Genomic DNA, 56,443 nt, shown 5'->3' with positions numbered 1-56,443 from the left:
GCCCTCCGACGTGCAGGCCGCCGTTTCGCTCTATGGCATCTCGGACGTGCGCAATATCGGCGAGGGCTTTCCGCCCGAGCGGGATAAGGTTCACGCCTCGCCGGCCGTCACCGAAGCCCTTCTCGTCAACGGCCCGGCCTTCAACACATTCCCGGGCGCTCCGGTGACCAGCGACCCGGCCAAGGCGCTGGCGGCGGGGGCGATGGGCCATCTCGACGGGAAGAAGCCGCCGATGCTCCTGATGCACGGCAGCGCCGACACGCTCGTCTCGCCTGTGCAAAGCCAGCAACTCTTCGAGGCGCTGCGCGCGCGCGGCAATCCGGTGGATTACGTGCTCGTCGAGGGCGCGGCCCATGGCGATCTCCCCTGGTATCAGCCCGCGCTGATCGACCGCGTGACGGCTTGGTTCAAGAAGACGCTGGGTGAGCCGATCAAGGGCGCGGCGGATCAGTCGGGCGCGTCTTCGCGTCTCTGAGCCCTGCGGCGGTCGGGGCGTCCCGGCCGTCGCCTCCGCTGTATACAGGCCACCGCGAATTCATCTGATATCGCACAGTTCCAGCTGAATTTTTTGGCTTGGTTAGAACTGTTCTTGCCGACTGCCTACCCGATCTGTATACAGGTCGTGTTCCATCGTTCTGGGAGGATGTGATGGGAATGAACGCCGCCTTTCCGCTCAACGCCTGGTATGCGGCCGCTTGGTCGCACGAGGTCGGCCGGGCGCTGTCGCCGCGCAAGATCTGCAACCGCGACATGGTCCTCTATCGCAAGGAGGACGGGACGGTCGCCGCGCTGGAGGACGCCTGCTGGCACCGGCTCCTGCCGCTGTCGCTCGGGCGCCTCGAAGGCGACACGGTGATCTGTGGCTATCACGGCCTCGCCTTCGACGGCACGGGGCGCTGCACCCACATGCCGGCCCAGCGCACCATCAACCCTTCGGCGCGCGTGCGCAGCTATCCCGTGGTCGAGCGCCACCGGCTCCTCTGGGTCTGGCCGGGCGACCCGGCGCTTGCCGACCCCGCCCTGATGCCCGACTTCCACTGGAACGACGGCACCGACTGGGTGGGCGCGGGCGGCAGCTATTACGGCTTGAAGGCGAATTATCGCCTCATCATCGACAACCTCCTCGATCTCACGCACGAGACCTATGTCCATGCCGGCTCGATCGGCGACGAGCATGTGACGCAGACGCCCTTCGACGTGACCCATACCGACCGCAAGGCGGTGGTCACGCGCTGGATGAAGGGCATCGAGCCGCCGCCCTTCTGGGCGCGCAATCTCGGCAAGCCCGGTCTTGTGGATCGCTGGCAGATCATCAACTTCGAAGCGCCCTCGATCGTCGCGGGGGACGTCGGCGTCGCGCCCGTCGGCACCGGCGCGCCGGAGGGCGACCGCTCGCAAGGCGTCAACGGCTTCTTCCTCGCCGCCATCACGCCCGAGACCGACGGCTCCTGCCACTATTTCTGGAATTTCGTGCGCAGCTTCGCGACCGACGACGAGGCGCTGACGCAGCGCATCAACGTCGCCCATGCCAACCCGGAGCGCACCGGCCTCTACGATCAGGACGTGTTCGTTCTGGAAGCGCAGCAGGCGGCGATCGACAACAATCCGCGCACACCCTTCTACAATCTCAACATCGACATGGGCTCGCTCTGGGCGCACCGGCTGATCGACCGGATGGTGCAGGCCGAGCGGCCGCTCGAACCGCTGGCGGCAGAAGCGGCGGAATAGCCGGGTCGGGGAGGGCAGGGCTCATGGCCGAGATCGACGACTGGATGCGCGCGCGGGTGCGCGCCGTGCGGGACCTTTCGCCCGACGTGCGGATGCTGGAGATCGAGCCGCCGCCGGGGCGCTTCGTGCCGCCCTCGCCGGGCAGCCACCTGCGCTTTTCGCTGGAGATCGCAGGCCGCCCGGACCGGCGCTCCTATTCGGTGGTCGGCCCCTGCGAGGACGGCGTCTGGCGCATCGCCGTCAAGCGCCTGCCCGACAGCCGGGGTGGCTCGCGCCACATGGGCGCGCTGGAGGCAGGCGCGCACATTCTCGTCAGCGGCCCGCACAACCATTTTTCCCTGTCGCCCGCCCGGCCTGCCTATCTGCTTCTGGCCGGCGGCATCGGCATCACGCCGATCCTCTCCATGGCGCACGCGCTTCAGCGCAAGGGCGCAGCGTTCCGCCTGCTCTACGCCGCGCGCAGCCGGGCGGACGCCGTGTTGGCGGACGAGTTGCGCGAGGCGATCGGCGAGCGGCTGGAGCTTTATCTCGACGAGGAAGGCCGGCGGATCGACCTCGACGCCGCCTTCGCCACGCTGCCGCCCGGCGGCGAGGCCTATGTCTGCGGGCCGATCGGCATGCTGGAGGCCGCGCGCCGGGCCTGGGCGCGCGCTGGGCGACCGCCAGAGGAGCTGCGCTTCGAGACCTTCGGCAATAGCGGCGCGCATGCCGCCGAGCCCTTCCGCATCACGATCCCGCGCCTCGGGCGCGTCGTCGAGGTGCCGCGCGACCGCACGATGCTGGAGGCGCTGGAGGCGGCGGGCGTCGAGATGATCCACGATTGCCGGCGCGGCGAATGCGGCATCTGCGCGCTCGACATCGTGTCAGTGGAGGGCGAGGTCGATCATCGCGACGTGTTCTTCTCCGACGAGGAGAAGGCCGGCAACGCCAAGCTCTGCACCTGCGTCTCCCGCGTGGTGCGGGGCGATATCGTCCTCGACACGCCCGACCGTTTCGAATGAGCGCTCTAGCCGACGAGGGTGCCGAGCCGTCGCTGTCGCAGACCGTGCGCGCGCTGCTGGCGCTGCGCGAGGCGGTGCTGGAGGGCGCGCTGCAGCCGGGCGAGCGCATCTCCGAGCCGTCCATGGCCAAACGCATCGGCCTCTCGCGCACGCCCATCCGCGCCGCCCTGATGCGGCTGGAGGAGGAGGGGCTTCTCGACGCGCTTCCGACCGGCGGCTACGCCGTGCGCGCCTTCACCGAAGGGGACATTCTCGACGCGATCGAAATTCGCGGTGTTTTGGAAGGAACGGGCGCGCGGCTTGCCGCTGAGCGGGGCGCTTCGCCCGAGCTTCTGGCGCAAGCGCGCGCGTGCCTCGCCGAGATCGACGCGCTGATGGCCGAGGACCGGCTGCCCGGCGACGGGTTCCAGGACTACGTGCCGCTGAACGCGCGCTTTCACGCGCTGCTTCTGGACCTCGCGCAGTCCCCCACGCTCGCCCGGCAGATGGAGCGGGCGACGGCCATTCCCTTCGCCTCGCCCTCGGCCTTCGTCATGGCACAGTCGCAGCTCTCCGAGGCGCGCACCATCCTGACGCTGGCGCAGGAGCAGCACCGCGCCGTGATCGAGGCGATCGAGCACCGCGAGGGCGCGCGGGCCGAAAGCCTGATGCGCGAACACGCCAAGCTCGCCATCCGCAACCTGCGGCTTGCGCTGGAAAACCGCCGGGCGCTCGGCCTCGTGAAAGGGGCTTCGCTGATCCGGCTCAGGCCGCCGGACAGCTGACAACACCGGCGCGCGAAGGGCGGGGAGGCCCGGCGTGATGCCCGCAACCACAAGACGACGCACGGGAGGAAACCCATCATGATGAAACGCCGCCAAGTCCTGAAGACGCTTCTGATCTCGGCCGCGCTGATGCTGCCGGCTGGCGCGGCGCTCGCCGCCGATGCCGTGAAGGTCGGGCTGATCCTGCCGATGACCGGCCCCTTCGCCTCGACGGGGCGGCAGGTGGAGGCCGGCGCCAAACTCTATATGGCCGAGCATGGCGACGAGGTGGCGGGCCATAAGATCGAGCTGATCCTGCGCGACGACACGGCCAATGCCGAGCAGACGCGCCGTATCGCGCAGGAGCTGGTGACGCGCGAGAAGGTGCAGGTTCTGGCGGGCTTCGGCCACACGCCGCTCGCCATGGCGGCCGCGCCGCTCGCGACCCAAGGCAAGGTGCCGATGATCGTGATGGCGGCTGGCACCTCGGTGATCACCGAGAAGTCGCCCTTCATCGTGCGCTCCTCCTTCACCCTGCCGCAGGTGACGGAGCCGCTGGCCAAATGGGCCAAGGACAACAAGATCGAAAAGGTGGTCACGCTGGTTGCCGATTACGCGCCCGGCCTCGACGCCGAGAAGGCCTTCTCCGACACGTTCACCAAGGCGGGCGGGCAGATCGTGGAATCGATCCGCGTGCCGCTCGCCAACCCGGACTTCGCACCCTTCCTCCAGCGCGTGCGGGACGCGAAGCCCGACGCCGTATTTTCCTTCGTGCCGTCGGGCGTCGGCTCGGCCCTGATGAAGCAGTTCGACGATCGCGGCCTCGCTCAGGCCGGCATCCGCCTGATCGCGACCGGCGACGTGACCGACGACGACCTCTTGAACAAGATGGGCAAGGCGGCGCTTGGCACGATCACCACCCATCATTATTCCGCCGCGCACGATTCGCCGGAGAACAAGGCTTTCGTGAAGGCGTTCGAGGCCGCGAACGGGGGAATGAGGCCCAATTTCATGGCCGTCGGCGGCTATGACGGCATGGCCCTGATCTACGAGGCGCTGAAGAAGACGGGCGGCGACGCCAAGGGCGAGGCGCTGGTGAACGCGATGAAGGGCCTCAGCTGGACCAGCGTGCGCGGCCCCGTCTCCATCGATCCCGAGACACGCGACATCGTCCAGACCGTCTATTTCCGCGAGGTGAAGGAACAGGACGGCCAGCTCTGGAACGTCGAGTTCGATAAGGTCGAAGCGGTCAAGGACCCGGTCAAGGCTGCGAAGAAATAGGCGTCGTGCCGGGCGGGGCCGAAGCGCGCCGCCCCGATCCGCCCCATGGGGCCGGCCCGCGCGGGGCCGCCCCGCTGCCCGTCCCGGCCAACCGGAGCCGCCATGCTGACCATCCTGTTTGACGGCATCGCCTATGGGATGCTGCTCTTCATCCTCGCCTGCGGCCTGTCGGTGACGCTCGGCCTGATGAACTTCGTCAACCTCGCGCACGGCGCTTTCGCCATGGCGGGCGGCTATGTCACGGTGGTGCTGACGCAGCGCTTCGGCGTGCCCTTCCTCCTCTGCCTGCCGCTGGCGTTTCTGGCGAGCGCGGCGATCGGCGCGGTTCTGGAGCGCACGCTCTATCGCCGGCTCTATGGTGCCAGCCATCTCGATCAGGTCTTGTTCTCGCTGGGCGTCATCTTCATGTCGATCGCGGCGGTCGATTATCTCATGGGCTCCAGCCAGCAGATCATTCTCCTGCCGGACTTCCTGCGCGGGCGGTTCGAGCTGGGGGGCGTGCAGATCGGCGTCTATCGCCTCTTCATCATCCTCGTCTGCGCCGCGCTGACGATCGCGCTGCAATGGACGCTGGCGCGCACGCGCTTCGGCAGCCGGCTGCGCGCGGCGGTCGATGATGGGCGCGTGGCGCGCGGGCTCGGCATTCCCGTCAACCTCGTCTTCTCCGCCACCTTCGCGGTCGGATCAGGGCTCGCGGGCCTCGGCGGCGCGTTGGGTGGCGAGATCCTCGGCCTCGACCCCACCTTTCCCCTGAAATTTATGATCTACTTCCTGGTCGTGGTGACGGTCGGCGGCACCAGCTCGATGACCGGCCCCTTCCTCGCCGCGCTGATCCTCGGCATCGCGGATGTCGCGGGCAAATACTACGTGCCCGAGTTCGGCGCCTTCACCGTCTATGCCGTGACCGTCGCGCTTCTCCTTTGGCGGCCCTACGGGCTTGTGTCGCGGGAGGGCGGGCGATGAGCGCGGTGGATCGCAGCGCGCCGCCCGTGCCTCTGCCGCTCGCGGGCGCGCAAGGCCACGCCTCGGCAGCCTCCACGCTCCTGCGCCGGCGCAGCCGCTGGGGCCTCGGCGAGATCACCTTCTGGGCGGCGGCGGCCGCCAGCCTCGTCGTCGCGCCCGACTATCTCCTGCTCCTCAACGAGATCGCGATCCTTGCGCTCTTCGCCCTCTCGCTCGACCTCATCCTCGGCTATGCCGGGATCGTCTCGCTCGGCCACGCCGCCTTTTTCGGCTTCGGCGCCTATGCGGCGGGCCTCTTCGCGCGCGACATCTATGGCGAGCCGGTGACAGGGCTTCTCGTCGCGGGGGCGGCCTCGGGGCTCTTGGGCTTTGCCACGAGCTTCCTCGTGCTTCGCGGCTCCGACCTCACGCGCCTCATGATCACCCTCGGCCTCGCGCTCATGCTGTTCGAGGCCGCCAACCGCTTCGCCGGGGTCACGGGCGGGGCGGACGGGCTTCTGGGCATCACCATGCTGCCGGTGCTCGGCCTCTTCGAATTCGATCTCTGGGGGCAGGTCGCCTATGCCTACAGTCTCGGTGTCCTCTTCGTTCTCTTCCTCGTGGCGCGCCGAGTCGTGCATTCGCCCTTCGGCCTGTCGCTGACCGCCATCCGCAACAACCCCTTGCGCGCGGCGGCCCTTGGCATGGCTTCCCGACGCCGGCTGGTCGCGGTCTATACGCTGGCGGCAGCTTACGCGGGCGTCGCCGGGGCGCTTCTGGCGCAGACGACGCAGTTCGTCTCGCTCGACGTCCTCGCCCTGCATCGCTCGGCCGACGCGCTGCTCGTGCTTGTTCTCGGCGGAGCCGGCTATCTCTATGGCGGGCTGATCGGTGCCGCGATCTTCCGCGTGCTGCAGGAATGGCTCTCGGGCATCACGCCGCAATATTGGCAGTTCTGGATCGGCTTCATCCTCGTCGCCATCGTACTCTTCGGCCGCGAGCGCCTGACGCAGGCCCCGCGCCGCCTGTTCGAACGGCTCGGCGCGATGGTTCGCCGGAGGACGCCATGAACGCCGTGGCCCTTCCACCCCTCGCGCTCGAAACCTTCGCCTTGGAGAAGCGTTTCGGCGGGCTGGTGGCGACCAGCAACGTCTCCCTGTCGCTCAAACGCGGCGCGCGTCAGGCGCTGATCGGGCCGAACGGCGCGGGCAAGACGACGCTGATCAATCTTCTCACCGGCGTGCTGTCGCCGAGCGCGGGGTCGATCCGGCTGGACGGCGAGGACATCACGCATCTGCGCCAGGACGGGCGTGTGCGGCGCGGGCTCGCGCGCACCTTTCAGATCAACCAGCTTTTCGCCGATCTGACGCCGCTCGAAACGGTGAGCCTCGCGATCTCCGAGCGAGAGGGCGGGGGCGGGAGATGGTGGCCGCGCCTCGGCGCAGACGCGGCGGCGACGCGGGAGGCCGCCGAACTCCTCGACCGCTTCCTCCTGTCGGACGTTGCCGGGCGGCGGACGGGCGATCTCGCCTACGGCCGCCAGCGGCTTCTCGAAATCGCTACCGCCGTGGCGCTGCGCCCGCGCGTTCTCCTGCTCGACGAGCCGGCGGCGGGCGTGCCGGAAGAGGAGCGCCACGAGATCCTCGCCATCGTGAAGGCCCTGCCGGCGGACGTGACCATCCTTCTCATCGAGCATGACATGGATCTCGTCTTCTCCTTCGCCGACCGCATCTCGGTGCTGGTCGCGGGCGCACTCCTCACCGAAGGTACGGTGGCGGAGATCGCCGCCGATCCGCGCGTGCGCACGGCCTATCTCGGGGAGGGCGAGGATGTCTGAGTTGCTGCGCGTCGAAGGGCTGAAGGCCGGCTACGGCGAGGCGCGCGTTTTGGCTGGCCTGTCCTTCAAGATGGAGGCCGGCGAGGTTCTGGCGCTTCTCGGGCGCAATGGCACGGGCAAGACGACGCTGATCAACACGCTGGTCGGCGTCACCACGCGCCATGGCGGCCGCATTCATCTGAGCGGACAGGATGTGACGCGCCGGGCTCCGGAAGCGCGCGTCGCGCTCGGCCTCGGCTGGGTGCCGCAGGAGCGCAACATCTTCCGCTCGCTCACGGTCGAGGAAAACCTCAGCGCCGTCGCGCGGCCGGGGCCATGGAACCTCGACAGGATCTACGCGATGTTTCCGCGTCTGCGCGAGCGGCGGAGCAATCTCGGCAGCCAACTCTCGGGCGGCGAACAGCAGATGCTGGCGGTCGGGCGCGCGCTCGCGGTCAATCCCAGCCTGCTTCTCCTCGATGAGCCGCTGGAGGGGCTGGCGCCGGTCGTCGCCGAAGAGCTTCTCCATGCGGTGTCGCGCATCGTGCGTGAGGACGGGCTGTCGGCCATCATCGTGGAGCAGAAGGCCCGCCGTATCCTGAAGCTCGCCGACCAGGCCATCGTGCTCGATCGCGGCCTGATCGTGGAGAGAGGGACGAGCACCGCCTTTCTGGCCGACACGTCCCGTTTCGAGCGGCATCTGGGCGTCGGGCGGTAGGGCTTTGCCCGATCAGTTGCGAGGTTGATCCCTTGCAGGACGGGGAGCGAGGGCCGCTCGCCCGGTTCTGGATCGCCCCGGCCGAAACCCGATGGACGTATGGGTCACGGTCGAGATGGGTGTGAAGGATCGCTGTTGCGCGCCGGACTGTGTCGATCCAGCCAGCTCGACGGGTCGCATGACGATGGGCGTCATCAACGCTCCCCCCGAGTTCGACCAAGACCTGCCAACCGAACGCGCCCATGCCGCTCTTTCAGGGTTCCGCCCAATTCAGAGCACCCCTTTCAGAACATCTCGACCTCCAACCTCGGAAGGGAAAGGGGTCCGGTCGTTCTCCTTCAGATTCTGACCTCGGTCCCGATCTCCACCAACTGCGCCGATGGAATGCAGAAGAAGCTCCCGTTGGGGGCCGTGTTGCGCTGCATGGAGACGAAGAGGCGCTTGCGCCACTGCGCCATGCCGTTCAGCTTTGGATCGGGGATCACGGTTTCCCGGCCGATATAATAGCTGATGCCGTCCAGTTCCTCCGGTGTCAGAAGACCGGTGCTGCGGAGGCCAGCCGGGATGTCGAAACGCTCCATGAAGCCGAACCGCAAGATGACGCGGTGCATGTCGGGTCCGATCTGCGTCACCTCCGCGCGCTCGTCGGCCCGCACGTGAGGCTTCTCCAGCGTGCCGACGGACACGAGAAGAACGCGCTTCTGCAGCGCTCGGTTGTGCCGGATGTGATGCGTCAGCGACAGGGGAATGCCGGTTTTGGCCGCGCTCAAGAACGCGCCGATGCCCTCGGTGCGACAGGACACGGCATGGTCCAGCGTCGACAAAAACGCCTGCTCCTCTTCGCGCAGGTGAATGCGCGCCTGCTCCACCAGAACCACGCCGCCGCGCCAGGTCAACATGATGAAGGCGACGAGCCCGGCGATCAGGAGCGGAAGCCAACCCCCTTCCAGGATCTTCACGGCGTTGGAGGAGAAGAACACCATGTCGATCAGGAAGAAGCCGCCATTCACCAGCGCGACCAGAACGAGGCTATAGCCCCAACGCAGGGCGATCAGCGCGGCCAGAAACGTCGAGATCGCCATCAGGCCCGACACCGCGATGCCATAGGCTCCCGCCAGCGCGTCCGAGGATCGGAAGATCAGAACGGCGGCCAGCGTCCCGCCCGCCAGCAGCCAGTTGGCGAGGGGCAGATAGACCTGCCCCGCCTGATCGGCCGCCGTGTGCCGGATGAACAGGCGCGGCAGGAAGCCGAGCTGGATCGATTGCTGCGTGAGCGAGAACACGCCCGAGATGATGGCCTGACTGGCGATCACGGTGGCGGCGGTGGCGAAGACCACCAGCGGATAATGGGCCCAGCCGGGGGCCAGGCCGTAGAACGGGTTGGCGAGGGCTGAGGGATCGTTCGCGACCAGCGCCGCTTGCCCGAGATAGTTCAACGCCAGGGCCGGCAGCGCCACGGCGAACCACGCGAGCCGGATCGGAAACCGGCCGAAATGCCCCATATCGGCATACATCGCCTCGCCGCCCGTGACCGCCAAAAACACCGATCCGAGAACCGCGAAACTGATGCCGGGCGGCGCGTGCAGCAGGAAGCCGACGGCCCGCAACGGGTCGAGCGCATCCAGCACGGCGGGATGACGCAGGATGCCGGAAACGCCGAGAAGCGCGATCAGCACGAACCAGACCAGCATGACCGGGCCGAAGATGCGCCCGATGAAGCCCGTTCCCTTTGCCTGAACCAGAAACAGACCCACCAGGATCGCGACCGTCAGCGGCAGGACGAGGGGCGCGAGGGAGGGCGCGTCGAGCTTCAGCCCTTCCACGGCGCTGAGCACCGAGATGGCCGGGGTGATCGCGCCGTCGCCATAGAGCAGCGCCGCCCCGATCAGCCCGAGCACCAGAAGCACCGACTGGCGGCTGCGCGGCTTCGCGCTTCGCGCGCCCAAGAGGGCCAGCATGGCCACCACCCCGCCTTCGCCGCGATTGTCGGCGCGCATGATGAGCAGGGCGTATTTGAGCGAAACCACCAGGAGGAGCGACCAGATGATCAGCGATGCGATGCCGATCGCAGCATGGGCGCCGCCGCCCGCAGCCCCCACCGCGACCTTGAAGGCATAGAGCGGGCTGGTGCCGATGTCGCCATAGACGATGCCGAGCGCGGCGAGTGCGAGGGCGAGGTGCGTTTTGAGGGCGGGCCCCGTCCGGGGTGTGGCGGGCGCGGTGCTCGTTGCCTCTGCGCGGCTCACAGCCCGTCGCCTCCTGCCGCGCACCATCCGGGCAGCGAGCGCGCTTCCCTCGCTCGCGCCAGAGACAGGGCCTTTTCCACGGCCGCGTCGAAATCCTGCTCGACCAGCGTTTCGTCGATCCGCCTGCGCAGATGATCGGCCCAGAGAAACTCGGAAAACGGCTTGTCGCTCTTGGCGCAGCCGCCCCGCCGGATGAGAGCGCCGACAAGGCTGCGATAGGGATCGTCCGCGAGGTCGGACAGATGTTTGGGAATGTCGGCGAGATCGCACCGCGTGCCCAATGCGTCATAGGCGTGGCACCAGTGGCTGTTGTCGAGAAAGCACCAGAACTCGCCCTTGGGCAGATCGGACAGATCGGCCAGGACGTAAAGGCCGACGGGACCGGCATCCTCCTCTAGAAGCGCCCGGGCGAAATGGTGGTGATCGACGATATAGGCCCGCTGCTTGGGGCCGATCACGGCCGGGATCACGTGGCGGCGCAGGAGAAGGGTCCGCTCCGTGTCGTCGGCATCGCGCCAGTGGCGCCGCTTCGCTTCGACCTCCCGCAAGCCGACCGTCATCTGGGTCGGTCGCAAATCCTCGAGCTTGAACCCGATCGGCACGTGGGTCGGCATGGACGGCCTTTCACTGATAGATTGGAGCTGCATGTCTGGGGTCGAACCGCCCCGGTGTTCGCCATCCCGCCTTGCGGCACATGCGAATGCGCCGGCGATGATCGTAGCGCCGCCGCGCCGACCGACCAGCCCTGGACGCCCCGACTTCGCGCGTGCGGCAGAGCGCATCGATCCGCTGTGACGCGGGCGCTACATGCCGTGGCCGCGAGGCCGGCTGGGAAGGGGAGATGAGATGCACGGCACCCGCCACCGGACTGCGAGGAGGCCATTCGGCATGCCGAACGGGCCGGATGGGTCCGACCACCTCGCGATGGGATCAGGGTGCGAGGCAAGTGCACGAATGTCGGACACGGCTCGCCAGGCGGTGTGCGGGAACGGCGGCCTGGACCGGACCGACCTCTCACCTTGGAGCCGCAGATTTTAAAAACGGGCACGGGGTTCCGACCGACGCATTTATTGAGCTGGCCATTGAACCATCGGGAGGGCATCACGTTCCCGTGAGCTTGCCTTGAGGGGTTCGTGCCATGCTGTCTGTCCCGCCTGAACGAACGAGAAGCCCGAGGGCGCTCGGGGCTCTTGTCGGTGCCCTTTCGGCAGCCTGCCTGTTCGCGGGCGGCGCTCGGGCCGCCTCCGGCGCGCAGCAGTCCGACGCCGAACGCCCCGTGCCGGTCACAGCCATCGCGGCGGTGAGCGACGAACTCGACCGGGTGATCGACGGGATCGGGACGGTGGCGCCGCTTCAATCCGTCACCGTTCGCCCGCGCATGGGCGGGCAGGTGATCGCCATTCCCTTTACCGAGGGCGAGACGGTGGAGAAGGACGCCGTTCTTCTGAAACTCGACGACACGCAGCTGCGCGCCGATCTAGCGTCCGCCGAGGCTCGCAAGGCCCAGGACGAAGCGCAGGTCGCCAATGCCAAGGCCGATGTGGAGCGCTATGCCAGCCTTGCGGAAAAGGGCGTCGCCTCGGCCTCGACCCTCGAACAGAAGCGGGCGACGAACCAGCAGCTCGCGGCTTCGATCCAATATGACGATGCCGTCATCAAGAACGCGCAGACCCAACTCGGCTTCGCCACGGTGCACGCGCCCTTCACCGGCCGCGCGGGCTTCCGGCAGGTCGACGTCGGCGCGATCATCGATGCCAATTCTACCAATGGCATCGTCACCATCACGCAGATGGACCCGATCGGCGTCTCCTTCGTGGCGCCGGGAGATCGGTTCGGCGACATTCGCGAGGCTATGAAGGCGGGCATTGCCAGCGTCGAAGTGTCCACCACCGACGGAAGCCGCAAGCTCGCGACCGGACGGCTGACGATCATGGACAATGCGGTGGACGCCGAGAACGGCTCCATCCACCTGCGCGCGCAATTCGACAACGGGCAGGAGCGCCTCTGGCCGGGCCTGCCGGTGGCGACGCGCCTGACGGTGGAGCATCGGCGCGGCGTGGTGGTTCCCGACAAGGCCTTGGCGCGCGGTCCGAACGGGCTCTACGCCTATATCGTGCAAGGGGACGGCAAGGTCGCTCGCCGCGCGGTGACGGTGGCCTACGTCACCGACGCCCGTGCGCTGGTGACCAAGGGGATCGAGGCGGGCGAGCAGGTCGTCATGGACGGCCAGTCGCGCATCGCGGACGGGACACCTGTCAGCGTGACGCCCTGGTCGGGTTCGCCCGTCGGCGAACTGGCCGAAACGAGCGCGCCATGAGCGATACCGCGATGAAGGTGCCGCACGCCAGGCCGCAGGCGAACGAGCCAGGAGCGAACGAAACCGCACCGCCGCCCGCCAAGGCGAAGGGAAGCCTGTTCGATTTCTTCATTTTTCATCCGATCGCAACGTCCCTCATCATGGCGGGCATCCTGCTTCTGGGCGCAATCTCCTATCCCTTCCTGCCCGTGTCGGCCCTGCCGCAGATCGACTTTCCGACGATCCAGCTGGAAGCCAGCCTGCCCGGCGGCTCGCCCGAGACCATGGCCGCCAGCGTCGCGCAGCCGATCGAGGAGGCGCTGTCCAAGGTCAGCGGCATCACGGAACTGACCTCGAACAGTTCGCTCGGCACCTCGTCCATCACGGTGCAGTTCGCGCTGGACGAGGACATCCAGACGGCGGCGAGCGACGTGCAGACGGCGCTCAGCGAAGCCTCCGGCCAATTGCCGAAGGACATGCCCTCGCTGCCGACGGTGCATAAGGTGAACCCGGCCGATGCGCCGGTGATGCAGCTTTCGGCAACGTCCGACACGCTGACCCTGCCGCAGCTCGACGAATATATCGAGCGCAATGTCGCCGCCAAGATCGGTCAGGTATCGGGCGTCGCCTATGTCAATATCGGCGGCCGCCAGCGCCCGGCCATCCGCATCGCGGTCGATCCCGGCCGCCTCGCGCAAGCCGGCGTGACGCTGGAGGACGTGCGCAGCGCGATCTCCGATCTCAGCCTCAGCGCGCCCAAGGGCAATATCGACGATCCCACACGCACCTTCCCGATCCTGACCAACGACCAGATCACCTCGGCCTCGGCCTGGAACGACGCCGTGATCGCCTATCGAAACGGCGGCCCGGTGCGCATCCGCGACATCGGCCGCGCCGTGGACGGCGCCGAAAACACCAAGATGGCGCACTGGACCAACGGCCAGCGCGGCATCGCGCTCGATGTGTTCCGCCAGCCCGGCGCCAATGTCATCAAGGTGGTGGACGCGATCAAGACGCAGTTGCCCGCCCTCCAGGCCTCGCTGCCGAAATCGATCCATCTGGAACTCGTCACCGACCGCACCTCCACGATCCGCGCGTCGGTGTCCGACGTCCAGTTCACGCTCGGGCTGACGATCGGTCTCGTCGTGCTCGTGATCTTTCTGTTTCTGCGCAATCTGCGCGCCACGATCATTCCCGCCATCACGCTGCCGATCGCGCTTCTGGGGGCGCTCGCGCCCATGTGGGTGCTTGGTTTCAGTCTCGACAACCTGTCGCTCATGGCGCTGGTGGTCGCGGTCGGCTTCGTGGTGGATGACGCGATCGTTATGCTGGAAAATATCTCGCGCCATATCGAGGACGGGATGGAGCCGCTGGCCGCCGCGCGGCAGGGCGCGGGCGAGATCGGCTTCACCATCGTCTCGATCAGCCTGTCCCTGATCGCCGTGTTGATCCCGATCCTCATGATGGGCGGCATCGTCGGACGCCTGTTCCGCGAATTCGCGCTGACGCTGACGCTCACCATCGTCCTGTCGGCCTTCGTCTCGCTGACGCTGACGCCCATGCTCGCCTCGCGTTTCGTGCGCGTCGTGCCGGACGAGAAGCGCGGCTGGTTCTACCGGGCGGGGGAGGCCTTCTTCGAGCGGCTGACGGCGCTCTATATCGCGAGCCTCCAGCCGGTTCTGCGCCACAAGGGTCTGACGCTTCTGGCCTTTCTGGGCACCGTCGGTCTCACCGGCTATCTCTTCTACCAAGCGCCCAAGGGCTTCTTCCCGGAGCAGGACACCGGCTTCATCGCCGGCCTGTCGCAGGCTTCGCCCGACATTTCCTTTTCCGAAATGGCCAAATTGCAGGAGCGCGTCAGCGAAATCATCCTGCGCGATCCCGCCGTCTACAGCGTTTTCATGGATATCGGCGGCGGCAATGGCGGCAACGCGCTGAACCAAGGCCATGTCAACATCACGCTGAAGCCGCTGGCCGAGCGCGATGCGAGCGCGCGCGAGGTGATCGAACGCCTGGGTACGGCGCTCGACGCCCAGCAGGGCATCAAGCTCTTCATGCAGTCGGCGCAGGACATCAATATCGGCGCCCGCCCCGCCAAGACGCAGTATCAATACACGTTGCAGGACGGGAGCATCGACGAATTGTCGGACTGGTCCGACAAGGTGACGCAGGCCCTGCGCGCCCTGCCGGATCTGCGCGACGTCGGGAGCGACCGGCAGGCCGAAGCGCCCACCCTGTCGATCCGGATCGACCGCGCCGCGGCGACGCTTTACGGCGTCATGCCTGCCGCGATCGACCAGACGCTCTACGACGCCTTCGGCCAGCGACAGGTCGCCTCCTATTCCACCCAGACCGACACGTTCCATGTCGTGCTCGAAGTGCTGCCCGATCTCCAGAGCCAGATGAGCACGCTGGACCGCCTGTCGGTTCGGGCCGCCAACGGAACGCTCGTTCCCTTGTCGGCCGTCGCGCGCTGGACCACCGACAGCGTGTCGCCCGTGTCGATCTCCCATCAGGGACAGTCCCCGGCGGTGACGATCTCCTTCAACCTCGCGCCCAACGTCGCGCTGGGGGATGGCACGCGCGCGATCGAAGACGCGGTGGCCGCGCTTCATCCTCCCGCTTCGCTGCAAACGAGCTTCTCGGGCAGCGCGCGCGCCTTTCAGGACTCGCTGTCCACCGTGCCGCTCCTGATCCTCGCATCGTTGGTCGTCGTCTACATCATTCTCGGCGTTCTCTACGAGAGCCTGATCCATCCGCTGACCATTCTCTCGACGCTGCCGCCCGCCGGGCTCGGCGCTCTTCTGGCGCTGCGATGGGCGGGTTTCGACTTCGGACTGGTCGCGATGATCGGCGTCATTCTTCTGATCGGCATCGTGAAGAAGAACGGTATCATGCTGGTGGACTTCGCCATTCAGGAAGAGAAGGCCGGCAAGACGCCCGATGAGGCGATCGTGGAAGCCGCGCGGCTGCGCTTTCGCCCGATCCTGATGACCACCATGGCCGCGCTTCTGGGCGGCATCCCGCTGGCGCTCGGCCACGGTTCGGGCTCCGAACTGCGCCAGCCGCTGGGTTATGCCATCGTCGGCGGCCTCCTCGTCAGCCAGGTGCTGACGCTCTACACGACGCCGGTCATCTATCTCCTGCTGGATCGCATGAAGGGGTTGTCTTTCAGCAGGCGTGTGGCGGCGGAGCACGCTTGAACGGATGTCGTGCCTCGGCTGACGCGAAACGTCCGGTGAACCCTGCCTTCCGTCGCCCGATTGCGACGTAAGGCATTTCCGAAGGGTCAGGAGTGGCGATCTCGGTCGATCGGCAGCACCAGCGAATGCTTCACGTGGCCGTAGGTGAAGCTTGTGTCGATCGAAGCGACGCCGGGGACGGAATGCAGATCGGAACGGATGAACGTCTCGTAGTGCTTGAGGCTCCTCACCACGACCCGGAGCATGTAGTCGGCGTTTCCCGCCATCACGTAGCTGTCCATCACGACGTCGATCTTCGCGATGGCCGCCTCGAACGCCTGCACGGTTTCTCCATTGTGGGGCTGCAAGCGGATGCGCACGAAGGCCGTCACGGGATAGCCGCAGGCCTCGGTATCCACGATCGCCGTATAGCCCTTCAGGATTCCGGCCTCCTCCAGAAGGCGGACGCGCCGCAGACAGGGTGAGGGTGACAGGTTCACGCGCTCGGCCAACTCGCTGTTCGTCAGCCGGGCGTTCGCCTGAAGCTCGGCGATGATCTGCCTGTCCTTGTCGTCCATGATGGATCCCCGGTTCGTGGCAGAATCTGCCAATGTGAAGCACCATCATAGCTGAGATAGGCAGGATATGGCGCGTCTGTTTTGGTATTCTGCGGGCATCACCCCAGCGAGGAATGCCTCATGTCGCTTGCGTCGACGACCCTTGCGCGCCCCATGTCGAACTCGATGCTGGGATGGGCGGCCATGTGTGCCGCGCTCGTTACCTGGGCGGGCTTCAGCCTGTCGATGCGAGGGATCGGCGCGTCGGCTCTGACGCCGAGCGACGTCGCGCTGTTGCGCTTCGCCGTGCCCGCCCTGATCCTCCTGCCACTCGTGCCCGCGCGCCTTCGCGAACTGAAATCCGTTCGGCTCGCGCCCGCCCTGATGATCGTGATGGGTGCGGGCCTGCCCTTCTTCGGCCTCGTCGCGGCGGGTGGCCGCTTCACCTCCGCGGCCCATGTCAGCGCCCTCGTCGCCGGAACGGCCCCCTTGGCCGTGGCGATCCTCGCCCGCGTCCTGACAGGACAAAGGGGAGCGAGCCTTCCGGGGCTCGCCACCATCGTCCTCGGCATCGCGCTGCTGGTCCTTGGGCTGGGCGTGGTCGATGGACGCGTGATCGCGGGCGCCGCGTTGCTGCTGGCCGCGAGCTTTCTCTGGGGCACCTATACGATGGGAATGCGACTGGCCGCCGTCACCCCGATGACCTGCCTGATGCTGGTGACCTACCCTTCGGCGATCGCCATCGCGCTCCTGAAGGCGAGCGGCGTCTTCGAAAGCCATCTGGGAAGCATCGATCCGCATCAGGTGCTCGTTTTTGCGGGTGTTCAGGGGATCGGCACGGGCATCGTCTCAACGCTTGTCTATGCCATCGCCGTCCGCCATCTCGGCGCGCTCCGCTGCGCCACAATGGGCGCTCTGGCTCCCGTGCTGGTGACGGGCGCGGCCATTCCTCTTCTCGGCGAGCAGCCGACCCTCCTGACGATCGTGGGTGTCGTGGCCGTCGCGCTGGGCGTCGCGATGGCCAACACACGCCGGGCAGGCCCGTCCCGGCCTGCCAGGGCTGGGTAGGCAAATGTTCGCGCGGACGCGTTGGATGTCGGCCGTCCGCCCGTCCCGCGCCGAACCGCGAGACAACAAGAACGAGGTTGGTGAACGCGTCCGCAGCCGCCGTCATCGTCGATGAGGAGGAAGGACGGGCGATCCCGGGTCGGGAGGGAAGCGGCTGAACCGGATCTTGGCTGTGCCCCTCGGGTCACTCACCTGCTGACCGTCCGCGTCTCGAGACACTTCGGGTCGATCCCCGCTTCTCCGACCGGCCCGGTCTGAAATCCCTTCAAATGCTGATGGGCGGGCGTCGCGCAGGTCGGTGGTTGTGCCGCCTAAGCTCGACATCACCAACCGTCATGCACACGACATTTCGAAGAGAGCTGCGGAAGATTTGTTCTTCAGACGATCTTTACCCTCGTCCTTCAGTTTGTCTTTGCGGAATGGGGCCGAGGACGGTGTCGAAGATCAACGTGGATTCGCTTGCCGTTCCGGCATTCTCGGTCGCCATCACCGACGACGGCGTGCTTCGTTATGATGGTATCAACGACATTCTGTGCCAGATCTCGGGCCTGACCAAGGAGATGTTCATCGGCAAGACCGCAGCCGAGTTCATGTCCTTCGAGGGCGCTCAGGCGTGGGAAACCAATTATCGCCGCTGCCTCGCCTCCGGCGTCATGGACGAGTACGAAGAACTGGCCGAAACCCCCTCGGGTCTGCGCTGGTGGCGCACGATCCTGTCGCCGGTGGTCGATGAGACCGGCAAGATCATCCAGCTCCTGGGTCTGGCCGCCGACATCAACGATCGCAAGCGCGCCGAAATCGAGCTTCAGGCGGCTGTTTTCATCGACATCGTGACGGGCATCGCCAACCGGCGCCGCTTCGACCTCGACCTTGCCGCCGCCATGGCGCAGTCCATGGACAGCGGCGTTCCCTTCACGCTGATATTGGCCGATCTCGATCGCTTCAAGTCGATCAACGACACGTTCGGCCATGCAGTGGGCGACGAGGTCCTGCGTCAGACGGCGGTGCGGCTGCGGTCCGGCGTGCGGGAAAGGGACAGGATCGCGCGGGTCGGCGGCGACGAGTTCGCCGCCATTCTGTCTTCCGCGACGGATGGCGCGGTCGCCGTCGCTCTCGATCGGATCAGCCGCCAGTTCATGCGGCCCATCGAGTTTGGTGAGACCAGCGTCCCGGTCGGGGTCAGTCTCGGTGCGGCGCTCTGGAAACCGAGCATGACGGCGGACGATCTCAGGGCTGCCGCCGATGCCGCGATGTACGACACGAAGCGGGACCGGGCAGCCTGATCGCTGCGAGGCGCAGGTGGGCATGGCTTGTCCAAGCCTGACGGTGGCCCCACAGCCGGTCACATCGAAGCATCATTGCGCGCCTTTTCCTATCACAGCCCCACTGTCTATGATGCTCGTAGGGTTGGATGCTTGAGCTTCAAAGGCCAGCTCAGAGGCTGCAACGAGTTCACGGACGATGGGTATAAGACGCGCCCCGTCCATGTCTCGAAGCGAGCGCACAAGCCACCATCCGCGCGAGCAAAATATATCTACTAATTGGGTGGATTTGATGGATTTATGCTTCGGTGCGAGCGCCGCTTCCCGCTAGCATCCGGTTATCGCTGCCGAAGCCGGAGCCCATCCATGCGTATCACCCGCCGCCTTTTCAATGCAGCCCTGGTCGGAGCGCTGACGCTTGGCCTATCGCCTCTTCTGACGACGGCCTCGCCGGCGCAGGCGGCCGAAAAGGTCCTGCGCGTCGGATATCAGAAATACGGCACGCTGGTTCTCCTGAAGGGCAGGGGAACGCTCGAGGCGAAGCTGGCGCCTCTCGGCTGGAGCGTCCAGTGGACCGAGTTTCCGGGCGGGCCGCAACTCTTGGAAGCCCTGAATGTGGGCGCCATCGACTTTGGATCGACCGGCGAGGCGCCGCCGATCTTCGCGCAGGCGGCGGGCGCGCCGCTGGTCTATGTCGCCCATGAACCGCCCGCGCCCAAGGGCGAGGCGATCCTGGTTCCCAAGGACAGCCCCCTCCGGTCGGTCGCCGATCTGAAGGGAAAGACCGTCGTTCTCAACAAGGGCTCGAACGTTCACTACCTTCTCGTCAAAGCGCTGGAAGAGGCCGGGCTCGCCTATGGCGACGTAAAGGTTTCCTTCCTGCCGCCCGCCGACGGAAGGGCGGCCTTCGAGCAGGGATCGGCCGATGCCTGGGCGATCTGGGACCCGTTTCAGGCCGCAGCCGAAGTCGCCGTCGAAGCGCGCACGCTGCGCAACGGCGAGGGCATCGTTTCGAATCATCAGTTCTATCTCGGGGCCAAGCCTTTCGTGGACGCGAATGGTGCGGCAATCGACACGCTGATCTCCGCCATCGGCGAGATCGACGAATGGACGCGCGCCAATCCGGGTGAGGCGGCGGCCAAGCTTGCGCCCTCGGTCGGCATTCCCGCCGATATTCTGACACGCGCGCTGGAGCGCCAGTCCTTCGGCGTGAAGCCGCTCGATGGAAGCGTGATCGCCGAGCAGCAGCGGATCGCCGACACGTTCCATGCCCTCGGGTTGATCCCCGCGCCGATCAAGATCGCGGATGCCGTGCGAAAGGCGGGCTCGTGAGCGTCGAGGCGCTGACCGCGGCGCGCGCGGGACCGAAACTCGATCCGGCCCGCCTCGGCCGGGCGCTGGCCCCTTGGGCGCTGCCGATCGCCCTTCTCATCGTCTGGGAAGTCGCGGCCCGAACAGGGCTCGTCAATGCACGCCTCCTGCCGGCCCCCTCCGCCGTGGCTCTCGCCGGCTGGCGCACGCTTCTCGACGGGAGCCTGGCGGCCAATGTTCTGGCGTCCAGCCAGCGCGCGCTGATCGGCCTCGTGATCGGCGGCGGCCTCGGCTTCGGGCTCGGGCTCGCCACCGGCCTTTGGCGTCCGGTCGAGACGCTCTTGGACTCCTCCGTCCAGATGATCCGCAACGTGCCACATCTTGCGCTGATCCCGCTCGTCATCCTGTGGTTCGGCATCGGGGAAACGGCGAAGATCTTCCTGGTGGTCCTCGGCGTCTTCTTCCCGATCTACATCAACACCTTCCACGGGGTCCGCACCGTCGATCGGCAGTTGGTGGAAATGGCAGAGGTCTATGGGCTCGACCGGCGCGCACAGCTTTTGCGCATCATCCTGCCGGGCGCTCTGCCCTCGATCCTGGTGGGTCTGCGCTATGCGCTCGGCCTGATGTGGCTGACTCTGATCGTCGCCGAGACGATCTCGGCCTCGTCGGGCCTTGGCTACATGACGATGAATGCCCGCGAGTTCTTTCAGACCGATGTCGTGATCCTCGGAATCCTCGTCTATGCGCTTCTCGGCAAGCTGGCCGATGCGGCGACGCGGGCGATCGAGCGCCGGGCGCTGGCCTGGCATCCGGCCTGGCAACCGAACACGGAGAGAAGCCGATGAGCGCGGTGCGTCGAAGCGTCGAGGCCGCCTCGGTAGGCCTTCCGATCACCCTGTCCGGCGTGTCGAAGGGTTTTGGCCAAACGCCCGTCCTGCGGAGCTTCGATCTCAAGATCGCTGCCGGCGAGTTCGTCGCGGTGATCGGCCGCTCGGGCGGCGGGAAATCGACGCTCCTCCGTCTTCTCGCCGGTCTCGACCATCCCGATGGCGGGCGCGTCGAGCTGGGCGGGCGGGCGGTGGCCGGCATCAGCTCCAATGTCCGGCTCCTGTTTCAGGAACCGAGGCTCGTGCCCTGGCTGAGCGTCGTCGACAATGTCGGCCTCGCGCGCGGACCGGGCTGGCGAGAGGCGGCGGAGGCCGCACTCGCCGATGTCGGTCTTGACGGGCGCGGCGGCGACTGGCCTTCCGTGCTGTCGGGCGGTCAGAAGCAGCGGGTCGCGCTGGCGCGCGCACTCGTCTCTCACCCCGACATCCTGCTTCTGGACGAGCCCTTCGGCGCGCTCGACGCCCTCACGCGCCTCGAAATGCACCGTCTTCTCGGCGGTCTCTGGCGCGCGCGCGGCTTTACCACCGTCCTGATCACCCATGATGTCGCCGAGGCGGTCGCGCTGGCCGACCGGGTGATCGTTCTGAAAAACGGACGGATCGCGCTCGATGTCGAGGTCGAGCTAGAACGCCCGCGCGAGGATCTGGCCGATGCGCGCGCGACGGCCCTGCAGAAGCAGATCCTCGCGGCCGTCTGATCGGGTATCTGGAACGGGGCGCAAGGTTGCGGGCTTAGGCTTCGAATGATGATCGACCGTCGAAGGGGCGGGCGGCAGCAAGGAGGCCATCGGCCATGATCGATGCACGCAAGACGCTGAGGCTCGGCGCGTTCATGCGGCCCGTCAGCATCCATGCGGGCGCTTGGCGCTATCCCGGCGCCTGGCGCGACGCGAACTTCTCGTTCCCACGCCTGTCCTATCTTGCGCGCAAGCTGGAGGCGGGGCGCTTCGACGCCTTCTTCATGGCGGACCATCTGGCCGTGCTCAACATGGGAACCGAGGCGCTTCGACGCAGCCACACCGTTACCTCCTTCGAGCCTTTCACGCTGCTGTCGGCGCTGGCCGCGATCACCAGCCGCATCGGCCTCGTGGCCACCGGCTCGACCAGCTTCGACGAGCCCTTCCATGTCGCGCGGCGCTTCGCCTCGCTCGACCATATCAGCGAGGGGCGGGCCGGCTGGAACATCGTCACCACCTCCAACCCCGACGCCGCGCTGAACTTTGGCCTCGAGGAGCATCTGGATCATGCCGAGCGGTATCGCCGGGCGCGCGAATTCTTCGACGTCGTGACGGGCCTTTGGGACAGTTTCGCCGACGACGCCTTTCCTCGGGATGCGGCAAGCGGCACCTATCTCGACCCGGCGCGGATGCATGTCCTGGCGCACCAGGGCGAATTCTTCCGGGTGCGCGGGCCGCTTAACATCGCCCGGCCCGTCCAGGGGTGGCCGGTGATCGTGCAGGCCGGGGCCTCCGAGCCGGGGCGCCAGCTTGCCGCCGAAACGGCGGAGGTCGTCTTCGCCGCGCCGAACGGCCTCGCGGATGCACGCGCGCTCTATGCCGACGTGAAGGGGCGCATGGCCCGGATCGGGCGCGATCCCGACCACCTGAAAATCCTGCCCGGCGCCTTCGTGGTGGTGGGGGCGAGCGACGAAGAGGCGCGCGAGAAGCGCGATCTTCTCGACAGCCTCGTTCACGACGACAACGCCATCGACTCCCTGTCGATCGCGCTAGGCCACGATGCGCGCCGGTTCGATCCCGATGCGCCGCTTCCCGAAATCCCCGAAAGCAACGCCTCCAAGAGCGGTCAGGCGCGGGCGATTGCCATCGCGCGGGCCGAGAACCTGACCGTGCGCCAGCTCGCCCGGCGTTTTGCTGGCTATGCCGGCCTCTCCTTCGTGGGCACGCCAAAGACGATCGCCGACGCCATGGAGGAATGGTTGCTGAGCGAGGGCTGCGACGGCTTCAACGTCATGTTCCCCTATCTGCCGGAGGGGCTCGACGCGTTCGTGGATCAGATCGTGCCCGAACTCCAGCGCCGTGGCCTGTTTCGCACGGAGTACGAGGGCCGGACGCTGCGCGAGAACCTTGGCCTGCCACGACCGGCCAACCGCTTCTTCTAGAGCCGAGGGCCGAACCATTCGGTCGACGGCGATCGAGGGATGGCTTCCGCCGGCGAGGCACCGGACGCAGACTCCGCAGCGCACGGACCGGCACCGTCGCGGCGGGGAGAAATCGCTTCCGTCCATTCTGCATCGTGAAGCGTCGCAAGGGACGGGCTCTCGGGAATCGTCTGGATGCGACCCAGGACGTTGGCGTTGGCAGGCTTTGCGCAAGTCAGGCATGGCCTGCCGGTTCGGAACGCGCCACATCTGCGACCAGGATGATCGGGAACCATCCCGGTGATGGCGGCCTTCGGGTTGGAACACGGAGAAAAGCCTCATGACCGACACCAACCGCCGCACGTTCCTGGCCGGAGCCGCCCTGACCGCGGGCGCCGCCATGACCCTTGCCTCGAACACGACGGCATCCGCGCAAACCCGAGGCGGCGCCGGTGCCGAGCCAACCGCCCCGGATCCCGCCACCTATCCCAAGCCTCCCTATCCGACCGACATGCAGCCCTGGCCGGGGCTGGCCTCGCGCATGAACCCGCGCCCCGATCATGGCGAGACCAGCTACAAAGGGTCCGGCAAACTGGCCGGCAAGAAAGCCTTGATCACCGGGGGCGACAGCGGCATCGGCCGCGCGGCGGCCATCGCCTATGCGCGCGAGGGGGCGGATGTCGCCATCAACTATCTGCCCGCCGAGGAACCCGACGCGAAGGAGGTCGTCGCCTTGATCGAGGCGGAAGGGCGCAAGGCGGTCGCGATCCCCGGCGATCTCCGGTCCGAAGAGTTCTGCCGCAGCCTCGTCTCGCAGGCGGCCGACCAGCTGGGCGGTCTCGACATCCTCGTCAACAACGCGGCGCTCCAGCAGACTCGCGCCTCCATCGCCGACATTTCGTCCGAACTCTTCGACGACACGATGAAGACCAATGTCTACGCCCCGTTCTGGCTGACCAAGGCCGCGCTGGAGCGCATGGGCGCGGGGGCGGTGATCGTCAACACCTCCTCCGAGCAGGCGGGCAATCCCTCGCCCGAGATCATGCACTACGCCATGACGCGGGCGGCCGTGCTGAACTTCACCAAGGGCCTAGCCAAGGAATTGGCGCCGCGCGGCATCCGCGTCAACGCGGTCGCGCCGGGGCCTTTCTGGACACCGCTCCAGATATCGGGCGGAGCGACGGAGGAGAAGCTGCGCACCTTCGGCGCCGACTCGCCCATGGGACGCGCCGGGCAGCCCGCCGAGATCGCGGGCCTCTATGTCGCCGCCGCCGACCCGCTTCTCAGCTACTCGACCGGCCAGATCTTCGGCGCGACCGGCGGCAACGGCCAGCCGGCCTGAGCGAGCTATAAGCCCATCGAATTCCTAAGACACCCCCGGGCGACTTTCCCGCTCGGGGGTTTTCTCGCGTGTGAGCGAAGACGATCCGAAACGCATGTGACGTATCGAGCCGGGACGGAATCGCATCCGCCATTCCGTGGATCACGACCTCATTCGGCGGAGCACAGAACGGCAGCGACAGTCACTTCCAAAGCATCCCCTAGGTCTAGTGAACCCGTCATTTTCCCCATACCGCGTCGCAGCGCATCGAACTCGGATCCGGCTGCGGAGCAATGCTTCTGGGTTGTTAACCTTACGGCCGCTTCCAAGCAGGAGCTTCCTCCTGATCGCGTCGATCAGGCAAATTCGGGACGATTTCCTTTCTGACAACGTCGCCCGCGTAAAAGTATGACAGCGAATGTCCATGGTGGGATCGATCTGAATGAGCGATGGTTCGGAGCCGGTCTCGCCAGAGGCGGGGAAGCCGACGCGGAAGGTTTGGCGGCCGCGCGTTCCCTATGCCAATATCGCTTCCGTAGTTCTCTGTTCGGGTATGGCGGCCGCGATCATCCGCTTCGACCTTTGGCCGCCCGACCCCTTGCGCTTCCTTCGGCTCGCCGCGACGAGCGCGACATACCGGCCCTACGGTCACGGTTTGGGAGCGGGCTTGGCCGCCTACATGGGCTGGAAGTTCCTGACGATGAAGAGGCCCGATACGACCGACCGGACGAAATCCGCAATGGTCGAAGCTGTCGAGTTTCTCGTCGGCCTCGCCGCGTCCGCAGCGGTCGGCTTCTGCGTCGGATGGTTCGCCGTCACCTTCTGGCTTCCCTTTACACAGCACCTGCTGGCCGGCAAACAGGACGTCGAATACCGTTTCACGCTAACGGGAGACAGGGTTGGGAGGCCTTGTCGCGGTGTGATCGGCATCAATACGGCATTCTACGACGATGAACTCTGTGGTGTGAGGATGACAGGTTCTCCAGAGACTTGGGAGGGCCGCACACTGGTCGTCACCGGTCGGCAATCGGCCTATGGGATGATGAGGACAGGATACCGCCGCGATTAGACGCCGCAAGCGCAAGAGCCGATTGAGAGTTCCTTGCCTGCCCCGGCCCCCTTTTTCGGTTCCACGACGGATTCTAAGAATTTCACCAGGCGCGTTGGCATCACCTCGGAAACGGCAAACCCGTCGGCACGAAGGCCGGCGGGGTCGAGCTGTGGCGGGGCCAGGACGCTCGGCTTCCCGGAGAACCAGCGCTGATACGTTCGAAGCCGCTTCAGTTGTCCAAGCTCAGATCGATGCCGGACACACTACGCGCTGGCTGACGGATAGGACCAACCGGGCAAGGCGTCTGTCGGCATTCGCACGACGTTCGGCGCCTACGCCGACGCAGGCTTGGTGTCCGTCGAGGCGTTTGCTCTCGCCTTCAGCTGGAAGAAGCGGGTGCGCTCGCTGAAGAGCCGCGCTTCGCTGGATAACGCCTCGGCGGCCGCGTTCATCTCGTTGGCCACGCCGGCATTGGCCTGCGTTACCTGATCGAACTGCTGAACAGCCTAATTGATCTGCTCGATACCCACCGACAGCTCGCGGCAGGCGGCCGAGATTTTCGACACCAACCCGGCCGTGCGCTGAATGTCGGGCACGAGTTCGCGCAGATTGCCGCCCGCGTCCTCGCGTGTCGCCAGGATCGAGACCGCAGGGCAACCGATTTCGACCGCCACTTTCTCTCTGCATTCGGCAAGCTTACGGACATCGGAGGCGATAACGGCGAAGCCTTTGCCATGCGAGCCCGCTCGCGCCGGTCGTCTTGATCGCTTCGACGGCGCGCAGCGGCATCCCGTCATTCTCGGCGAGCACGTCCTTCGGCCGCGGACCTCCGCCCAGCCGGACGCGGATGACGTCGGCCGCTTGCCCAAGGGTCCCGTTGGCGCTCTGCTCCTCCGGGATGCGCAGCCCGCTGCATTCGGGGGTGGCCGGAACATTGTGCATTTTCGGCATGCGCGCCTTGGCCGCCGGGTAGCTGAGTTCATCCATCAGGATCGTGATGCGGCCCTTGCCCGCAATCGTCGGCGGACCTTCATTGTCTGCAGCTCGGCCGCGACCTGTTCATCGGACACGGCATAGGAGGTGCGGAGTTCGCTTGCGGGCTGGCAGTTGCCGAAGACGAAGGGAGGCTGGGCGGCCTTGGCGATGATCCTGTCTTCCTCGACGGCAGCGGCCATCCTATGCAGGGAGACGAAGCCGGCATAATCTTCGTGAGGGCTTCGAAACCGTCCAGCCTGCAATAGCGATCGATGAGCACACTCCACACGCTGACCGCAGCGTCACACGCCCAGCAGGACATCAAGAAGAGCCGGTTCCTTGCCGTGGCCAATGCCGTTTCGGACGTGGAGGCGGCGCAGGCCTTTCTGGCGCGGCACGCCGATCCGACGGCCCATCACAATTGCTGGGCATGGCGGATCGGGCAGACCTATCGGTTCTCGGACGACGGCGAGCCGACGGGCACAGCGGGCAAGCCCATCCTGCAGGCGATCGACGGACAAGGGCTGGATCGCGTCGCCGTTCTGGTGACGCGGTGGTTCGGAGGCATTCGCTTGGGCACCGGCGGTCTCGTCCGCGCCTATGGCGGAACCGCCGCGCTCTGCCTGCGTGAGGGCGAGAAGGCCCCGCTTCGCGATATGGTTGCGGCAACGCTGACCTGCCTGTTCGGCGATCTCGCGCTTTTGCAGGCGCGCATCGCGGCTCAGGCCGGGGTGGAGATCCAAGCCACCACGTTCGGCGAGACGGGGGCCCAATGGTCGCTCGCCGTCCCGCAAGACATGGCAGAGACGATGGCCCGACTGGTGGCCGATCTGACCCATGGGCGCGCTCATCTGCGCTTCGACGACTGACGAAGGCGCGTCGCCGCGCCCGACGGGGCGCCATAGCAAGCACCGAGCGCCACGCTTCTGCATCCGGCGCATCGACTGGCTAAGTCCCCCCAAGCCATCGGTTGATGATGCCTCCACGGCATTTCGACACGCCTGTAACGTTTACACAACAGCCAAAGTATAGCTTTCTTCACGAATGTGTCATCAAACGACACGCACCAATAGAAAACGTTGCATGATTGCATCAATGGAGTCGTTCGAAGCTGTCATACAAGGGTGTCGGTGCTGTTCCCGCGTGACTCCACATGAAAGTTTGGTAAGGATGGCTTTGGACATAGGCGCCCAACGAACACATCCAAAAACAGTCTGCTGGAGATTAAGACTATGAATTTGAAGAGCCTTCTTCTTGGCTCCGCTGCGGCCCTCGTGGCGATGACGGGTGCCCGCGCGGCCGATGCTGTCGTCGTCGCCGAGCCTGAGCCGGTCGATTACGTCCGCGTTTGCGACGTCTACGGCAAGGGCTTCTACTACATCCCGGGCACCGAGACTTGCCTCAGCGTCGGCGGCTATGTCCGTTTCCAGTATAACGTGGCTGGCGATCCGGCTCGTAACCTGGAAGGCGACGACTATCAGGCCGGCAGCTCGGTCCGCGCCCGTCTGAACTTCGACGCTCGCGAAGAGACCGAACTCGGCACGCTGCGCGCCTTCGCTCGCGTCCAGGCCCAGAACAACACGATCGCCCAGCCCGACTCCTCGCTCGGCGCCAGCTACGTGATGGACCAGGCCTACGTCCAGCTCGGCGGCCTGCTCGTCGGTTACCGCGACTCGCTCTGGACCTCGGGCGTGGGCGGTCTGGAAGACGGCCTGCTGACCGATAGCGATCTCGTGGTCGGCGACTTCAACACCAATCAGGTGTCCTATACGTTCGCTGTGAACGGCTTCTCGGCCACGCTCGGCCTCGAAGACGACCGCACCGGCGACATCGTTCCCGACGTCCATGCCAAGCTGGTCTATTCGGGCGCTTGGGGCGGTGCTTACCTCTCGGCCGTCTATGACGAGACCTACAACCCGGTCAACGCCAACGGCATCACGAACACGATCGCGATCAACGGCGTTCCGATCTCCATCGTCGGCACCTTCCCGACGCTGCTGCGCGACGGCAACAACGACGCCTTCGCTCTGAAGGGCGGCGTCCTCCTCAAGAACCTGATCGCGGCTGACTCGCAGCTGAAGATCGAAGGTCACTACGCCTTCGACCCGACCGTCTATGCCGGCATCACCGCCATCAACACGGTCAGCACGCTGTCCAGCAACCAGCTGACCAATGCCGGCGTTCCGATCATTCTCGAGTGGGCCGCTGGTGCGGGCTACGCGCAGAAGTTCGGCAAGGTCGGTCTCGCGATCGCCGGCCAGTACGGCAAGACCTTCGACTCGCGTCTCGTGACCCCGATCAACGGCGTGACCTTCATCGGTCAGGGCGAATACTGGGCCGCTGTCGGCAACGTCGGCTACGCGATCACCAACAACTTCGCAGCGCTCGGCGAAGTCTCCTACAAGAACGTCGATTTCGGCGGTCCGGTCGGCGACGTCGATCAGGTGGCGGGCTTCCTGCGCCTGCAGCGCAACTTCTAATCCGACCAAGTTCCTGCGGGCTCCGGCCCGCAGGTTTCGCCGGTCCGCCGGCACATGACCTGACCTCCAGTCAGACTGACGACGACCGGACGCGTTTCGTCCACGCGGCGGTCAAGCTTGGCCGCTCCTTCCCGGAGCGGCCTTTTTGGGTTTTTGTCGTATGGTGCAGCCCGTCATCATAAAGCGGGCGACGCTCACCAGGGGAAGAGGCGGAGCATGTGTTTCCGCACGCTCGACCGGCGTTCGAATGGAAAGCGGTCGTTCAGGGAAAATGACATTCGCCCGCTGGCGGGCAAGCCTATGAGGGGAGGCGTAAAAGATAGATGTCGACATCGTCTTGCGCTGTCTCGTTGAAACCGAAGCGCCGGTAGAAGCGTCCCGCATCGCTCCTTTGCAACACGCACAATCGTACGGACTGGCCTGACTCGTCGGCTGTGGCGAGGATCTGCCGGAGAATGGCAGCGCCCAAACCACGCCCCTGGAACGCTGGATCGATATAGAAATGTTCGAGAAGCAGCCCGTCTGCTTCCGGCTTCACGGCGACGCAACCAGCAAGCTCTTCGGCCACCAGTACGAGGCGGGTATGCTCAGGTGTGAAGGTTGATCTAAAGCGCTCGAAAGCCCGCTGCTCGTCATAGCGTCCGATACGTTCCAGACTCTCGCGCATGGCAGCGACCCGCAGTCCGAAGAGGCGGTCGAAGTCCTCAGCGGTCGCCGGTATGAGGGTATATTCCGGGCAGGAATCGGTCACGCTCCTTACGCTCATTCGCAGAATATAGTCGCGAGGCTCTACCGGACGCCAGAGCGGAGAAAATCTGCTTCGGATCAAAATCGGATGCGCCGCTGTCCGCGGTGATGTTTTCTACGCCGCTCGCCCGCTTTGGAGAGACGGGGTTCTGCATCTCGCGTCCGATCGGCGAGGCCGTGGGAGCATTCAGCAAGGCGGACGCGGCCCTCCATCCGAACCGTTCGAAACCCGTTCGGCCGAATGGCTGTGATCCCCACGAAAAACGCCCCTGCCGGGGGAGGACCGGCAAGGGCGTTGGAGAGAAGCCGAAGGGTGGGAGGAACCGTTCGGCTGGTCCGCTTCAGGTGGGGGAGGACCAGCTGAAGCGAAAGGGGGAAAGAGTTAGCGGACCGCCTGACGGGCGATGGCCGGGATGTCGGAGCGGGCAATGCCGAGGTCGGCGAGTTCGCGCTGCGAGAGACGGTTCAGTTCGGCGGCCGTGTTGCGATACTGGCGCCAGTTGCTGAAGGAGCGAGCGAGAGACATGATGCCTTCCTTTCGTGCCCGGCCTCTCATCGGTGGTGGCCGGCATGTGCGTGTTCTTCCGATGAGGAGAACCTACGCCTTCCGCTGATCGGGCAGTAGCGCAAAGCTCGAAGAGGAGGTTTGCAGCCTTTCGCTATCGGCCCTGAGCACGTCCGATATGCGGTCGCCGCATGGATCGAGTTCCCGGCTCTGTCGGCCAGGAGGGTGCTTCTCCTTGGGCAGCCGGGTAAGCCTATCGGGCACCGGGCGCGCCGCTGTGACGGCCCATGCCCCGAGGCCATCGGCGCGTGGGGCAAAGCCGACATGCCGGGACATCTCATCCATCGCGCGGCGCTCCCTCCTGACGAACTCCAAGGCAGCCTCACGCGAAACGAAGATGCCGCCGCAGCCGTTGCAGGGGCCTTCGACGATCCAGCTCCCGTGCCCATCGGGACGAAGCGTGAAGGCGAACGGGTCCGGCTCGAACTCGGCTTTGGACAGCGCGCTCATCGAACAGACTCCCTGGCGATCTCAAGGCTGGCCGGAACGGGTGGAATCACCGCCTCGATCTCTTGGCGCATCAGCGCCGCCTGTCGGCGCGCGTCCGGGCCGAGCCTGTGCAGCGGCAGCCGCACGGCCGTATCGCATCCCACGATCCCATGCAGCATCTCCTTCAAGGCCGCAGCCCCCTCCGCCTCCACCAGGTCGGCCAGAGGCTGAAGGCGTCGCTGGAATTCCCTCGCCAGCCCCACATCGTTTTCGCAGATCGCCCGCCAGAGACCGACGACGAGGTCGGGCGCCACGTTCGCCATTGCACTGAACAGGCCATCGGCGCCCAAAAGGGCTGTGGCGGCAAACGTGGGGTCGTGGGCCGCCAGAAAGGCCACACCGGGTTTGGCGCGGCTCATGCATTCGACATGAAGCGGATTGGTGGAATGGTCGATCATCGCCGCGACATTCCGAATCCGCGAAAGCTCCGCCATCTGACAGGACGAGAGATGCACGCGCGTCGCGGCCTCGTCGAACTCCAGGAACAGGGGCAGCCCGGTCGCGGCCGCGACGGCTTCGACATGGGCGCGGATGCCGGCGAAGGAGGGCTTGTTGTAGAAGGGCATGACGAGCACCAGCCCGTCGGCCCCGGCCGCCTCGGCATCCAGCGCGAGTGCGCAAGATCGGGCGGTGCTGGGCGTGCCGACATGGGCAAGTACGGCCATCCGCCCCTTGGCCGAGACCGCGGCCTCGACCAGAGCGATGCGCTCGGCGCGGCGGAGGGTGGAGCCCTCGCCGGCCCAGCCCGCGAGGGCGACGGCCCGCACGCCGCTGCGCGCCTGCCAGCGCGTGAGGGACGCGACGCGGAACGTGTCCACGTCGGAAGACGGGCCGAGGTCGGCGTCGAAGCTGGACCTGAAGGGCGTGATCAGGGAGGTGACCACGCCGGAGAATACGGAACTCATCGAAGGAACGGGTCCTGTTGTTTCGATAAGACCATTTCTGGCAGACCCCGCCATAAAGGATCGATGCGAATTTTCGGCCGACGCCCGACCGCGCGCGGCCTTGGCCCCGCGTAGTGCGCCCCCTGTTTCGCGCGGGCTTTCAGGGGAAGCCCGACAAGAAAAAACGCTCCCCCACAGGGTGGGGGAGCGCGGGCTCGGCTCGTGGGGAGGTTTCGAGCCGGGAGGGCCGTTTACGCGCTGCGATGGGTGCTGAGGGCAGGGGCTCTCATGCGGGCGACAAGAAGCAGGCTGAGCGCGGCGCAGGCGAGAAGCGCCGAGACGATGACGAGCCCGGCCGCGTAGCTGCCGGTCATGTCCTTGAGATAGCCCATGACGAAGGGGCCGAGATAACCCGCCAGATTGCCGATCGAGTTGATGAGCGCGATGCCGGCGGCGGCGGCGACGCCCGTCAGGAACGTGGTCGGCAGAGCCCAAAAGGTCGGCAGCGCGGAGAAGACGCCCATCCCTGCCAGGGTCAGGCCGACGATGGCGACGGCCGGGGTGGAGAGCGTCGCCGCGCAGAGCCCGAAGCCGATGGCAGCCAGGATGACGGCGGCGGCGAAATGGCCGAGGCGTTCCTGTCGGGCGTCCGAGCGACGGGTCCAGTAGATCATTGCGACCACGCCGAACATGTTGACGCCTGCGGTCGCCAGTCCGATCTGGAGATTGCTCATGTCGCCGAAGGTCTTGATCATCTGCGGCAACCAGAAGCCCAGCGTATAGGACCCGAGCACCACGCAGAAATAGATGAAGGCGAAGCCCAGGACCTTCCTGTCGAAAAGGGCGGTCTTCAGCGACTTCTCGCCATGAGTGGAGGCGATCGCGCCGCGCTCGGACTCCATCTTGGCCGCCAGCCATTCGCGCTGGTCGGCGCGTAGCCACTTGGCCTGTTCCGGGCGATCCGTCAGGGTGAACAGGGTCACGATGCCCAGAAGTACGGCCGGGATGGCTTCCAGCATAAACATCCATTGCCAGCCCTTGAGGCCGTGCCAGTCGAGCCCGAGAAGCGCCGAGGAGATCGGCGCGCCGATCATGGCCGAAAGCGGGATGGAGACCATGAAGAGGCCGACGGCCTTGCCGCGCGTCTTGGCCGGGAACCAGTAGGTGAGATAGAGGATGATGCCGGGAAAGAAGCCGGCTTCGGCCGCGCCGAGAAAGAAGCGGATCACGTAGAAGCTGATCGGACCGCTGACGAGCGCCATCGCGCCGGACAGAAGCCCCCAGGTGATCATGATGCGCGCGATCCAGACCCGCGCGCCGAGCTTGTGAAGGAAGATGTTGCTGGGCACTTCGAACAGCGCGTAGCCGATGAAGAAGATGCCCGCGCCGAGGCCATAGACCGTCGCGGAGAAGCCCAGATCGGCGTTCATCGTGAGCGCCGCGAAGCCGATATTCACGCGGTCGAGATAGGCGATAAAATAAAGAAGCATCACGAAGGGAATGAGCCGCCACAGAACGGCTTTCATGGTGGAAGCCTCCAGGCTCCCGTCTTGGATCTTCGACATCGTTCCTCCACTTATGTCTTCGTTGTCGGGATGCGGCTTGGCTGGCGGGGCTCCCACCCCTGCCAAGGGCCGGTCGATCGCGGGCGCGATCAGAGCGAGCGGGCGAGCATCGCCTCGTAGTCCTGCGGCGAGGCCTCGCGCGGATTGGTCTTGTGGCAGTGATCCTTGAGCGCGCCGGCGATGATGGCGGGGAAGAGATCGGCCTCCACACCCAGTTCCGAGAGCTTGCCGGGCAGGCCGATGCGCCGCGTCATGGCCTCGATGGCAGGCACCACGTCGTCGGCGCCGGATAGGCCCATCGCATGGGCCAGCCGGTCGAACTTGCCTTCGGCTACGCTCGAGGGCGCGGATCGGTTGAATTCAAGCACGGCAGGCAGGAAAACGGCGTTGAGCGTGCCGTGATGCAGCCGGGGGTTCAGCCCGCCTAGCGAATGGCTGAGGCTGTGGACGCAGCCGAGGCCCTTCTGGAAGCACATCGCGCCCATGGTCGCGGCGATGCTCATATTGGCGCGGGCGTCGCGATTGTCGGGCTCGGCGGTCGCCGTCGCCAGATGCGCCCAGGCCCGGCGCAGGCCCTCCAAGGCGATGCCGTCGGCGGGCGGGTTGAAGGCGGCGGAGAGATAGGTCTCGATACAGTGCGAGATCGCATCCATGCCCGTCGCCGCCGTCAGATGCGCGGGGAGGCTCAGCGTCAACTCGGGGTCGCAAATCGCGACCTTCGGAACCAGATGGTTCGACAAGAGGCCGACCTTGCGCCCGTCCTCCAGAATGAGGATCGCGCCGCGCCCGACCTCGCTGCCGGTGCCGGACGTGGTCGGAATCGCCACCATCGGGAAGGTTCTGGCGGAAATTCGCTCGGTGCCGCCCTCGATGGCTGCGAAGGTCTTCAAGGGTCCGTCATGGGCGGCCATCACCGCGACAGCCTTGGCGAGGTCCAGCACCGATCCGCCGCCGATGGCGATCAGCCCGTCCGCTCCCGCGGATCGAAACAGCTCGGTCGCCGCGCGAACCGCTGCCTCGTTCGGGTTGCCTGGCGTCTCATCGAAGACACCCGCCACCTTGTCGCCGACCAGAGCGCGAATGCGATCGATCAGTCCGAGCGCGGCGATCGGCTTGTCGGTGACGACGAGCGCGCGCCCGATGCCCGCCAGCGGCAGCTCGTCCGTCAGCGTCGCGAGCATTCCATATCCGAACTGCACGCGGGTGATGTAATTGATGAGCGCCAAGCCCGTCCTCCCGAAATCCGCGCACAGGCCCGCGATCGCCCCCTTGAGGGCGTCCGGCGGTCATTTCCCCGTGCGTCTAGGCAAAATTACGGAGAAATCCCTTGCCGTAAATGCGCTGAATGTCGATACGGGTATAACAACTGGGAATAGAGGAATGCCGGACCAAGCAGCGCGTGGCCTCAGCCGCCTGACCATGCGTCAGATTCATCTCCTCGCCACGATTGACGACGCAAGCTCGCTCAAGGGCGCCGCCGCGCGCATCGGCATGAGCCAGCCGCGCGCGACCAAGTGCCTCCAGGAAATCGAGGAAGCGGCCGAGCAGCAGCTCTTCGTACGAACCAATCGCGGGTTGACGCCGACACCGGCGGGCAGTTGCGCCATCCGGCACGCCAAGGTCATGATCTCGCAGATCCGCAGCTTCCGGGAGGAGTTGCGCCATATTGCCGACGGCGCCTGGGCGAGGCTACGGGTGGGTACGATCATGGGCGCGGTTCCGCTCGTCACCGAGGCCGTGCTCGTTTTCACCGAACGGTTTCCCAGCGTGTCGATCGAGATCTTGGAGGATACGAGCGGCGAGCTTCTACGCCAGCTCGACCGGGGAGACCTCGATCTCGTGATCGGCCGCAGCTCGGTCAGCGCGACACCCGAACTCTACGACACCTTCGCCTTTCACGACGAACTTCTGAGCGTGGTCGCCAATCCCGCGCATCCGCTGGTCGGGCGCAAGCGCGTACAGCTCGCGGACTTTTCCGATTCGCGCTGGATCGTCTACACGGCCCGGATGCCGATGCGCCTGTCGCTGGAGCAGGAATATCGCGAGGCCGACCTCGCCTTTCCACGCGCCCTCGTGGAGACGCGCTCGGCCTTCACGACCATGTCGCTCGTCCAATCCAGCCCGAACTATGTCGCGCTCCTGTCCAACGACGTCGCCAATGTTTTCGCCAGCCTCGGCGTCGCCCGCACGCTGGCCTTCCGCCTGCGCTCCAAGAGCCAGGCCTACGAACTGATCACGCGCACACGCACGCCCCTGCCGCCCGCCGCCTCCGAATTCATCCGGCTTCTGACCCTGCGTTGAGGGGTAAGATATCCCTGTTCGTTATACCCTTATCGCACAACGCCGGATTTACACGCTTCCACCGATCCCTAGAGTGGGCGCGCTGTCCCGCCGGGACCGAGCAGCACCGTCCGCACGCATTCGTCCGCCGGTGAGCCCGGGGGTGGTGGGGCGGCCATGCTCGGGAGGCTGCCTTGATGACCGAAACCCTGATCGCCCGCCTGCGCGCCATCGCCGGCGAGGCCCATGTCCATGTCGGCACGCGGGCGACGCGGCGCTTCCGCACGGGCTATCGCTATGGCGACGGCGAGATCGCGGCGGCCGTGCAGCCGGGTTCGCTGGTAGAACAGTGGCGGGTTTTGCAGGCCTGCGTGGAGGCCGACGTCGCCGTGATCCTCCAGGCCGCCAATACCGGGCTGACGGGCGGCTCGACGCCCTTCGGTACCGGCTACGACCGGCCCATCGTCATCATCAACACGATGCGCCTCAAACGGATCGATCTGATCCGCGACGGCGCGCAGGTTCTGTGCCTGCCCGGCGCGACGCTGGAAAGTCTGGAGCGCAAGCTCAAGCCGCTCGGCCGCGAGCCGCATTCGGTGATCGGATCGAGCTGCATCGGGGCCTCGGTCACGGGCGGTATCTGCAACAATTCGGGCGGCTCGCTGGTGCAGCGCGGCCCGGCCTTCACGCAGCTCGCCCTGTTCGCCCGCGTCAACGAGGCCGGGCGGCTCGAACTCGTCAACCATCTGGGCGTCGAACTGGGCGAAACCCCCGAGGCCATCCTCGCCCGCCTGGACGCCGGCACCTACGGCGCGTCGGACATTCACGACGAGAACGGCGCCTGGGCGTCCGACCGCGAATACGCGACCTATGTGCGCGACATCGACGCCTCGACGCCCGCGCGCTTCAACGCCGACCCGCGCCGCCATTACGAGGCGTCGGGCTCGGCGGGCAAGATCGCCGTCTTCGCCCTGCGCATGGACACGTTCGTCGCCGAGCCGCAGGAGCAGGTCTTCTATGTCGGCACGAACGACCCGGCCGTGCTCCAGCAGATCCGCCGGCATGTGCTCGGCCAGTTCCAGCACCTGCCGATCGCGGGCGAATATATGCATTCCGACGCGTTCCGCGCTGCGCAGACCTATGGCAAGGATCTTTTCGTCTTCATCCGCCGCTTCGGCTCGGTCAATGTCCCGCGCGCCTTCGCGGCGAAAAGCTGGTTCGATGGCGTCACGGAGGCGCTGGGGCTCGGCAAGAGCATCTCCGACCATCTGCTTCAGCGCGTCTCCAGGCTCCTGCCGGAGCATCTGCCGCAGCGGCTCATCGACTATCGGGACCGCTACGCCCACCATCTGATCCTGCGCACCGGCGGCGAGGGCATCGCGGAGATGCGCGACTATCTCTCGTCAGTCTTTACGACTGGCCTCGCCGCGCCGCACGGCGGCTTTCTGGAATGCACAGAGGATGAGGGGAAGGCCGCGCTTCTCAACCGCTTCGTGTCGGGCGGGGCGGTGGTGCGCTACCGCGCCGTCCACCGGGACCGCATCGAGGATATCGTGGCGCTGGACGTCGCCCTGCCGCGCGATACGCGGGACTGGTTCGAGACCCTTCCCCCCGAGATCGACAAGCAGATCGCGCTGAAATTCTATGTCGGCCATTTCCTGTGCCAAGTGATGCATCAGGAATATCTCGTCCACAAGGGCGTGGACTGCGAGGCGCTGGAACACGCAATCCTCGAGACGCTGGAGGCGAGGGGCGCGGAATATCCGGCCGAGCACAATGTCGGCCATCTCTACGAGGCCAAGCCCGCGCTCAAGGCCTTTTATCGCCAGCTCGACCCGACCAATTCCTTCAATCCGGGCATCGGCAAAACCTCGCGCCTGCGCGGTTGGGCGGCGGTCGAAACCACGGGCGACGGCTCGGCAGAGGCTTGCGCCTGCGAAGGGTCCATGCACTTGCGATAATATCGTCTTTCCCGGTCGCAGCGGCGAGGCCGCAGCGATTGAGATTGCGCGCGGCGCCTGCGTTCACCCCGGCGGCGATCAGGAAGGCGGCATCGCGCTTTGCGCGGGAAGCCAGAGCCGGCTCGTCTGGAACCGCTCCCGGCTGAGGGCCACCAGCGCGGCGCGCTTCATGGGCAGATCGAGGGTTGCGAAATGGTCGAAGGGCACGCCATCCAGCTGCCCGAAGATCGGGATCGTATGCGGATCGTCGAGTTGGCGTTGCAGATAGGCGCGGTGCTGCTCGAGCGAGCCGGCCTCCCGCCAGAACCGATCGACCCAGGGATCGTTCAACCACCCGTGAAGGCGGGGCAGGTCGTTCATCGTGGCGGCGACGAACGAGAGCGTCCGGCCAAGCCAGGGAATATATCTGACATAGAGCGGGCCGGTTGGCATGGGCGGGCGCTGGGGCCGGCCCGAAACGTTGCCTGGCACTTCACCGGCGCGCGAAGGGGTCGTAACGCCCATCCATCCCGCGCGATAGGACAGGACGTCCCGATCGCGCAGAACAGGATGGGTCGCGTCCGTCAGAAGGCCCATGGCGGCGAGATCGGGTGTGAGAGCGAGAAGCGCGTCGCCGCCGAGCCGGACGTCCGACACGGGCCGGCCGGGATCGCACATCGCACAATCGAGCGCGGCGAAGAGCTGTCGGCACAGCGCGGCACGCTCCCGCGCACCGTACTCCCGAGACGCCTCGCCCGTCCATGCAGGCCCGCCGTTTCCTCAGACCGAGATCGTACCCTTCGGCCCGTCGAGGTCCAGCCGGAAAACGCTCTGGCCGGCCTCTCCCCGCACGACGATCCGCGCGCCCCGGCGGGTCGAGCCGAGCGGCTCACCGCCTGGAAACAGCCAGGATCGCATGGCGAAATCCGGCGGCGACCCGCCGGGCTTGTCGCCGTCTCCGCGCGGGAACGGCCGCAAGGTCAGAATTCCTTGCTCAGCGAAATCGCGAAGGTTCGGCCCCGTCCCTTGTAGTCGAAGACGCTCTTGTCCGCGAGCGAGCCGTAGAGCGCGACCGCGCGCTGGCCCCAGATCGTGGTGTAGTCCTTGTCGAACAGGTTCTGGATGCCGAAGTTCAGCGTCGTATCCGCCGTTTCGAACCGATGGCTGCCCATGAGATCGAAGAGCGTATAGCCCTTGATCTCGAAACCGGCGGTGTCCGACAGGCTGAAGACGTGTTGCCCTTCGAGCCGAACGGAGGTGATGTCGTCGGTCCAGCCGATATGGCCGCCGAGCTTCGACGTGCTGGCATCGCCCACGGAGGCCCGCCGCCAGTCGCCGTTCTGATCGACCTCGGTCTGTACGAGATTGCCGAGAACGCCCGCGTCGAACCCATGGCCGAGCTGGAGGCCAAGACGACCCTCGACGCCATAGGCGCGCCGGTCCTGATCCAGAAGCGAGATGTTCAGCGTCTGCCGGTTGAGCTGGATGGTTCGATCCGACAGCGAGTAATAGGCCGCCGCCTCCGCTGAGAGAATGCCGTCCGCATAGCGATAGCCCACCTCGTAGGCATTGGTCTTGATCGACTGAAGCGCGGAATCGGCGACATTGACGCTGCTGCGCAGAACCTGCCGATTGCCGACAAGGCTGTAGGTGCCCAGGCCATAATAGCGCGAGGGGTCGGGCAGTTCGAAGCCCTGGCTGAAATTGGCGTAGACTTGGCTGCGATCGTCGAAGCGGTAGGTCGCGCCGGCATTGAAGAGCAGGTCGTCATAGGAGACAGAGCCGCTGGGAATGGTGTCGGCCGACGTGCCACGGCCGAAGAAATTGTTGACCTGCGCGGCGGCCGCGACGAAATCCCCGACCTTCGTATCCACATATTGATAGCGCACGCCGCCCGTGAGCGTCAGCGCGTCCGTTGCCTCATAGCTCGCCTCGGCAAAGCCCGCGATGGTGGAGACATCGATGGCCGGGTAGAGGCCGAGTTCGCCGACGCGGCGCATGTCCAGCGCGCCGGAACGCGCGGCGATCCGGCTGTCGAACACCGCCTGGGAGGAGGAGAACTCGTCCCGGTCTCCGTCGATGCCATAAGTGATGCGCAGGCCCTCGAGCGGCTTCGACACCATCGCGGCCTTGAAGCCGTAGAAGTTCGTGTCCTGCTCAGTGGCGTTGAAATAGAAGAGCGGGACGGTGACGGGGAAGGGGTGGAAGTCGATGGACTCGGTGCGCCAGAAGGCTTGGACCAGCAACTCCTGGCCGAGGAAGTCGCTGTCCGTATAGGAGCCGTTGACGCCGGTGCGCCGCGTCGCGGGCTGCACGTCGGACTGGTAGCCCTGGCGCGTCTCGAAAAGCCTGGGGTTGCGCAGCGCGGCGAAATTCGTGCCGAAGAAGAGGCCGTAATCGCTGTCCTGCTCGCTGCGATAATGCTGGGCGCTGATCTCGGCGCGCCGGCTCTCGTCGATCTGGAGTCCGGCCGTGCCGAACAGATCGACCCGCTCGTTGAAGGCGAGGCTGGTCTGCGTGATATCGGGAACGAGGATCGTGCCCGATCCGTCGTAGAAGGCACGGGTCTTGTTGCCGGCGATCGAGAGGCGGGCGTCCCAGAGATCGTCATTATAGGTGAGCGCGCCGGCGAGCTTGCCGTCGCCATCACGCGAGCCCCGGAAGCCGCTTTCCGCGCCGACCATCGCCTCGCCGCCCAGGCCCGGCTTGGCGTCCCGGCCCTTCTTGGTGATGATGTTGATGATGCCGCCCGTCGCGTTGCCGCCATAGAGCGAGGTCGCGCCCGACAGGATTTCGACCCGCGCGATATTGAACGGGTCGATGGAATCGAACTGGCGATACAGGCCGCGCGCGGAATTCAGCGACACGCCGTCGATCAGTACGAGCGCCGGGCGGCCGCGCAGGTTCTGGCCATAGGAGGTGCGCGCGCCGCTGCTGGCGGCGTCATAGCTCGGCACGTCCTGGCCCAGCGCCTGCTGAAGCGTCTGGCCCGAGCGCACACGCGCCTCGATCTCCCGGCCCTCGACCACATAGACCGTGCGGGCCGTCTCCGACAGGCGCTGGGGCGCGCGTGAGCCGGTGACGACGATCGGATCGAGAAGGACGGAGGCATCGCCCGTGCCCACGGCTGCGGGCGCGGTTTGCTCGGCCGCGCCGGCGACCGTTTCCTGCGCCGTGGCGCTGAACGACAGGGTCAGCGCGCAGCCGAGCGCGACCAGCGAAATCGAACGGCGAAGCGCGCGTCGGCGGGCGGACAATAGGGGCATCGCGGGTTTGTGCTCCTGCGGACGCCAGATGCGCCCACTTCAGCAAGACACGAGAATTCAGATTGAATACTTCGCTATCCTGAAGATCGGACGAGAATGGCGTGGATTTGCTGTCGTTTGACGTGGATCAGACTCCTCCGTACGCTGGAAGACGCCCTATGCAGTCGGCTATCATAACATGATAAATCGAGTCAACTAACGCGTGGATTCACGCTTCAGACGATAACCGTTCCAGAATCTCGGGGAATTCTCCTCAGGATTCCAACTTTAAGGGGTTTCAGCGGGCGCGACCCATAAACATGAATTTAAAAATCATGTTATGGCTTGCGAAATAGAAACAGAGTCATTAGGGATAACGGCGCGCTTCGGAGCGGCGATTCCGATGTAGCCGTTAGTATTTAATCCCGTTCTAAACTCGGCAGGCAGTTGATCCCGCAATGTCGATCTCGATTCCCGCCCAGCCGACGCGCCGCCTTTATGGCGTCCTCGCCGCGCTCTATCTTGCGCAGGGCATCCCGACCTATCTCCTGCTCGTTGCCCTGCCGCCCCTCCTGCGAGACAGCGGCGCCTCGCGCACGGCGATCGGCCTGTTCACGCTTCTCATGGTGCCGACGGTCCTGAAATTCGCCTGGGGGCCGCTGGTGGATCGCTATCCCCTGATCCGGCGTCTGGGGCATCGGCGGGGCTGGATCGTGCCGACCCAGCTTCTCGTTTCCGCGCTGATCGCCGCCATGGCCTTCGTCGCGCCGACGCAGACCGTGCTTCTGTTCGCCATCGCCTTTTCGATCACGCTCCTTTCGGCCACGCAGGACATCGCGACCGACGGGTTCGCCGTGCGCCAGCTCGATGCCACCACGCGCGCCACCGGAAACGCCATTCAGGCGGCCTCCGTGGCGCTCGGCGTGGTGATCGGCGGCACGTTTTCGCTCGTTCTGTTCGAGCGCATCGGCTGGACTGCCGCGCTCCTGACGGTCGCGATCCTGTCGCTTCTGCCGCTCCTCGCCACGCCTTTCATGCGCGAGCGCGCCGATGCGGGCGAGGGGGAAGCGGGCGGATCGGAGCCCGCCCCACGCCCCAGCCTGCGCGCCTTCTTCGCCCGACCCGAGGCGCGGCTGTTCTTCCTCTTCGCGCTGACCTTCCGCGCCAGCGAAGGGCTCGTGCGCGGCATGGAGGGTGCCTATCTCGTGGATCTCGGCGTACCGCTGTCCTGGATCGGCACGCTCTACGGCGCGGCGGCCATCAGCGCGGGTCTGGCGGGCGCGACGTTTGCCGCGCTCCTGATCCGCCGGACAGGGCTGGCCGCCACGCTCGGGCTTCTCGGCCTCCTGCGCACGCTCTGCTTCCTGGTGTTTTCGCTGAGCGCCCTCGGCGTTCTGCCGGGGCTCCAAGTCGCCATGGGCGCGTCGGGCTTTCAGACGATGATCCGCTACATGGAACTCGTCGCGCTCTACGCGCTCTTCATGCGCGCCTCGTCATCGCGCCAGCCGGGAACGGACTTCACGATCCTGACCTGCGCCGAACTCGTCGTCTATCTCGTCGGCACGAGCGTCGCCGGGTGGATCGCCGATGCGGTCGGCTACGGTGCGCTGTTTGCTCTCGCGACGCTTCTGTCGCTGGTCGGCGTCGCGGTTGCGATCGCCATTCTCGCGCGCCTGCCGGGCGTGCGGCTGGAGGGCCGGCGCGACGCCGCGCCGGACGCGCCCTCCGCCCTCTGATCTCATACCCCGCTTCCAGGAGTCGATCACGACCCAAGTTGCGCCCACCAATCGCGACTTCGTTCAACGGCAGGAGGCGAGGCCGGCGAGATGATCCTGGGCCATAGCGCGCGCAGCGCGGAGCTTTACCGCGCCGCCCTGCAACAGGCGCTTCATCTCGTGGCCGACGATGTCGCACGCCGCGACCGGCTCCATGGGGGCTGGGAGCGGGCCGAGTTTCCAAGCGGGCTCGCCCCCTTTCCCGAACGGAGCGTCGGGCTCCGCACGGCGATCGGCGAGGTTGGCGCGCTGACGCTCCATCATGCGCTCGCCGTCCATCACCTCACACGATGGCCCGTCTCCAATGCCCGGTCGCCCTGACGGCTCTAGTCGCCGAGTTGCATGTGGATGCCGCCTATGGCGGTGGGCTCCTGTTCTTACGGCGCTTTCGCTCGCAGCTTGAGGGCATCGCGTGCGGCGACTCCGTAGCGCTCGATTTCCACAAGATGTTGTTCCAGCCCGTCTCCTGCGGTGTCCTGCTGGTCCGCTTTGCAGCGGCCTTCGCACCCTTCGCCCTGAAGGCCGATTGTCTCAACCCGGCCTCGACGCTCCGAGCGGTGGAGCCCGTGCTCGCCGAGATGGCGGACCTCGCCGGCGAACTGGACCGATTCCATGTCTGATCTCAATGCCGCAGCCCTGTCGCTGCGCTCGCTCCTGAACTGCGTGTTGCGCGAATATCCCGAGCGTGTCGACATCAATCGTTCGTCCGTGCGGATCGGCCTGTCCCCTAGCGGGAACGGCGACGATACGCCGCGCGTGCCCTTCGAGCATCGCTCGCCGACGGGCCATCGTCTCTTCGGCGCGCCGCTGCACCTTGTGCAAGGCGTCGACGCGCTGATCGAACCGCAGGCGGCCGCCGAACTCCTGCTCGAACGGCTTGGGGGGCGCGGACGGGGCTGACGATCTCCGTCGCCGTCTGCGCGCCCGCAGCGCTTTCATCGCGCGGGCCTTGGCGGCGCGGCCGGACGACCTTCTCCGTCTCACCGACATGCGGCTGAGCTTCGGAGCGAGCGAGCAGGGGCTCTCGCCAGCCATCCCATCCACCCCGCGCCCAAGGCGCGCGACGGCATGGAGGAAGTGGACGAGACACGCTACTTGCTGGAATTTGCCGCGCGTTTCCCGCTCCGCTGGTTCGCCGTCTCGCCCGATCTCCGGCGTGAGAGCCACGCCTTGGGACGCGGCGAGACGGGTCTGCCGCTGGCGGCTCTGCTGCATCAAGGCGCGGACGGTGTGCCCGTGGCCGAGGCCCTGGCCGCGCGCTCCGGCCGCCCGCTGGCCCAATGGATCGAGCGCTTTCTCGAGGTGTTGATCACGCCGGTTCTGCATCTTCTGGTCCGGCTTGGCCTTGGCTTCTCCGCTCATGGGCAGAACGCCACGATCATCGTGCAGGATGGCTGGCCGGTGCGCCTCGCGCTGCGCGACTTCATCGACGATGTGAATGTCTGCGATCTCGACTTTCCCGAGACGCAGAGCCTGCCGAAGGATGTCGCCGACGTGCTGCTGCGCCTGCCGCCCGATTACATGAGGCATTTCGTGCACACGACGCTTTTCGTCTGCGTACTGCGCTTCATCTCGACGTTCTGTCCGAGCGCTCGGGCCTTTCCGAAGCCGCGTTCTGGCGCGCGGCCCGGCGCGTCGTGGATCGCTACGCCGAGCGGTTCTCGGAATTGGCGGAGCGCTTGGCGCTGCGCCTAGTTCCCGACTGGGCCGGCGAGGTGCGCAATCCCTTGCGGGCCTTCGAGACCGCTGCGGCGAGCTGACGCTCTTCCGCATCGTCCCCCAAAGGCCGCCTCAGCGTTCATTCGCGCATGACGAGTGCCGGCGTTGGAACCGGTCGGGCCGAGCGAAGGCCCGCTCATGCCCAGCGATGGCGCCCTGGCTTCCCGTCGGTATCCAGAGCGAAAGTAGAGTTGCTAGGAGCGCGCCTGTCCGGCAGGCTCGAGACCTGGACGCGCATCGCTGTGGCCGACGATCTCGGTGATGTCACCTCGATCGCCGCGACCACCCAATGGCTAGGGAATGTCCTCCACCTGCAAAGATCAAAAACCGTTCCATAATGTAAATTACGAACCGCTCCGTTGGACGGATGGCGGCGGGCTGTGCGATCCTTCGAAGCGTGGCGATCGATCGCAAAATCGCATCGATCGCATTTTCAACAGGCTTCGGCACCTCGGTCAGCCGGATCGCTCTCATCGCAAGAAGCGAAGCCGGTGCGTGACCGGCTTCGCTCAAGCCTGTCACCCCGCGCGGGCGACTTCGCGGGTCCAGCCGAAACTGTCGGGCGCGGCGCCGCGCTGGATGCCGACGAGCTTGTGGCGGAAGGCTTCGGTGGTCGGGCCGACCTGCCCGTCGCCGATCGTGAACTCGCCGCCGGCATGGCGAAGGGTTCCGATGCCGGCCACGACGGCCGCCGTGCCGCAGGCGAAGGCTTCCTTCATGCGCCCGCTGGCGGCGTCCGCCTGCCATTCGTCGAACGAATAGGGCCGCTCTTCCACGATGTGGCCTTCGGCGCTTGCCATCTCGATGATGGATTTGCGCGTGATGCCGGGCAGGATCGTGCCGAGCGAGGGCGTGACGAGACGCCCGTCCGCCATCACGAAGAAGAGGTTCATGCCGCCCAGTTCCTCGACCCAGCGGTTCTCCGCCGAGTCCAGGAACACGACCTGATCGCAGCCCTTGGTGCTGGCCTCGGCCTGCGCGGCGAGGCTGCCGGCATAGTTGCCGCCGCACTTGGCCTCGCCCGTGCCGCCCCGCGCCGCGCGGCTGTAATTCTGCGACACCCAGAGCGTCAGTGGCTTCGATCCGCCCTTGAAATAGGGGCCGACGGGCGACGCGATGACGCAGAAGATATATTCGCGCGACGGACGCACGCCGAGGAAGCTCTCGCTGGCGAACATGAAGGGTCTGAGATAGAGGCTCGCCTCCCCTTCCGGCAGCCAATCCTGATCGGCGGCCACCAGCCCTTCGACGGCGGCGACGAAATCGGCCTCGGGCAGTTCGGGCATGGCCATGCGGCGGGCCGACTGGTTGAAGCGGCGGGCGTTCTCTTCGGGGCGGAACAGGAGCGCGCGGCCATCGGCCGTGCGATAGGCCTTCATGCCCTCGAAAATCTCCTGCGCATAATGCAGGACGCTGCTGGCCGGGTCGATCGGGAACGGCGCGCGGGCGGTGATCTCGGCCGAATGCCAGCCCCGGTCCTGCGACCAGCGCGCGACCGCCATGTGATCGCTGAACAGGGTTCCGAAGGTGAGATGGCTCAACGCCTCGGCTCGCTCCGCCGCCGGCACGGGATTCGAGCTTCTCTTGAGTTCGAAGCGGATACCGGGTGCGTCGACGGTCATGAAAGCCTCCAGATCAGGCGCCCCTCGCATGGGAAACGGAACGCCGCTTTTCCCCCGTTTAATACGAGGAGGACCGGCCGAACAGGGTCGTTAGCGCGATCCGCGTCATCATATCGCCCGAAGGGTCATCCCGAGCGGGCCAAGGGATATGGGTTGAGTCACCAAGACAGGGCGGCGAAGATGTCGCCGCCCTGTCTTGGCGAGGATGGAGGGTGCAAGCGATGAGCGTCAGCCGAGCGGCAGGCGGCTGCGCTCCTTGGCTTGACGCTCGGCTTCCTGCGCGGCCTTGAGCTGGGACTTGGTGTACATCAGCGCATGGGAGGCCAGATCGTGGCTGTCTTCCCAGAGATTGCGCCAGATGCCCAGAATGCCTTCCAGCGGCTGACCGACGACACGCGACGAGAAGCTCTCGAAGGTAATCGGCCCCTTGTAGCCGGTGCGCACCAGAGCGCGGAACACGCTGGTGAGGTCGATCGAACCCGAGCCCATATAGCCGCGATGCGAATCTCCGGTGTGGAAATAGCCGATATGCTCGCCGGTCTCGATGATCGCCTGCGCGATATCAGATTCCTCGATGTTCATGTGATAGACGTCGAGATGGACCTTCACGTTCGGCGCACCGACGAGCTTGGCCATTTCGACGCCCTGCGCCGCCGTGTTGCAGATATTGGTCTCGTAGCGGTTCACCACTTCGAGCACGAGCGTGATGTTGCTGCGTGCCGCGATCTCGGCGACCTCGGCCAGCGTCTCGGCCGATTGGCGGATGCCGTCGGCGGTCGGCTGCGTGAAATACTTGCCGAAGGCGGAGTAGAGAATGCCGCCGATATATTCGCCGCCGCAGTCGCGGCAGACAGCCACCGCGTCTTCCAGCTTCTTCTTGCCGCGCGCGCGCTTTTCCGGGTCGCCCGAGGAAATGTCGCTGTCGAAATCGAGGCCCAGCGAGAAGTTGATGCCGATGCCTGCCTGGTCCAGCTGGCGACGCGTGAAGACCGGATCGATCAGGCTCGGATCGAGCGCCGGAGCCTCGATGAAGTCGTAGCCGACCTCGGCCGTCTTGGCGATCGCGCGCGCGCATTCCTCAAGGCTCCACCCCGCCTCCCAGACGAGAGCGTGCACACCCAGCTTGTTCATCCTGTTTCCTCCCCGCGCCGCGGACATTCTTCGCGCAAGCGAAGACTACTGCGGCAATGCAATAAAACGGGCTTCTCTGCCCATGCGGGACATGATTGACAAAGTTGGAACTGATGTCTAGCCTCCAATAAAACGTTTCACCGGCGTTTTCTCAAAAAGCTTGGGCACGGTTCGTCTTGGGAGGGGCGTCGATGTCACGACAGCAGACGCCATCCATCCGTATGGTCGCCGACCGCGCGGGCGTGTCGATTGCGACCGTCTCGAACGTCCTGAACGGCAAGCCCAATGTCTCGCAGAACTTCGCCGATCGTGTGCGCGCGGCGGTGGATGAGCTGGGTTACGTCGCCGATATTGCGGCCTCGCGGCTGCGCTCGGGCAAGGCGGCGCTGGTCGCCGTCATCGTGCCCGATCTCACCAATCCGATGTTTGCGAGCTTCGTCTCCACGCTGGAGCACGAGGCGCGGGGCGATGGGTTCGATCTCGCCGTTCTCTCCTCGCGCAACGACCCCATGGAGGAGGCCGACCGGCTGGCCAATGTCCGCGCCTGGCGGCCGGGCGGGCTGATCGTCGTGCCCTGCGACGGCGCGCTCTCGTCCCGCCTGCCGGCGGGGCTCGCCGCGCCCGCCGTGGTGGCCGACCGCATTCCCGACGATGCAAGGTTCGATCTGGTCGCGGTGGACAACGGCCCTTCCTCGGCCGCGATCGCCGCGCATCTTGCCCAGACTGGACTGGCGAACTGCCTCGTTGTCGGCACGAGTCTCGGCATCAGCAATGTGCGCGAGCGCTGGGAAGGCTTTCTGACGGGTGCGGGCGCGATGCGGGCGCAGATGCTGGAGGTCGGCTTCGAGGCGGAGGCGTCGGCCAATTTGCTGCGCGAGCGCCTGTCGGCCGATCGCCCGGCCGCGCTCTTCGCGCTCGATCACATGACTTCGCTCATGGCCTATCAGCTCATCGCCGCGATGGGCCTGTCGATCCCCGGCGAGATCGCCTTCGCCTCGTTCGACGAAATGGAATGGATGCGGCTCGTCTCGCCCGGCATCACGGCCGTGCGCCAACCCGTGGAGGACATGGCTGTTGCCGCCTGGTCGCTCCTGCGCGGCCGAATGGCGGGGAGCGATGAGCCCCAAGAAACAAGGCGCCTAGGATGCGCCGTCTCGATCCGCGGCTCGACGCAGCGGGTCCCGCCCCGGCGGGGAGGCCGGGCGGGCAAGGTCTGATAACGGGAGGATGAAACATGCTGATGTCGCGCCGCCGCGCCCTCGCGGCCATGGGAGGTCTTCTGGCCCTCACCCTCGCCGGCCCTGCCGCCTTTGCGCAGAGCGCCGAGCCGCAGGCCGGGATCGTGGTCAAGATCGGGGGCATTCCCTGGTTCAACGCCATGGAAGAAGGCATCAAGAAGGGTGCCAAGGAGTATAAGGTCAATGCCTGGATGGTCGGCCCGACACAGGCCGACGCGGCCCAGCAGGTCCGCGCCATCGAGGATCTGATCGCCCGTAAGGTCAATGTCATCGGCATCGTGCCCAACGATTCCGCCGCGCTCGAACCCGTGCTCGGGCGCGCCCGCGCCGCCGGCATCAAGGTTCTGGCGCATGAAGGGCCGGACCAGAAGGAAAAGGACTGGGACTTCGAGCTGACCACGACCGAGGCCTATGGTCAGGCGCATATGGACCTTCTCGCCAAGGAAATGGGCGAAGAGGGCAAGTATATCGTCTATGTCGGCTCGCTGACCGTGCCGCTGCACAATGCCTGGGCCGACGCCGCCATCGCCTATCAGAAGCAGAAGTATCCCAAGATGCAGATGGTGGGCGATCGCTTCGGCGTCGCCGAAAGCCTGGATGAAAGCATCAAGACCACGCAGGACCAGCTGCGCGCCAACCCGAACCTCAAGGGCATCCTGACCTTCGGCAGCCAAGGCCCGATCGGCGCAGGGCGCGTCTTGGACGATCGCGGCAAGGCCAAGACGGTCGCGCTGGTCGGCGGCTTCTCGCCGGGCCAGGGCGCGAAATACGTCAAGTCGGGCGTGATCCGGGGCGGCTATATCTGGAACCCGCTGACGGCGGGCGAGGTCTTCGCGCAGCTTTCTTCCATGCTGGCGGCCGGCAAGGAGCCGACCGACAATATGGAGATCGTCGGCGTCGGCCCCGTGCGGGTCTATCCCGACAAGAAGCTGATCCAGGCTCAGAAGCTGGAATCGCTCGACAAGGCCAATATCGACCGCCTCGTGGCGCTCGGCCTCTGATCCCACCATCCCGGCGGCCGATGCGCCGCCGGGTTTTCCATTCGGACGACGGGAGGCGGCCGATGACTGATGACGTTCCTTTTCTCAGGCTCACCGGCCTCTCCAAGCGCTTCGGCGGCGTGCGCGCGCTGGAGGGCATCGACTGGGACGTGCGGCCGGGCGAGGTTCACTGCCTCGTCGGCGAGAATGGCTGCGGCAAATCCACGCTCATCAAGACCGTCGCCGGCGTTCACCCGCCGAGCGAGGGCACGATCGAGATCGAGGGCGAGAACGTCCTGCCGCTGACGCCGGCCCGCGCCAAGGCGCTCGGCATCCAGGTCATCTTTCAGGACCTGTCCCTGTTTCCCAATCTCTCGGTGGCCGAGAACATCGCCGTCGAATGCCATCTCGAAGGCGCGCTGAAGCCGGTGCGCAAGGCCCATATGCGGCGGATCGCCGAAAGCGTCCTGAAGCGCCTCGACTTCGATCTCGACCCCTCCGCCCTCGTGTCGGACCTGCCCGTCGCCGAACGGCAGATCGTCGCCATCGCGCGCGGGCTGGCGGCCAAAGCGCGCCTCATCTTCATGGACGAACCGACGGCCTCCCTCACCCGCGCGGAAGTCGATCGCCTCCTCTCCATCGTGGCCAAGCTGAAGGCGGACGGCATTGCCGTCGTCTTCGTGTCGCACCGCCTCGAAGAGGTGGTGGAGATCGCCGAGCGCGTGACCGTGTTCCGGGACGGGCGCAAGGTCGGCACCTGGCCGGTGGCCGAGGTTGACCAGAAGCGCATCGCCCATCTGATGACCGGGCTCGACATCGACCATGGCACGGTGGCGCGGGACATGAGCGCGGCCGAGCCGCTCCTGAGCGTGGAGCGCCTGTCGCGGCGCGGCGAATTCGCCGATGTCAGCTTCACCTTGCGCAAGGGCGAGGTGCTGGGGCTGGTCGGACTTCTGGGCGCCGGGCGCACCGAACTCGCGCTGACGCTGTTCGGCATGAACCGGGCCGAGGGGGGAACGATCCGGCTCAACGGCCAGCCGCTCTCGCTGCGCTCCAACCGGGACGCGGTGCGTGCGGGCATCGCCTATGTCTCGGAGGATCGCCTGTCGCTCGGCGTGATCCTCCCGCAATCGATCGAGGACAATATCGGCCTTGCGGTCATGAAGGGGCTCGCAGGGCGCTCCGGCCTCATCGCCCGTCGGCGGCGGCGCGATCTCGCGCGCGACTGGGTGCGCCGGCTGGCCATCAAGGTGCCCGATATCGACCGGCCCGTGCAGACCCTGTCGGGCGGCAACCAGCAGCGCGTGGTTCTCGCCAAATGGCTGGCGACGCGGCCGAGCGTCCTGATCCTCGATTCGCCGACCGTCGGCGTCGATATCAAGAACAAGCAGGGCATTTACGAAATCGTGGCCGAACTGTCGCGCGAGGGCGTCGGCGTCATCGTGATCTCCGATGAGGTGAGCGAAGCCTTCGCCACCTGCGACCGCGTCCTGCACATGCGGGCCGGGCGCATCCTTGAGGAAACCATTCCCGGCCGCATCACCGAACGGCAGTTGGAGGAGCGCATCTATGCCTGATGTCCAGCAGCGCACCGGAGCCGCCGCGCTGGCGCGGCTTCGCCGCCGCCCCGAAGCCTGGCTCTTCGGCGTGATCGTCCTCGCCATCCTGTTCTTCGGATCGACCGCGCCGGGCTTCCTGACCCTGCCCAACGTGATCGATCTCTTAGAGACCTATTCGGTGCAGGCCATCATGGCGATGGGCCTCTTCGTGGTTCTGGTTTCTGGCGGCATCGACATTTCCTTCGCCGCCACGGCCTCCGTCTCGCAATATGTCGCGGCGCTCCTGGCGGCGCGGCTGGGTCTTCCCGCCCCACTCGTGATCGCGGTGGGCTTGGGGATCGGCACGGCGCTCGGCTGCCTCAACGCGGCGCTGATCCATTTCGTGCGCATTCCCTCCATCATCGCGACCATCGCCATGATGAGCGTCACCTTCTCGCTTCTGATGTATTTCTCGGGCGGGCGGTCGATCTACGACCTGCCGGACTGGTGGACGACGCGCGTCACCTTCTTCGAGACCGAAACCGCAAGCGGCGATCTCGTTCGCGTCACCTTGCCGATCGTCGCCATGATCGTCGTGAGCTTGGGCATCTGGGCGCTGATGACACGCAGCTCGGTCGGTCGCCAGCTTTATGCGATGGGCGGCAATGCGGAAGCGGCGCGCCGCATCGGCATGTCGATCGGCCGCCTGCATTTCGTGGCCTATGGGGTTCTGGGGTTCCTCGCCGCCCTCGCGGGAATGCTCCAGGCGCACCGCGTCGGGGAGAGCGTGCCCAACGCCATGGTCAACACGGAACTCGCCGTTCTCTCGGCAGCCGTGCTCGGTGGCGCGAGCCTGACGGGCGGCATCGGCACCGTGCCGGGCGTGCTTCTGGGCATCGTGCTGCTCGCCATTCTCCAGAACGGGCTCAATCTTCTGGGCGTCTCCTCCTACTTCTTCCAGATCGTGATCGGCCTGACGATCCTCGCCTCCACCTCGCTCACCGTCCTGTCGTCGCGGCGCGGTCGGCGCCATCGAACCCTCGGCGAGGCCGCCCATGCTTGAGAACCGGACATCTCATCCCATCGCGCGGGACGGGGCCCTGGCGGACTTCATGGCCCGGCTGCGCGCGGGTGTTCCCAACGCCCATCTCGGCTTGACGGGCCTCCTCGTGGCGCTCGTCCTCGTCTTCTCGCTGGCGGTTCCCGGCTTTGCCAGCATGGGCACGCTGCAATCCTTCATGTTCCAGATGCCGCTTCTGGGGCTTCTCTCGCTCGCCATGATCGTGCCATTGATCACGGGCGGTCTGAACCTCGCCATCATCGCCACCACCAACCAATGCGCGCTCCTGATGGTCTTCGTCATACAGATCGCCATTCCCGATGGAGCCGGTACGGGCGCCGTCGTCGCGGGTGTCGCGCTCGCGCTCGCCGCCGGGCTTCTCCTCTGCCTCGCCATCGGCCTCGTGACGGGCGCGCTCGTCGCCTATACCGGCGTTCACCCCATCCTCGTGACGCTCGGCACCAAGTCGTTGATCGACGGCATCAGCATCTATCTCACGCGCGGCCAGGCGCTCTCGGGCGTGCCCGATCTCGTGTCCCGCCTCGGCAATTCGAGCGTTCTCGGCGTGCCGCTCGTCTTCATCGTGATGATGCTGGTCGCGATCCTGGTCGGCTTGATCCTCAAGAAAACCGCCTTCGGCATCGCCTGCCACATGATCGGCTCGAACCTCGAAGCCGCGCGCTATTCGGCGATCGATACGAAGCGGGTTCTGGTCGGCGTCTACACCTTGTCCAGCCTCGTCTGCTTCATGGCCGCGTTGGTGACGCTCGTCATTTTCAACTCGGCGAGCCCGGACTACGCGCAGTCCTATCTTCTCGTCACCATTCTGGCGGCCGTGCTCGGCGGGGTCGATCCGTTCGGCGGCTTCGGCACGGTCGGCGGGCTCATGGTGGCGCTCGCGATCCTTCAGGTCATCTCCTCCGGCTTCAACCAGTTCGGCCTGTCGAACTATCTGACGCTGGCGATCTGGGGCGGCACGCTGATCGCCGTCGTGGTGGCGCAGACGATCCGCCCGCATCTCCCGGCGCTTTTCTCCGCGCTGCGTCGGCGCGGGGAGACGCAGGCGTGAGCGCGGTCGCCGTCTTCGACATCGGCAAGACCAACGTCAAGCTCTTCGCCACGACAGCGGACGGCGCGGTGCTGGAGGAACTGTCCGCGCCCAATCGCGTCTTGGACGGCCCGCCCTATCGCCACCACGACCTCGCGGCCCTCGAAGACTGGCTGCTCGCGGGGCTCGCCGATCTCGGCCAGCGCCATTCCATCGAGGCGATCGTCGCCTGCTCGCACGGATCGGGCGGGGTTCTCGTAGGCGAAGACGGCGCGCTCATGCCGATGATCGACTACGAGCAGGACCCGCCGGCGGACATGGCGGCCGACTATGCCGCCATGGCCGGTTCGTTCCGCGAGCGCGGCAGCGCGCTCATGCTCGGCTCGGCGCATCTGGCGCGGCAGATGCTCTGGCTGGAACGCGGCTGGCCGGATGCCTTCGCCGGAGCACGGGCCTTTCTGGCTCTGCCGCAATATTGGGCCTTTCGCCTCTGCGGCGTGGCGGCGGGCGAGGTCACCAGCCTCGCCGCGCAGTCGCATCTCTGGTCCGGTGCGGACGGCGCGCCGACGCGGCTTGTTGCGGATCGCGGCTGGGCGCGCCTCCTGCCCCCGCTTCGCCCCGCGTACGAGACACTCGGAACCCTGAAGCCGGACTGGGCGCGGCGTTGCGGCCTCTCGGCGGAGACGCGCGTCCTCTGCGGCATTCACGATTCCTCGGCCAATTTCTATCGTTATCAGGCCGCCGGCCTGTCCGATCTCACGGTGGTTTCCACCGGCACCTGGATCGTCGCCCTGACGGATCGAACCGGCATCGATCTCAGTGAGGAAGCGCCCGGCCGCTCCTGCAATGCCGATGTCGCGGGTCGCCCGGTTCCCGGCATGTTGACCATGGGCGGACGTGAGTTCGCCGCCGTGTCCGGCGTGGAACGCGGACCGGCGACCTCAAAGGCCCTGTCGCGGATCGTGGCGAGCCGCACCGTCGCGCTGCCATCCTTCGGGGCCGATGACGGGCTCTTTCCCGGCACGGCCCGGCGCGGCTCGATCCGAGGTCCGCTCGCCGGCGATCCCTCGGTCCGCTTCACGCTCGCCCTTCTCTACGCCGCCATGCTCGCCAACCAATGCCTGCGTATGCTTCCCGCGTCCCGCACCATCGTGATCGACGGCGGGCTGGTGCGCGATCCCTTGTTCGGCGCGATCCTCGCCGCGCTGAATCCCGATGCACGCGTGCTCGTCAACCGCGACGCGCACGGCACGGCGGCGGGGGCGGCCCTTCTTGCCGGGCATAAGATGCGGCGCGGCCCTGCCCCGCTCAGCGTCGAAATGCCAGATATGTCCGGCCTGCCTGATCTTCTCCCCTATTGGTCGCACTGGCGCGACCTCTGCCATCCCTGGAGCCAAGCCTCATGAATGCCTCTTACAACGACGACGCCCTTCGCGAAGAGATGGTCGCCACCTGCCGCCGCATGAACGAAAGCGGCATCAACCAGGGCACGGCCGGCAATCTCTCCGTGCGCAATCCGGCGGGCTTCCTCGTGACGCCCACCTCCCTGCCCTATGATCTGATGCGCCCCAGCGATCTCGTGCAGATGTCGTTCGACGGCACCTATGAGGGCGCGCGCCGCCCCTCGTCGGAATGGCGCTTCCACCGCGACATTCTCGCCGCGCGCTCCGATGTCGACTGCGTGCTCCACTGCCATTCCGTCTATGCGACGACGCTCGCGGTGCACCACCATGAGATCCCGAGCTTCCACTACATGACGGCGATCGCCGGCGGCACGACGATCCGCTGTTCGCGCTATGCGACCTTCGGCACGCAGGCCCTGTCCGACGCGGCGCTGGAAGCCCTCGAAGACCGCATGGCCTGCCTTCTCGGCCAGCACGGCCAGATCGCGCTCGGCAAGACACTGTCAGGCGCGCTGTCGCTCGCCATCGAGGTCGAAACGCTGTCGCGCCTTTATGTCCAGGCGCGGGTTCTGGGTGAGCCGCCGGTCCTGTCGGACGAGGAAATGGCGCGCGTCATTCAGCAGATGAAGAACATGAGCTACGGGCACGCGCCCGATCTCGACGGCGTCAACGACACGCCGAGCGCCAAAGCCGCGTCGGTCGATTCGAAGGCAAGGTTGAGCGCTTAAGAGCGGACCCGACGCGAGGCGAGGCCCGTTTCAACGACTGAGGCAAGGGAGCGGCGATTTTCGCCGGTCCCGGCCCCACGCCCTGGCGTTGCAGCGAAGGCTCGGTGGCTCACGGCGCCTTGCCCCCGGAGCGCCGCTTCGCGATCGGCCCACCCATCCCGTGGTCTATGGGCCCGCAGCGCAGCGAAGAGCTGGAGCCTCGTGAGGTTGTTCCTCGTGAATCCGAAAGGCGCCTTTGCCACCGGCCTTGACCTCGTAGAGCGCGCGGTCCGCTTTGAGCATCAGGCCGATCAGCGTTTGATCGCCCGTTCGATCGATGACGGTGCCGATGCTCACGCCCACCCGCGCCAAGCTGCCAGGCGCGATCTCGTAAGGGGTGGCGATGCGCGCCAGAACGCGCGCGCAGAGATGACGCAGTTCGGTTTCGTCGGATTGCTTCAGAAGAATGAGGAATTCGTCACCGCCGAGGCGGCAGATGACGGAGTCCGGCGTTGCGAACTCGCTGAGGCGCTGTCCCACCTCACGAAGGAGATGATCGCCGGCTGCATGGCCCAGCCGATCGTTCACCTGCTTGAAACCGTCGAGATCCAGATAGAGAAGCGCGCGTCCTCGAGTGGGAGGGCGCATCCGGGCAAAGCAATCCTCCAACCGCCAGCGACTCGCCAGCCCGGTGACGGGATCGGTGAAGGCTTTCTCGCGGTTTTCGAACTCCGCCCTGATCGCGCCGATCGCGGTTTCACGATGCTGACGGATGATCCCAAGATTCATAACGATGAAGATCACGGTCTGCGCCGCAATCAGAGGTATGAATTGTGGATGCTGGAGGCTGAATGCGATCTTATAGCTGCCGTCGATCAGAAGCGTCTGGACGATGGCGTAGCGCGGGGCGGGAAAGTTGCGCCCGACAATGCCCCCGATGGCGGCCAGCCCGCTCGCGAGCACCAGCAAAGACAAAGTGAGATCGCCTGAACTTACGACGAGGAAGATCGTCAGGCCCTGCAGGCAGGCCCAGAGAAGCCCTCCGGCGAAGAGCGGCCCGGCCGGTGCGTCGACACGTTTAAGGGACGCGACCCGAAACAGAAGAAGCGCGATATCGCAGACCGCGATCCCCAGGAATATCGGCTGCAGATTGTGCGCGTAGATCACCAGGGCCACGACGATGGTGTTGACCGCGCCGATGACGAGCGGAACCTTCGACGTGAAGAACATGGAGCGCAGGCGACGCTGCGTTTCGTCCGGTAGGCCGCCGCCAATTTCGGCGAGCCATCGCAGGATCGGATTGCGCGGCGCGCGATAAAGCGAGGTATCTGGCATCGTCGTCCGCACGAGGGGGAGGCAGAGAGCCATAGGTTACGGAAGGTCAGTTAAAGAACCTGTCGCACGCAATTGGTTTGGCCGGCATTTTCCGTAGCTGCCCATCGACACGCGAGGGGATCGCACGCCGGCGTACTCACCGCCCCGATGCTTGGCGGGCCATCAATTCCCCGCCAGCCGTTGCGCCCCGGCGCGGGCGGCTTATC

General features: G+C 66.2%; 52 protein-coding genes and 1 pseudogene (1 of these 53 cut by a window edge). 36 read left to right on the top strand and 17 right to left on the bottom strand.

What is annotated here, in order from left to right; all coding sequences use genetic code 11:
- From NS365_RS07715 to NS365_RS07675, 9 genes are all read left to right on the top strand, one after another.
- Window positions 1-475 carry the final stretch of an alpha/beta hydrolase gene (locus NS365_RS07715; RefSeq protein WP_058599702.1) on the top strand. The gene continues 554 nt to the left of window position 1, outside the view, so the window shows 475 of its 1,029 coding nt (coding positions 555-1,029); its start codon lies beyond the left edge, outside the window; its stop codon occupies window positions 473-475.
- A gap of 179 nt (window positions 476-654) precedes the next feature.
- Window positions 655-1,728: an aromatic ring-hydroxylating dioxygenase subunit alpha gene (locus tag NS365_RS07710; protein ID WP_058599701.1), complete on the top strand. Its 1,074-nt coding sequence runs from the start codon at window positions 655-657 to the stop codon at window positions 1,726-1,728.
- A gap of 23 nt (window positions 1,729-1,751) precedes the next feature.
- The gene (locus tag NS365_RS07705; RefSeq protein ID WP_058599700.1) at window positions 1,752-2,729 is read left to right on the top strand and encodes a PDR/VanB family oxidoreductase; all 978 of its coding nucleotides are present in this window, start codon (window positions 1,752-1,754) and stop codon (window positions 2,727-2,729) included.
- Complete coding sequence (locus NS365_RS07700; RefSeq protein WP_058599699.1) at window positions 2,726-3,493, top strand: GntR family transcriptional regulator; 768 nt, start codon at window positions 2,726-2,728, stop codon at window positions 3,491-3,493. The genes NS365_RS07705 and NS365_RS07700 overlap by 4 nt, the downstream gene beginning before the upstream one ends.
- A gap of 78 nt (window positions 3,494-3,571) precedes the next feature.
- On the top strand, window positions 3,572-4,753 hold the full coding sequence (locus NS365_RS07695; protein ID WP_193753411.1) for an ABC transporter substrate-binding protein: 1,182 nt from the start codon (window positions 3,572-3,574) through the stop codon (window positions 4,751-4,753).
- A 102-nt stretch (window positions 4,754-4,855) separates the two neighbouring features.
- Window positions 4,856-5,716 (top strand): branched-chain amino acid ABC transporter permease, encoded by an 861-nt coding sequence (locus NS365_RS07690; protein WP_058599698.1) that lies wholly within the window; start codon window positions 4,856-4,858, stop codon window positions 5,714-5,716.
- Window positions 5,713-6,765: a branched-chain amino acid ABC transporter permease gene (locus tag NS365_RS07685; protein WP_058599697.1), complete on the top strand. Its 1,053-nt coding sequence runs from the start codon at window positions 5,713-5,715 to the stop codon at window positions 6,763-6,765. The genes NS365_RS07690 and NS365_RS07685 overlap by 4 nt, the downstream gene beginning before the upstream one ends.
- A complete protein-coding gene (locus tag NS365_RS07680) occupies window positions 6,762-7,532 on the top strand; it encodes an ABC transporter ATP-binding protein (protein ID WP_058599696.1) in 771 nt (256 codons plus the stop codon). Before NS365_RS07685 ends, NS365_RS07680 begins: the two co-directional genes overlap by 4 nt.
- A complete protein-coding gene (locus tag NS365_RS07675; RefSeq protein WP_058599695.1) occupies window positions 7,525-8,229 on the top strand; it encodes an ABC transporter ATP-binding protein in 705 nt (234 codons plus the stop codon). Before NS365_RS07680 ends, NS365_RS07675 begins: the two co-directional genes overlap by 8 nt.
- Before the next feature lie 338 nt (window positions 8,230-8,567).
- Here the strand turns inward: NS365_RS07675 and NS365_RS07670 are convergent, their stop codons facing one another.
- Both NS365_RS07670 and NS365_RS07665 read right to left on the bottom strand, forming a co-directional pair.
- Window positions 8,568-10,475, bottom strand: a complete 1,908-nt coding sequence (locus tag NS365_RS07670) for a potassium transporter Kup (RefSeq protein ID WP_275477552.1) — start codon at window positions 10,473-10,475, stop codon at window positions 8,568-8,570.
- Entirely contained in the window at window positions 10,472-11,089 is a 618-nt protein-coding gene (locus NS365_RS07665) for a ParB-like protein (RefSeq protein ID WP_058599694.1), read from the bottom strand. Before NS365_RS07665 ends, NS365_RS07670 begins: the two co-directional genes overlap by 4 nt.
- A gap of 524 nt (window positions 11,090-11,613) precedes the next feature.
- Here NS365_RS07665 and NS365_RS07660 point away from each other — a divergent pair.
- Both NS365_RS07660 and NS365_RS07655 read left to right on the top strand, forming a co-directional pair.
- On the top strand, window positions 11,614-12,792 hold the full coding sequence (locus tag NS365_RS07660; RefSeq protein WP_058599693.1) for an efflux RND transporter periplasmic adaptor subunit: 1,179 nt from the start codon (window positions 11,614-11,616) through the stop codon (window positions 12,790-12,792).
- Window positions 12,789-15,974, top strand: coding sequence for an efflux RND transporter permease subunit (locus NS365_RS07655; protein WP_275477551.1), 3,186 nt, complete (start codon window positions 12,789-12,791; stop codon window positions 15,972-15,974). The genes NS365_RS07660 and NS365_RS07655 overlap by 4 nt, the downstream gene beginning before the upstream one ends.
- Before the next feature lie 86 nt (window positions 15,975-16,060).
- On the opposite strand, the gene NS365_RS07650 is transcribed toward NS365_RS07655, so the two are convergent.
- Entirely contained in the window at window positions 16,061-16,531 is a 471-nt protein-coding gene (locus tag NS365_RS07650; RefSeq protein WP_058599692.1) for an Lrp/AsnC family transcriptional regulator, read from the bottom strand.
- Between the two features lie 120 nt (window positions 16,532-16,651).
- On the opposite strand from NS365_RS07650, the gene NS365_RS07645 reads away from it, so the two are divergent.
- From NS365_RS07645 to NS365_RS24935, 9 genes are all read left to right on the top strand, one after another.
- Window positions 16,652-17,578, top strand: coding sequence for a DMT family transporter (locus tag NS365_RS07645; RefSeq protein ID WP_058599691.1), 927 nt, complete (start codon window positions 16,652-16,654; stop codon window positions 17,576-17,578).
- 434 nt (window positions 17,579-18,012) lie between these two features.
- Complete coding sequence (locus NS365_RS07640) at window positions 18,013-18,861, top strand: sensor domain-containing diguanylate cyclase (protein ID WP_058599690.1); 849 nt, start codon at window positions 18,013-18,015, stop codon at window positions 18,859-18,861.
- Window positions 18,862-19,206: 345 nt separating this feature from the next.
- Complete coding sequence (locus tag NS365_RS07635; RefSeq protein WP_058599689.1) at window positions 19,207-20,172, top strand: sulfonate ABC transporter substrate-binding protein; 966 nt, start codon at window positions 19,207-19,209, stop codon at window positions 20,170-20,172.
- Between the two features lie 11 nt (window positions 20,173-20,183).
- On the top strand, window positions 20,184-20,999 hold the full coding sequence (locus tag NS365_RS07630; protein WP_058599774.1) for an ABC transporter permease subunit: 816 nt from the start codon (window positions 20,184-20,186) through the stop codon (window positions 20,997-20,999).
- Entirely contained in the window at window positions 20,996-21,739 is a 744-nt protein-coding gene (locus NS365_RS07625; RefSeq protein WP_058599688.1) for an ABC transporter ATP-binding protein, read from the top strand. The genes NS365_RS07630 and NS365_RS07625 overlap by 4 nt, the downstream gene beginning before the upstream one ends.
- Window positions 21,740-21,834: 95 nt before the next feature.
- The gene (locus tag NS365_RS07620) at window positions 21,835-23,160 is read left to right on the top strand and encodes an LLM class flavin-dependent oxidoreductase (RefSeq protein ID WP_058599687.1); all 1,326 of its coding nucleotides are present in this window, start codon (window positions 21,835-21,837) and stop codon (window positions 23,158-23,160) included.
- A gap of 319 nt (window positions 23,161-23,479) precedes the next feature.
- Entirely contained in the window at window positions 23,480-24,481 is a 1,002-nt protein-coding gene (locus NS365_RS07615; RefSeq protein WP_058599686.1) for an SDR family oxidoreductase, read from the top strand.
- Between the two features lie 421 nt (window positions 24,482-24,902).
- The gene (locus NS365_RS07610; RefSeq protein ID WP_153003699.1) at window positions 24,903-25,529 is read left to right on the top strand and encodes a hypothetical protein; all 627 of its coding nucleotides are present in this window, start codon (window positions 24,903-24,905) and stop codon (window positions 25,527-25,529) included.
- A 330-nt stretch (window positions 25,530-25,859) separates the two neighbouring features.
- The gene (locus tag NS365_RS24935) at window positions 25,860-26,000 is read left to right on the top strand and encodes a hypothetical protein (RefSeq protein ID WP_244498396.1); all 141 of its coding nucleotides are present in this window, start codon (window positions 25,860-25,862) and stop codon (window positions 25,998-26,000) included.
- A gap of 17 nt (window positions 26,001-26,017) precedes the next feature.
- On the opposite strand, the gene NS365_RS24930 is transcribed toward NS365_RS24935, so the two are convergent.
- Together NS365_RS24930 and NS365_RS24925 are read right to left on the bottom strand one after the other, a co-directional pair.
- Window positions 26,018-26,308, bottom strand: coding sequence for a hypothetical protein (locus NS365_RS24930; protein ID WP_275477550.1), 291 nt, complete (start codon window positions 26,306-26,308; stop codon window positions 26,018-26,020).
- A complete protein-coding gene (locus NS365_RS24925; protein WP_058599684.1) occupies window positions 26,208-26,498 on the bottom strand; it encodes a hypothetical protein in 291 nt (96 codons plus the stop codon). Before NS365_RS24925 ends, NS365_RS24930 begins: the two co-directional genes overlap by 101 nt.
- Window positions 26,499-26,758: 260 nt before the next feature.
- Between NS365_RS24925 and NS365_RS07595 the strand changes: the two genes are divergently transcribed.
- Complete coding sequence (locus NS365_RS07595) at window positions 26,759-27,355, top strand: IMPACT family protein (protein ID WP_058599682.1); 597 nt, start codon at window positions 26,759-26,761, stop codon at window positions 27,353-27,355.
- A 363-nt stretch (window positions 27,356-27,718) separates the two neighbouring features.
- Window positions 27,719-28,966 (top strand): porin, encoded by a 1,248-nt coding sequence (locus NS365_RS07590; RefSeq protein WP_058599681.1) that lies wholly within the window; start codon window positions 27,719-27,721, stop codon window positions 28,964-28,966.
- A 298-nt stretch (window positions 28,967-29,264) separates the two neighbouring features.
- Here the strand turns inward: NS365_RS07590 and NS365_RS07585 are convergent, their stop codons facing one another.
- From NS365_RS07585 to NS365_RS07565, 6 genes are all read right to left on the bottom strand, one after another.
- A complete protein-coding gene (locus tag NS365_RS07585) occupies window positions 29,265-29,717 on the bottom strand; it encodes a GNAT family N-acetyltransferase (protein ID WP_244498395.1) in 453 nt (150 codons plus the stop codon).
- Window positions 29,718-30,095: 378 nt separating this feature from the next.
- Entirely contained in the window at window positions 30,096-30,239 is a 144-nt protein-coding gene (locus tag NS365_RS23510) for a DUF1127 domain-containing protein (RefSeq protein WP_082684492.1), read from the bottom strand.
- Between the two features lie 72 nt (window positions 30,240-30,311).
- The gene (locus tag NS365_RS07580) at window positions 30,312-30,728 is read right to left on the bottom strand and encodes a hypothetical protein (protein ID WP_058599679.1); all 417 of its coding nucleotides are present in this window, start codon (window positions 30,726-30,728) and stop codon (window positions 30,312-30,314) included.
- On the bottom strand, window positions 30,725-31,672 hold the full coding sequence (locus NS365_RS07575; protein WP_058599678.1) for a dihydrodipicolinate synthase family protein: 948 nt from the start codon (window positions 31,670-31,672) through the stop codon (window positions 30,725-30,727). The genes NS365_RS07580 and NS365_RS07575 overlap by 4 nt, the downstream gene beginning before the upstream one ends.
- A 230-nt stretch (window positions 31,673-31,902) precedes the next feature.
- Complete coding sequence (locus tag NS365_RS07570) at window positions 31,903-33,216, bottom strand: MFS transporter (RefSeq protein WP_058599677.1); 1,314 nt, start codon at window positions 33,214-33,216, stop codon at window positions 31,903-31,905.
- An 89-nt stretch (window positions 33,217-33,305) separates the two neighbouring features.
- Entirely contained in the window at window positions 33,306-34,442 is a 1,137-nt protein-coding gene (locus tag NS365_RS07565; protein WP_058599676.1) for an iron-containing alcohol dehydrogenase, read from the bottom strand.
- 154 nt (window positions 34,443-34,596) lie between these two features.
- Here NS365_RS07565 and NS365_RS07560 point away from each other — a divergent pair, with 154 nt between their 5' ends.
- Window positions 34,597-35,517, top strand: a complete 921-nt coding sequence (locus NS365_RS07560) for a LysR family transcriptional regulator (protein WP_058599675.1) — start codon at window positions 34,597-34,599, stop codon at window positions 35,515-35,517.
- A 176-nt stretch (window positions 35,518-35,693) separates the two neighbouring features.
- Window positions 35,694-37,457 carry a D-lactate dehydrogenase gene (dld, locus tag NS365_RS07555; RefSeq protein ID WP_082684490.1) on the top strand — a complete coding sequence of 588 codons (1,764 nt, stop codon included), beginning with the start codon at window positions 35,694-35,696 and terminating at the stop codon, window positions 37,455-37,457.
- 78 nt (window positions 37,458-37,535) lie between these two features.
- Here the strand turns inward: dld and NS365_RS07550 are convergent, their stop codons facing one another.
- From NS365_RS07550 to NS365_RS07540, 3 genes are all read right to left on the bottom strand, one after another.
- Window positions 37,536-38,114 carry a GNAT family N-acetyltransferase gene (locus tag NS365_RS07550; protein ID WP_058599674.1) on the bottom strand — a complete coding sequence of 193 codons (579 nt, stop codon included), beginning with the start codon at window positions 38,112-38,114 and terminating at the stop codon, window positions 37,536-37,538.
- A 102-nt stretch (window positions 38,115-38,216) separates the two neighbouring features.
- Window positions 38,217-38,414, bottom strand: coding sequence for a hypothetical protein (locus NS365_RS07545; RefSeq protein WP_058599673.1), 198 nt, complete (start codon window positions 38,412-38,414; stop codon window positions 38,217-38,219).
- Window positions 38,415-38,416: 2 nt separating this feature from the next.
- The gene (locus NS365_RS07540) at window positions 38,417-40,702 is read right to left on the bottom strand and encodes a TonB-dependent receptor (protein WP_058599672.1); all 2,286 of its coding nucleotides are present in this window, start codon (window positions 40,700-40,702) and stop codon (window positions 38,417-38,419) included.
- 437 nt (window positions 40,703-41,139) lie between these two features.
- Between NS365_RS07540 and NS365_RS07535 the strand changes: the two genes are divergently transcribed.
- The 5 genes and pseudogenes from NS365_RS07535 to NS365_RS25330 form a co-directional block, all read left to right on the top strand.
- Window positions 41,140-42,417: a RhtX/FptX family siderophore transporter gene (locus NS365_RS07535; RefSeq protein WP_058599671.1), complete on the top strand. Its 1,278-nt coding sequence runs from the start codon at window positions 41,140-41,142 to the stop codon at window positions 42,415-42,417.
- 90 nt (window positions 42,418-42,507) lie between these two features.
- Entirely contained in the window at window positions 42,508-42,777 is a 270-nt protein-coding gene (locus tag NS365_RS07530; RefSeq protein WP_058599670.1) for a hypothetical protein, read from the top strand.
- Window positions 42,747-43,076 (top strand): pyridoxal-dependent decarboxylase, encoded by a 330-nt coding sequence (locus NS365_RS07525; RefSeq protein ID WP_082684489.1) that lies wholly within the window; start codon window positions 42,747-42,749, stop codon window positions 43,074-43,076. Before NS365_RS07530 ends, NS365_RS07525 begins: the two co-directional genes overlap by 31 nt.
- On the top strand, window positions 43,069-43,356 hold the full coding sequence (locus NS365_RS07520; protein ID WP_058599668.1) for a hypothetical protein: 288 nt from the start codon (window positions 43,069-43,071) through the stop codon (window positions 43,354-43,356). The genes NS365_RS07525 and NS365_RS07520 overlap by 8 nt, the downstream gene beginning before the upstream one ends.
- Window positions 43,357-43,479: 123 nt before the next feature.
- Window positions 43,480-44,216: pseudogene (locus NS365_RS25330) on the top strand (IucA/IucC family C-terminal-domain containing protein); the annotation flags it as partial.
- A gap of 477 nt (window positions 44,217-44,693) precedes the next feature.
- Here NS365_RS25330 and NS365_RS07510 read toward each other — a convergent pair.
- Complete coding sequence (locus tag NS365_RS07510; RefSeq protein ID WP_058599773.1) at window positions 44,694-45,797, bottom strand: branched-chain amino acid aminotransferase; 1,104 nt, start codon at window positions 45,795-45,797, stop codon at window positions 44,694-44,696.
- 228 nt (window positions 45,798-46,025) lie between these two features.
- Window positions 46,026-46,928, bottom strand: coding sequence for a sugar phosphate isomerase/epimerase family protein (locus NS365_RS07505; protein WP_058599666.1), 903 nt, complete (start codon window positions 46,926-46,928; stop codon window positions 46,026-46,028).
- 191 nt (window positions 46,929-47,119) lie between these two features.
- Between NS365_RS07505 and NS365_RS07500 the strand changes: the two genes are divergently transcribed.
- The 7 genes from NS365_RS07500 (at window position 47,120) to NS365_RS07470 (ending at window position 54,923) form a co-directional block, all read left to right on the top strand.
- Window positions 47,120-48,145: a LacI family DNA-binding transcriptional regulator gene (locus tag NS365_RS07500; protein WP_058599665.1), complete on the top strand. Its 1,026-nt coding sequence runs from the start codon at window positions 47,120-47,122 to the stop codon at window positions 48,143-48,145.
- Window positions 48,146-48,162: 17 nt separating this feature from the next.
- On the top strand, window positions 48,163-49,167 hold the full coding sequence (locus NS365_RS07495) for a substrate-binding domain-containing protein (protein ID WP_058599664.1): 1,005 nt from the start codon (window positions 48,163-48,165) through the stop codon (window positions 49,165-49,167).
- Between the two features lie 62 nt (window positions 49,168-49,229).
- Entirely contained in the window at window positions 49,230-50,723 is a 1,494-nt protein-coding gene (locus tag NS365_RS07490) for a sugar ABC transporter ATP-binding protein (protein ID WP_058599663.1), read from the top strand.
- The gene (locus NS365_RS07485) at window positions 50,716-51,747 is read left to right on the top strand and encodes an ABC transporter permease (protein ID WP_058599662.1); all 1,032 of its coding nucleotides are present in this window, start codon (window positions 50,716-50,718) and stop codon (window positions 51,745-51,747) included. The genes NS365_RS07490 and NS365_RS07485 overlap by 8 nt, the downstream gene beginning before the upstream one ends.
- Window positions 51,740-52,813, top strand: coding sequence for an ABC transporter permease (locus tag NS365_RS07480; protein ID WP_082684488.1), 1,074 nt, complete (start codon window positions 51,740-51,742; stop codon window positions 52,811-52,813). The genes NS365_RS07485 and NS365_RS07480 overlap by 8 nt, the downstream gene beginning before the upstream one ends.
- Entirely contained in the window at window positions 52,810-54,198 is a 1,389-nt protein-coding gene (locus NS365_RS07475; protein ID WP_058599661.1) for an FGGY family carbohydrate kinase, read from the top strand. Before NS365_RS07480 ends, NS365_RS07475 begins: the two co-directional genes overlap by 4 nt.
- Window positions 54,195-54,923 carry a class II aldolase/adducin family protein gene (locus NS365_RS07470; RefSeq protein ID WP_058599660.1) on the top strand — a complete coding sequence of 243 codons (729 nt, stop codon included), beginning with the start codon at window positions 54,195-54,197 and terminating at the stop codon, window positions 54,921-54,923. Before NS365_RS07475 ends, NS365_RS07470 begins: the two co-directional genes overlap by 4 nt.
- Before the next feature lie 165 nt (window positions 54,924-55,088).
- On the opposite strand, the gene NS365_RS07465 is transcribed toward NS365_RS07470, so the two are convergent.
- Window positions 55,089-56,237 carry a GGDEF domain-containing protein gene (locus NS365_RS07465; RefSeq protein ID WP_193753409.1) on the bottom strand — a complete coding sequence of 383 codons (1,149 nt, stop codon included), beginning with the start codon at window positions 56,235-56,237 and terminating at the stop codon, window positions 55,089-55,091.
- Between the last annotated feature and the right edge of the window lie 206 nt (window positions 56,238-56,443).

Source organism: Aureimonas ureilytica (genome assembly GCF_001475935.1).
Classification (GTDB): domain Bacteria; phylum Pseudomonadota; class Alphaproteobacteria; order Rhizobiales; family Rhizobiaceae; genus Aureimonas; species Aureimonas ureilytica_A.
Note: the sequence above shows the minus strand (reverse complement) of the source record. Positions and strands in the feature narration are given on the sequence as shown.

What these genes read in the sequence shown, in the direction of transcription:
- NS365_RS07710 (WP_058599701.1), top strand. Translation starts at nt 655, where the DNA reads ATGAACGCCGCCTTTCCGCTCAACGCCTGGTATGCGGCCGCTTGGTCG.
- NS365_RS07705 (WP_058599700.1), top strand. Translation starts at nt 1,752, where the DNA reads ATGGCCGAGATCGACGACTGGATGCGCGCGCGGGTGCGCGCCGTGCGG.
- NS365_RS07700 (WP_058599699.1), top strand. Translation starts at nt 2,726, where the DNA reads ATGAGCGCTCTAGCCGACGAGGGTGCCGAGCCGTCGCTGTCGCAGACC.
- NS365_RS07695 (WP_193753411.1), top strand. Translation starts at nt 3,572, where the DNA reads ATGATGAAACGCCGCCAAGTCCTGAAGACGCTTCTGATCTCGGCCGCG.
- NS365_RS07690 (WP_058599698.1), top strand. Translation starts at nt 4,856, where the DNA reads ATGCTGACCATCCTGTTTGACGGCATCGCCTATGGGATGCTGCTCTTC.
- NS365_RS07685 (WP_058599697.1), top strand. Translation starts at nt 5,713, where the DNA reads ATGAGCGCGGTGGATCGCAGCGCGCCGCCCGTGCCTCTGCCGCTCGCG.
- NS365_RS07680 (WP_058599696.1), top strand. Translation starts at nt 6,762, where the DNA reads ATGAACGCCGTGGCCCTTCCACCCCTCGCGCTCGAAACCTTCGCCTTG.
- NS365_RS07675 (WP_058599695.1), top strand. Translation starts at nt 7,525, where the DNA reads ATGTCTGAGTTGCTGCGCGTCGAAGGGCTGAAGGCCGGCTACGGCGAG.
- NS365_RS07665 (WP_058599694.1), bottom strand. Translation starts at nt 11,089, where the DNA reads ATGCCGACCCACGTGCCGATCGGGTTCAAGCTCGAGGATTTGCGACCG.
- NS365_RS07660 (WP_058599693.1), top strand. Translation starts at nt 11,614, where the DNA reads ATGCTGTCTGTCCCGCCTGAACGAACGAGAAGCCCGAGGGCGCTCGGG.
- NS365_RS07655 (WP_275477551.1), top strand. Translation starts at nt 12,789, where the DNA reads ATGAGCGATACCGCGATGAAGGTGCCGCACGCCAGGCCGCAGGCGAAC.
- NS365_RS07650 (WP_058599692.1), bottom strand. Translation starts at nt 16,531, where the DNA reads ATGGACGACAAGGACAGGCAGATCATCGCCGAGCTTCAGGCGAACGCC.
- NS365_RS07645 (WP_058599691.1), top strand. Translation starts at nt 16,652, where the DNA reads ATGTCGCTTGCGTCGACGACCCTTGCGCGCCCCATGTCGAACTCGATG.
- NS365_RS07635 (WP_058599689.1), top strand. Translation starts at nt 19,207, where the DNA reads ATGCGTATCACCCGCCGCCTTTTCAATGCAGCCCTGGTCGGAGCGCTG.
- NS365_RS07625 (WP_058599688.1), top strand. Translation starts at nt 20,996, where the DNA reads ATGAGCGCGGTGCGTCGAAGCGTCGAGGCCGCCTCGGTAGGCCTTCCG.
- NS365_RS07620 (WP_058599687.1), top strand. Translation starts at nt 21,835, where the DNA reads ATGATCGATGCACGCAAGACGCTGAGGCTCGGCGCGTTCATGCGGCCC.
- NS365_RS07615 (WP_058599686.1), top strand. Translation starts at nt 23,480, where the DNA reads ATGACCGACACCAACCGCCGCACGTTCCTGGCCGGAGCCGCCCTGACC.
- NS365_RS07610 (WP_153003699.1), top strand. Translation starts at nt 24,903, where the DNA reads ATGAGCGATGGTTCGGAGCCGGTCTCGCCAGAGGCGGGGAAGCCGACG.
- NS365_RS24930 (WP_275477550.1), bottom strand. Translation starts at nt 26,308, where the DNA reads ATGACGGGATGCCGCTGCGCGCCGTCGAAGCGATCAAGACGACCGGCG.
- NS365_RS24925 (WP_058599684.1), bottom strand. Translation starts at nt 26,498, where the DNA reads ATGGATGAACTCAGCTACCCGGCGGCCAAGGCGCGCATGCCGAAAATG.
- NS365_RS07595 (WP_058599682.1), top strand. Translation starts at nt 26,759, where the DNA reads ATGAGCACACTCCACACGCTGACCGCAGCGTCACACGCCCAGCAGGAC.
- NS365_RS07590 (WP_058599681.1), top strand. Translation starts at nt 27,719, where the DNA reads ATGAATTTGAAGAGCCTTCTTCTTGGCTCCGCTGCGGCCCTCGTGGCG.
- NS365_RS23510 (WP_082684492.1), bottom strand. Translation starts at nt 30,239, where the DNA reads ATGTCTCTCGCTCGCTCCTTCAGCAACTGGCGCCAGTATCGCAACACG.
- NS365_RS07580 (WP_058599679.1), bottom strand. Translation starts at nt 30,728, where the DNA reads ATGAGCGCGCTGTCCAAAGCCGAGTTCGAGCCGGACCCGTTCGCCTTC.
- NS365_RS07575 (WP_058599678.1), bottom strand. Translation starts at nt 31,672, where the DNA reads ATGAGTTCCGTATTCTCCGGCGTGGTCACCTCCCTGATCACGCCCTTC.
- NS365_RS07570 (WP_058599677.1), bottom strand. Translation starts at nt 33,216, where the DNA reads ATGTCGAAGATCCAAGACGGGAGCCTGGAGGCTTCCACCATGAAAGCC.
- NS365_RS07560 (WP_058599675.1), top strand. Translation starts at nt 34,597, where the DNA reads ATGCCGGACCAAGCAGCGCGTGGCCTCAGCCGCCTGACCATGCGTCAG.
- dld (WP_082684490.1), top strand. Translation starts at nt 35,694, where the DNA reads ATGACCGAAACCCTGATCGCCCGCCTGCGCGCCATCGCCGGCGAGGCC.
- NS365_RS07550 (WP_058599674.1), bottom strand. Translation starts at nt 38,114, where the DNA reads ATGTGCGATCCCGGCCGGCCCGTGTCGGACGTCCGGCTCGGCGGCGAC.
- NS365_RS07540 (WP_058599672.1), bottom strand. Translation starts at nt 40,702, where the DNA reads ATGCCCCTATTGTCCGCCCGCCGACGCGCGCTTCGCCGTTCGATTTCG.
- NS365_RS07535 (WP_058599671.1), top strand. Translation starts at nt 41,140, where the DNA reads ATGTCGATCTCGATTCCCGCCCAGCCGACGCGCCGCCTTTATGGCGTC.
- NS365_RS07530 (WP_058599670.1), top strand. Translation starts at nt 42,508, where the DNA reads ATGATCCTGGGCCATAGCGCGCGCAGCGCGGAGCTTTACCGCGCCGCC.
- NS365_RS07525 (WP_082684489.1), top strand. Translation starts at nt 42,747, where the DNA reads ATGGCCCGTCTCCAATGCCCGGTCGCCCTGACGGCTCTAGTCGCCGAG.
- NS365_RS07520 (WP_058599668.1), top strand. Translation starts at nt 43,069, where the DNA reads ATGTCTGATCTCAATGCCGCAGCCCTGTCGCTGCGCTCGCTCCTGAAC.
- NS365_RS07510 (WP_058599773.1), bottom strand. Translation starts at nt 45,797, where the DNA reads ATGACCGTCGACGCACCCGGTATCCGCTTCGAACTCAAGAGAAGCTCG.
- NS365_RS07505 (WP_058599666.1), bottom strand. Translation starts at nt 46,928, where the DNA reads ATGAACAAGCTGGGTGTGCACGCTCTCGTCTGGGAGGCGGGGTGGAGC.
- NS365_RS07500 (WP_058599665.1), top strand. Translation starts at nt 47,120, where the DNA reads ATGTCACGACAGCAGACGCCATCCATCCGTATGGTCGCCGACCGCGCG.
- NS365_RS07495 (WP_058599664.1), top strand. Translation starts at nt 48,163, where the DNA reads ATGCTGATGTCGCGCCGCCGCGCCCTCGCGGCCATGGGAGGTCTTCTG.
- NS365_RS07490 (WP_058599663.1), top strand. Translation starts at nt 49,230, where the DNA reads ATGACTGATGACGTTCCTTTTCTCAGGCTCACCGGCCTCTCCAAGCGC.
- NS365_RS07485 (WP_058599662.1), top strand. Translation starts at nt 50,716, where the DNA reads ATGCCTGATGTCCAGCAGCGCACCGGAGCCGCCGCGCTGGCGCGGCTT.
- NS365_RS07480 (WP_082684488.1), top strand. Translation starts at nt 51,740, where the DNA reads ATGCTTGAGAACCGGACATCTCATCCCATCGCGCGGGACGGGGCCCTG.
- NS365_RS07470 (WP_058599660.1), top strand. Translation starts at nt 54,195, where the DNA reads ATGAATGCCTCTTACAACGACGACGCCCTTCGCGAAGAGATGGTCGCC.
- NS365_RS07465 (WP_193753409.1), bottom strand. Translation starts at nt 56,237, where the DNA reads ATGCCAGATACCTCGCTTTATCGCGCGCCGCGCAATCCGATCCTGCGA.